The sequence below is a fragment of the Gordonia sp. OPL2 genome (assembly GCF_003797825.1).
Classification (GTDB): domain Bacteria; phylum Actinomycetota; class Actinomycetes; order Mycobacteriales; family Mycobacteriaceae; genus Gordonia.
Window position 1 is genome coordinate 1 of the sequence record NZ_RKME01000020.1, and the last position, 57,671, is coordinate 57,671.

Sequence of the window (57,671 nt, forward strand, 5' to 3'; positions counted from 1 at the left end):
GGGCGGGCCGTCGGGCGCCCCGGAAACCGTCCCGAAAAGGCGCCCAGAAAACTGCACGACCCGGAAAACCGCCCAGCCTTTCGACATTCTCCCAGGTCGCGCGGTCGCGCCGACATCCACGCTCCTCCCGGGCGCATTCCCGGGGCGCTTTCCCGACAGTCCGGGCGCATTCCCGGGGCGCTTCTACGAGAGTCCGGGCACAGCTCCCGGGAGCGCTTCCGACTGCACCTTCCCGCCGCGGCACCCTCACCCGATCGGTTGTGCCCGCTTCACCTGATCGGCGGCGCGGGCGGGATCGAGTTCGACGTCGGTGGTGATGAGCGCCGGTCCGATCCGCAGGACACCGGAGGTGAGGGGCTGTGCCCGCAGGCCGCCGCGCCCGATCAACGCCTTACGCGTGCCCTCCCCGGCGACGGTGTCCATCCACGAGCACGGGTGGGCCGGACGACCGCCGCGGAAGGTGACCGGGCCGTCGCCGGTGTCGATCGAGAACTCCCGCCCGCGTAACGGATCCAGTTCGAGACCGCGCACCACGACGTTGCGTCGGGCAAGTGCCGGGTCGGCGTCGCCCGCGGCCGACTGCCAGGCCTCGACCGCCAGGAAGGTGACGGCCGCCTCGGTGTGCGCGCGGACGCCGTAGAACCGATCACCCCGGATCCCCTTGTCGGCCACGATCTCGACGGACTCCGGGCTGCTCGTCTCCACCTCATCGGCCGGACCGTCCTTCGGCCGACCGAAATACGCGTGACGCGGTGACACCAGCAGCGAGACGATCTCGAACCGATACTCCACGGCTTCGAGGGTGGCACGTCCAGAGGCCGATTGCGACCGAACGCCGCGCATGACAGTCACCTCAGCGGGTCGACAAGTGGATTATCCACGTATCGACGCTCCCTCGTGACTCTCATGCGGTCGCCCGCAGACGCCGGCCGAGCCGACCTATCCCCGCTCGTCTCGCGGCACGTAATGCAACCCCCGGAACACCGCGCTGCTGGCGACGACCGACGCATCGAGTTCCACACCCCGATGCCGTGCCATGCGCAGCGCGAGGCGCAGCAACATCTTGATGTCGCGAGGGGTGATGTCGGGGAAGCCGCCCACGAGGTCGTCGAGGAGGTCCTCGCCGAGTGCGATGTCGTTGCCTGCTGCGAGGATCTGCCAGATCTGCCGCGCATCCTTCGGTCCGGGAGGCTGATATTCGATGACGGCCGCGCAGCGCGCGAGGATGGCCTCGTCGACGCCGTCCACGCGATTGGTGGTCAGGAACAGCAGCCCGTCGAAATACTCCAGCGTGCGGAGGAACTCGGCCACGATGGCGTTCTGGGAGAGGTCCAGTCCGCGTTCCATCACGAACACGTCGGCTTCGTCGAGCAGCAGGACGGCATCCCAGCGCTTGGCCCGGTCGAAGATGACCTCGAGGTTCTTGCGGACGAGTTCGGCAGTGATCCCGAGCGAGCCGGAGTGGATGGAGTAGAGCGGGCGACCGGTGACCTCGGCGTACACCTCGGCGGTGAGTGTCTTCCCCACGCCCGGGCGGCCTTTCGCGAGGATCACGTTGCCCGCCGACTTCCCGTCGATGATGTCGCCGGTGAAGACCGAGATGTCGGTGGTCAGGATGGTGAGCAGTTCACGCTGATCGTCCGGCAGCACGAGCTTGTCCTGCAGATGGGTGTCGTACTCGTAGGCGCTCAGGTCGGCGGTGTTGACGTCGAGGAAGTCCTGCGCGCCGAGATCGAAGACCCGGACAGCCGTGATGACCGGGACCGGACCGTAGGCGTCGTCGCCGGTGTCACCGGCGGCGGCGGAGACGGAGTCGTCGCCGAACAGGACCGACGGGGCGACCATGCGCAATGCGGCGATCTCCGTGGGCGCGACGTCGTGCACGACCTTGCGGTTCTCCCGCTTGTTCGGTGAGCGGTAGTCGTCGGTCCGGATCACCCGACCGGTGAACCGGTACTGCTTGCCGAAACCCTCGTCGATGATCGTCTGGTAGGCGTCGCGTCGAGTCTGGTACTCCGCCTTGAGATCCGGGGTCTCCTTGTAGGCGCCGCCGGCCGCGAGGACGTCGGCGGGCACCTTCCCGACCACCTCGGTCTCCTCGAACATCAGTACCCGCGGCTTGCGAGAGGGTCGCTTCACGGTGGCGTTGTCGGCCTCCATCGTGACCTTGATCCGGGGGCCGTGCGTGCGGTCGGCATGTTCCATCGTGATGTCGATGACCAGATACGGGTGCAGATGACCGTCGGATTCCCGGACGTAGAGCCAGCCGTCGATGAGATCGTGGCGCAGGAAGCTGCGGAAGATCTCGGTGGCGGCATCGATGTGCGGGATGCGCGGGAATCGCCCCGATCGGGCGGACTGGATCGCGGCCACCGCCCTGGCGAACGAGTTCTCCGCCGCCGCATGTGCGGTGGCGGCGAGGTCGGCCAGGGCTGCATCGGTCAGGTCGCGATCGGCGACCGCCAGTTCCGGCGACCGCCACGCCTGGGCCTGACGACGCGCTGCGGCAAGGTCGTCCGACGACGTGGCGGCCACCAGGGCCGTGGGTGCGACGAGCATGGGGTCAGCGCCGCGGGTCGAGCACGAAGTCGTAGTCGACGAGGACGCCCTCGCCGGACGGGTCGTCGCGCGGATCGAGCATCAGTTCCGGCTTCACCGCCGAGGCGATGTCGTCGTCGTTGTGCGGGTCACCCGGGAAGTAGAGCTGGGTGGTGATGAGTTCGTATCCCGGAGCGCTCACCTTGAAGTGCAGGTGCGCCGGGCGCCACGCGTGCCATCCCGCGGCCGCGATCAGCTGGCCGCACGCACCGTCGGTCGGGATCTGGTACGGCGCGGGGCGCAGGCTGTGGATCTCGAATCGCCCGTCCTCGTTGGCCATCCACGTGCCCCGCAGGTTCCACTCGGGGAGCCCGGGCGCGAACTGCGAGTAGAAGCCGAGATCGTCGGCGTGCCACAGCTCGATCTTGGCCTCGGGCAGCGGGGTGCCGTCGACGGCGCGCACCTGACCGGCGAACACCATCGGCGTGCCGGGCTCGTCGTCGCGCATCGGGATCGTGCCGTTCCAGGACAACTCGGGTGAGCCGTCGATGTAGTAGGGGCCCTCGATGGTGCCCTTGCTGCCCTCGCGGTGGGCGTTGGCGACCTCTTCGACCGAGTGCTCGAGCCAGACGTCGAGGAACAGCGGCCACTCGCCGTCCTCGCCGACCTTGATCAGCCATGCCTTGAGCGCGTTGTACTCCGCGTAGCTGACCTGGTCCTCGATGATGAGGTCGTTGAGTCCCTTGATCACCTTCGAGGCGAGATAGTCGACGCGTGCGGTGTCGACGACGCCGGATCGCGTGGCGGCGGTCTCCATCCGCTCACGGAATCGTGCCGAGGCGTTGGCGCCGGACTCGGCGGCCTTGGCAGTGACTTCGGTGTCGAAGCTGAGATCGGTCATGGGTCGTGCTCCTTCGTGAACGGCCTGAGGGCTGACGCTGTGGGTGAGGGCCGGCTCAGCCCGCAGCGATATCCGAGGGGTGGGTGGCCAGGGGGGTCACCGAGATGTCCATGTAGGCGAACAGCGGCAGTCCGGAGAGGATGCCGTGCAATTCGTCGTTGCCGTCCACATCGAAGATCGAGTAGTTCGAGTACTCGCCGACGATGCGCCAGATGTGGGGCCACTTGCCGGTGCGCTGCAACTCCTGCGAGTACGCCTTCTCGCGCGCGACGATGTCGGCGCGAACGTCTGCGTCGAGGTCGTGCGGGATGTGCACGTCCATGCGAACGTGGAACAGCATCGTCAGCTCCGATCGAGTCGATAGTGGGCCAGCTTGTCCGGGTCGATCTCGAAACCGATTCCTGCACAGGCGGACCGATGCAGATACCCGTCGCTGATCTGCAGCGGGTTGGCGAGGAGGTCGTCGGTCATGTCCAGGAAGTTGGAGAGTTCGCCGGCGTTGCGCGACGTGGACTCGAACGCGGAGCCGAAGGCGAGCGCGCAGGCCGTGCCTACCTGGCCGTCGATCTGGTTGCCGATCACGACCTCGAGGCCGAGCCCCTCGGCGAGGTGATGCACGCGCCGCGAGGTGGTGAAACCGGTACGGGCGGTCTTGATGCTGATGGCGGTCGCGGCGCCGGCGAGGATCTCGCGGGTGACGTCGGCGGGCGTGGGCACCGACTCATCGGCGATGAACGGTACGTCGAGTTGTCCGACAAGCCAACGGCGTCCGATGACATCGTCGGCCGGGCAGAGCTCCTCGGCGAACAGCAGACCGAGATCCGACATCTCCTTCATCGCCCGCGCGGACTCCGAGGCGGTCCATCCGCGATTGCCGTCGACGTAGAGGTCGATCTCGTCGCCGAACCGTTCGCGCAGCGCCCGGACGACAGCGGTGTCGAGTTGCACCGGCCTGCGTCCCACCTTGACCTTGAATGTGGTGATGCCGTACAGATCACGCATCTTCTCGGCCTCGGCGACCATCGTCGCCGGATCGTCGAAGCCCAGCATGTGACTGACCCGCATGCGGTCGGTGTAACCACCGAGCAGATCCGCCACCGGCATCTGCAACGCCTTGCCCAGCGCGTCCCAGATCGCCATGTCCAGAGCGGATTTCGCGGTCGGGTTGCCGACGGTGCGCGCCAGGCGCGACGTCACGACCTCACGCTCGAGCAGGGTCAACCCGATGACCTGCGGTGCGAACACCTTCTCGATCACTGCGACGATGCCGTCCTGGGTCTCGCCATAGGTGAACGGACGGGGCGGTGCCTCCGCGACACCCACGATGCCGTCGTCGGTGAGCACCCGGACCAGCACATGCTCGGCCACGTGCACTTCACCGGACGCGAATCGCAGAGGTTTCGAGTACGGGATGGCGAACGGGATCGCCTCGACCGCAATGATCTTCACGGGTGTTCTCCAACGTAGGTGTCGCTCGGTGAGCGGTGGGTGTCGAGGTCGGCGGACGGGCGTCCGCCCGTCCCCGGGGCTGGGGTCGCGTCCGCGGAGAACGCACCGGCGATGACATCGGCGACGGATTCGACGACGGGATTGTCCTGCCCACTCCGCCACGCCAGGGCGAGTTCGACGGTGCCGGCGTCGACGAGATCCCGGATGACGAGACCCTCCAGCGGCAGTGAGCGCACGGACGCCGGCAGCACCGCCACGCCCATGCCGGCAGCGACGAGAGCGAGCAGGACCGCGGTACCCGGTGCCTGGTGGGCCCGCTGGGGGACGAACCCGGCCCGATGACAGGTGCGGACGGCGGCGTCATTGACGGCCGAGTCGCGGCTGTCGTACATCACGAACATCTCGTTGCGCAGATCGCCGACCGAGACGACCGGCTCGACGGCCAGGCGGTGATCGACGGAGACGGCGAGCACCATCGGCTCGATGTCGATCAGTCGCATCTCGATGTCCTCGCCGACCACCGGTGGGCGCAGGACACCGAGGTCGATCGACAGGCTGCGCAGTCCGTCGCACTGCACCGGCGTCAGCATGTCCGACTGGATACGGAGGTCGACATCGGGCAGTTCACGCTTGACCAGCCGTGCGATGCGCGGGAGATGGGAGAAGGCGGCGATGCCGGTGAGTCCGAGACGGACCATCCCGCTCCGTCCGGCGGCTATCCGGCGCACTCCCTCGACGGCGTCGTCGACGTCGGCGAGAATCCGTTCGGCCTCTCCTCTGAGGTACTCACCGGCCGGCGTCAGGGCGACCTGACGGGTGGTGCGGGCGAACAGCGTGACGTCGAGTTCGGACTCGAGCTGACGGATCGCGTACGACAGCGCGGGCTGCGCGACGTGCAGCTGGGTCGCGGCCTGCCCGAAGTGGCAGGTCTCGGCAACAGCTGCGAAGTAGCGCAGGTGCCGTAACTCCATGTCAGCGTGGTCTCTCTGTGTGAACGATCTCGGTGTCGGTGACGCCGTCGGCCTCGCTGTCACCGAAGCCCGAGTAGCTGACTCACCATCGCGGCGCGTTGTGATCGGCACCACGTCTGAATCCACGGTAGATCCGGCATCCATACGACACAAGGACACAGTTTCCGTCTATTCATGAATGTCATCGATCAATAGGATGCTGGGTCAGGACTGGTGTTTACCCCGGTGTGATCGGTGCCACGCGCTGCGACAGTGCAATGAGCAGCCCACATTCATGGAGGTAGACATGACCGCGTCGATCACCGACAACCTGCAGCATGTGCACTCGGTCCTCGCAGATGCGGTGATCGACGACCGGGAGGCCGGGATCTACCGGGCCAACCGGCGCATCTTCACCGACGAGGACATCTTCGAGCTCGAGATGAAACACATCTTCGAGGGCAACTGGATCTACCTCGCGCACGAGAGTCAGGTCGCGAACCCCGGCGACTACTTCACCACCTACATCGGCCGGCAACCGGTGATGATCACCCGCGACAAGAACGGCGAACTGCACTGCCTCATCAACGCATGTGCCCATCGCGGCGCGATGATCTGCCGACGCAAGACCGACAACCGGATGACCCTCACCTGCCCGTTCCACGGATGGACCTTCCGCAACGACGGCACCCTGCTCAAGGTGAAGGACCCTGACGGAGCGGGCTACCCGGACACCTTCGACGTCGACGGATCGCACAATCTCACCAAGGTGGCGCGCTTCGACAACTACCGCGGTTTCCTCTTCGGCAGCCTCAACCCCGACGTCGTCTCGCTCGCGGAACATCTGGGCGACACGACGACGATCATCGACATGCTCGTCGACCAGTCCCCCGACGGCCTCGAGGTACTGCGCGGGGCGTCGACCTACACCTACGACGGCAACTGGAAGGTGCAGGCGGAGAACGGCGCCGACGGCTACCACGTCACCGCCACACACTGGAACTACGCCGCCACCACGTCGCGGCGCAGCACCGGCGAGTCGAAGAACGACACCAAAGCCCTCGACGCCGGCGGCTGGGGCAAGTCCGGTGGCGGCTACTGGTCGTACCCGAACGGCCATCTGTGCCTGTGGACATGGGCCGCCAATCCCCAGGATCGCCCGCTGTGGGACAAGATGGACGAGCTGAAGCAGCAATTCGGTGACGCCAAGGGCGAGTTCATGGTCAAGGGATCGCGCAACCTCTGCCTGTATCCGAATGTCTATCTGATGGACCAGTTCTCGACCCAGATCCGGCACTTCCGGCCGATCGCACCGGACAAGACCGAGGTGACCATCTACTGCATCGCCCCCAAGGGGGAGAGCGATGCCGCTCGCGCACACCGTATCCGGCAGTACGAGGACTTCTTCAACGCCTCGGGGATGGCGACGCCGGACGATCTCGAGGAGTTCCGCTCCTGCCAGCTCACCTTCCGCGCTCAGGCCGCACCGTGGAACGACATGAGTCGAGGCGCCGAGCACTGGCTGACCGGACCCGATCCGGTGGCTCAGACGCTGGGCATGACCGGAGTGATCTCGGCGGGTGTCAAGAACGAGGACGAGGGCCTCTACCCGGTCCAGCACGGCTACTGGCTGGAGACGATGCGCGCTGCGGCGGCAGCCGAGGAACAGAGCACCCCAACTCAGGTCGGGTAGACCCCAGCCGCCATCACCGCCGGTCGAGTAGACACCGAGCCGCACCACCACCGCTGGTCGAGTAGACACCGAGCCGCACCACCACCGCTGGTCGAGTAGACACCGAGCCGCCAGGCGAGGCGTCGTATCGAGACCACCGCCCCACCCCAGACAGGACCACCGCATGACCACCACGCCCACCGGGGCCGCCACCGAGTCCCCCACCGCCGCGCATCCCGCCGGCACACTCATCACGCAGAACATGATCGAGCAGTTCCTCTATCGCGAGGCCCGCTTCCTCGACGACCGCGAGTTCGAGAAGTGGCTCGACTGCTACGCCGACGACGTCGTCTACTGGATGCCGTCGTGGGACGACGCCGACCGCCTGACCGAGAACCCGCAGCGTGAGATCTCGCTGATCTACTACGCCAACAAGGGCGGACTGGAGGACCGGGTGTTCCGCATCCGCACCGAGCGGTCGTCGGCGACCTCCCTGCCGGAACCGCGGACCAGTCACAACATCAGCAACGTCGAGGTCATCGAACGACGCGGCGACCTCGTGGACGTGCGATTCAACTGGCACACCATGTATTTCCGGTATCACACGGTCGATCCCTACTACGGCACATCCTTTTACACGATCGACTTCTCCGGGGATCAGCCGCTGATCCGGCGCAAGACGATCGTGCTGAAGAACGACTACATCCACCATGTGGTCGACGTCTACCACTTCTAGGAACCGATCAGATGACTGTCACGACCGATCGAGACACGTCCGCACCCACCGGCGCCGACGACGGGACCCATCAGATCGCCCTCGCGTTCGAGGACGGGGTCACCCGTTTCATCACGTGCCGAGAGGACCAGACCGTCGCCGACGCCTCGTATCGTCAGCGCATCAACATCCCCCTCGATTGTCGCGACGGTGCCTGCGGAACGTGTAAGTCCTTCTGCGAGTCCGGCGACTACGACGGCGGCACCTACATCGAGGACGCACTCTCCGACGACGAGTCCGCGGCCGGCTACGCCCTTCCGTGCTGTATGAAGCCGAAATCCGATCTGGTCCTGCAGATCCCGGCGACCTCCGATGTGGCGAAGACGCAGGCTGCGACGTTCACCGGCACCGTCGTCGACCTCGATCGCCTGTCGGAGTCGACGATGCGGGTGGCCATCGAGATCCCGAATCGTGGTGACCTCGCCTTCCTCCCCGGACAGTACGTCAACATCGCGGTCCCCGGAACCGACGACGGAACCGGCGAATTGCTCTCGCGTTCCTACTCGTTCGCCAACGGACCGCACGAGGAACGACTCGTATTCCTGGTGAAACTGACTCCGGGCGGCGCGATGTCGACGTACCTCACCGAACGCGCGTCGCGCGGTGAGTCGATCACGTTCACCGGCCCGCACGGATCGTTCTTCCTCCGCGAGGCGAGCCGACCCGTCCTGCTGCTGGCCGGTGGAACCGGTCTCGCACCGATCCTGTCGATGCTGCGCAAGCTGCACGACGACGGCAGTCGCCGGTCGGTGCATCTGATCTACGGGGTATCCACCGACACCGACCTCGTCGCACTCGACGACATCGAGTATTTCGCCGGCGAACTCCCCGGTTTCACCTGGGATCACTGTGTGTCCGATCCGGACAGTTCGGCCGCGAACAAGGGCTACGTGATGAGCCTGATCGAGCCGGGGCACCTGTACGACGGGGATGTCGCCGTCTACCTGTGCGGACCGCCACCGATGGTCGAGTCGGTCCGACGGCACGTCGCCGACGCCGGGATCGAACCAACCGGGTTCTACTACGAGAAGTTCGCGTTGGCGGTTCCCGCCGGTGACACCACATCGGTAGACGCGACGCCTGCTGCCGACGCGGGCGCCGCCACGCCGACGGTCGTCGAGGACGCTCTGCTCCCGGCAACCGACGCACGGTCGATCGCCGGCCAGATCATCCTGCCTGCCAACGACATCGAGCCGTGCCCACAGTCGGCGGTGGCGGTCGCCGACGACGACAGCCGGGTCCGGATCGCCGGCCAACAGATGTGGGACACCACCGGCACCGGCGGCACGGTGGACCCCGACGACGGACAGCTGCTGCCCGCCGCTTCGCGGACCATCGCCGGCCAAGAGGTGTTCGCATCCGACGTCGTCGATCAGCTGCATGTCACCACACCCGACGAGCCACCGATGCCCGCCGGCGGTTCCGTCGCCGACGACGCTGTACCCCAGTCGGTCTCGGACACCGCAACGGTCACGTCCGAGGGCTATCAGATCGGTGAAGAGCACCCCGCGATCCACGAGTCCGACGCCCTCTTCGAAGCGCGTGCGGCCCTCGAACTCGGAGCCCTGGAACTCACCTTCGGCCGGTTGACCAGCCGGCAACTCGCGGGGTACCGACTGCTCGCCGAGACGACCGTGCCGTTCGTCGACGGAGATCGGTTCGTCGACGCCGCCGAGTACACCGAGACCAACGCGAACTTCCACGATTACCTGTTCACACTGACCGGGAACACCCATCTCCTCGACGCGTATCAAGCGCTCGGCGTCAAGGGACGAATGGGCGAGGTGCTGCGCAACGCCACATGGTGTCACCCCCTGTGCGCCCAGGACCACGTCGACATCGTGGCGGCGTTCGAATCGGGCGACCGCGACGCCGCGCGCGGCCTCATCTCCGCCCATGCCGACCGGTCGAAGCAGACCATGCGTCGTGCGATGGCCGATGAGATGGCGACGCATCGACCACGTTTCGTCACCCCCGGGCGTTTCGCCGGGAAGGTCGTGGTGGTCACCGGCGCAGCGCAGGGCATCGGCGCGGCCACCGCTCGCCGGATCAGCGCCGAGGGCGGGAAGATGGTGCTCGCGGACCGCTCCGACCTGGTCGGCGAGCTCGCCGACGAACTCGCCGCCACCGGCCCCGGAGCGGTTCCGGCGACCGCCGATCTCGAGAGCTACGACGGTGCGACCGCCGTCGTGCGTGCGGCACTCGACGCGTACGGCCGGATCGACGTCCTCGTCAACAACGTCGGCGGTGCGATCAATTTCAAACCGTTCACGGAGTTCACCGATACCGAGATCCGCGCCGAGATCGACCGGTCGCTCATGACGACCCTGTACGCCTGTCGCGCGGCGCTGCCGTCCATGGTCGAGCGTGGTGACGGGGTCATCGTGAACGTGTCGTCGGCGGCCACGCGGGGTATCCACCGCATCCCCTACTCGGCGGCGAAGGGTGGCGTGAACGCGATCACCGCATCATTGGCGATGGAATACGCCGACTCCGGCGTTCGGGTGGTCGCCACGGCGCCCGGCGGGACCGAGGCACCACCGCGACGCATCTCGCGCGGCACACCCGAACCGACCTCTGCCACTGAGCAGGAGTGGTTCCAGGCGCACATCGACCAGACGTTGTCGGCGTCGTTGATGAACCGGTACGGATCGCTCGATGAGCAGGCTGCCGCGATCTGCTTCCTGGCGTCGGACGAGGCGTCCTACATCACCGGCACCGTCCTACCGGTCGCCGGCGGCGACCTGGGGTGACCGTCCGGCCCGCCTGCGTCAGCCGGCAAAGCCGACCGTCCGGTGGCCGATCGGACCTACGATGAGGCGATGATGGTCGAAGCCGGGTGCGTCGGACGAGATCGGGAGACCGAGAACGTCCTCGCCCGCGGCCGCGACGTCGAGGAGATGGGGTTTCTCGTCGTCACCGGTCCCGCAGGGGTCGGGAAGTCGACGATGCTCGCGCATCTCGTTGCGCTGCACCGGAATCGCGAGGACGCAGGTGTCACACTGTGGGCGCACGCCACTGTCTGGGAGCAGGACGTGGCCGGCGGCGTCGTTGGTCGTCTTCTCCGCTCGCACCGAGATCGCGATTCCGACGAAGCCGCTCCCGTTGATGCAGACCCATCCGTCGACGCTGCCGAGGCCCTGGCGATGCTACTCGGCGACGACCGCCCGTCGCTGGTCGTCGTCGACGATGCCGACCATGCCGACACGGTGTCGCTGCAGACGATTCTGTCGGTGGCCCACTCACATCGCGCCCGCCGGACACTGGTCGTGTTCGGCATGTCAGCGCCGCACCCCACCCTGTCCGGAACCCCCGCCGACGAGGTGCGGCTGGCCGGGCTCGACGCTTCCGCTGTCGCCGACCTCGCCGCCCACCGGGGAATCGTGTTGCACCCGACCACGCTCGACGCCCTGACCCGGCATACCCGGGGAGTGCCACGCGACATCGTGGCGCTCCTCGACGAGATGCCGAGCGGAGTGTGGTCACGCGCCGACGCCCAACTGCCCGCGCCCGCATACCTCGTCGCTGATGTCCGAGCCCGACTCGAGGCGTGCCCCGACCGGGCGCGTGCACTCATCGAGTCGCTGGCGATCCTCGACGACGCCGAACCGTTGTCGACGGCCGTGGCGCACGCCGGCACGGACGCGCCACTCGCTGCGATCGACGACGCCCGCTCGAGCGGTCTGATCACCGTCGACGCGGCGCTGACGCCTGCCGAAGCCCAACCGCGGCCGACCAGTCCGCTGATCCGTGCGGCCGTGCTCGAGGTGATGGGCATGCAGGCCGTCGGCGACGCCCACCGGCGCGCGGCCGAGTTGGTCACCGATCCTGCACGGCGCCTGCATCATCGGGTCGCGGCCACGCCGACGTCGGATCCCGACCTGGCCGACGATCTCGACCGGCTCGCCCGCGAGCGGGGTGCCGACGGCGCCTGGGCCGAGGCCGCCGGATTGTTCCGTCAGGCCGGTCGATTGACAGCCGATCCCCTGGTGCGTGACACCCGGATCACTCTGGCGGTCGACGCTCTGCTCGCCGCGGGCGACTGCGTCGGCGCCGGTGCGCTCGTTCCGCTCGTCGAGAGCCTGCGCGAGACACCGTTGCGCAACGCGACTCTGGCCTACCTGGCCATCCTGCGCGGCCGGTCCGCCGAGGCGCGGGTGCGTCTCGATCGCGCCTGGGACATCGTCAACTTCGATCGTGACCCCGACACGGCCGCTCTGATCGCACAGCGGTACGTGCTCCACGACCTGGTGCGGTGCCAGGGCAGCGAACTCGTCGACTGGGCCGACCGCGCCATCTCGATGGCGGGCAGCGCGTCTCCGGCCGGAGTCGAGGCCGCGGTCATCCGGGGGCTCGGCCTGGCATGGTCGGGCCACCCCGTCGAGGCGTCGGCGGAGTACGCGTCACTCACCGAACGGATCCGATTCGGCGCCCAGGCGCAACGCGCGACGATGGGTCGTGGCTGGCTCCAACTCGGCCTCGACGACGTCGGCGCTGCGCGCAGCAATCTGGAGACCGCGGTGTCGATGGCGAAACTCGGTGGCTCCACCAGGATCTCGCTCTGGGCGCTGGCGTGGCTCGCACGCACCCAATTCCTCACCGGCGATTGGGAACCCGCGCTGCACAGCGTCGAACAGGGGCGCACCCTGGCACGGTCGAGTGGTATCGCTCTGGCGTCTCCGCTGTTGAACTGGACCGCCGCGGCCATCCATTCCTTGCGCGGCGAGTGGGACGAGGCGGAACTCGGGGTGCAGCAGGGCGCGACCAATGTCGGGGACTACGAGATCATGCGCATCCCCGAGCTCCTCGCCCGGGCACAGATCGCCGAGGCCGCAGCTGATTACGAGAAGGTGCGCCGCATCCTGGAGCCCTTGCCCCGGATGGCCGCCGACGTCCCGGCGCTGACCGAACCCGGCTGGTGGCCATGGGTGGATGTGCTGGCAAACGCCCTCGTCATCGGTGGGCAACTCGATGCCGCCGATGCCCTGCTCCGCCCGTACGAGGCGCTCGCCGCCGACCGGGGCCACCGATCTGCGGGTGCACGACTGAAGTACGCACGCGGCAGACATCTCGGGGCGACCGGCGACATCCACCGGGCGCGACGCACATTCGAGGAAGCGCTCGACCTTCTCGACGGCCTACCACTGCGGTACGACCGTGCACGCGTCAACTTCGCGTACGGGCAGACGTTGCGTCGCGCCGGGAAACGGCGCGCGGCCGATGCCGTCATCGGCGCGGCCCGCGAGATCTACATCTCGCTCGGAGCGACCACCTACGTCGAGCGCTGCGACCGAGAGCTGAAGGCAGGAGGCCTCAACGCGACCCGCTCGGATCGCGACGTCGTCGAACTGACACCCCAGGAGGAAGCGGTCACCGCATTGGTGTCCCGTGGTCTGTCGAATCGGGAGGTCGCCGCCGAGTTGTTCATCTCACCGAAAACCGTGCAGTACCACCTGACGCGGATCTACGCGAAGCTCGGCCTCCGTTCCCGGTCGGAACTGGCCGCCTCCCGTCGGTAGGCACGAGCGAGCACCCCCCTTCCCGGTGGGCGAGTACCCACGCGCGAGCTCCCGCCGGTCGAGTGGTCACGCGCGACCCACTGCTAGTCGAGAAGCCACGCCCGACCCCCTGCTGGTCGAGTAGCCACGCCCGACCCACTGCTGGTCGAGTAGCCACGCCCGACCCACTGCTGGTCGAGAAGCCACGCCCGACCCACTGCTGGTCGAGTAGCCACGAGCGAGCGCAGCGAGCCCGAGGCATATCGAGACCACCGCGCCACACCACAAGACAGCCGCTCCCACTGCTGGTCGAGTAGCCACGCGCGAGCGGAGCGAGTTCGACGCGTACGAAACCAGTAAACAACCTGTGGATAGAGCGCATCGACAGCGCGACAATCAGGCAAAGTCACACCATGCCGTATGTCTACATCCTCGAATGCGCCGATGGCAGCTACTACGTCGGCAGCACACGGAATATCGATGTCCGCATGGAACAGCATGAGACCGGGCGCGGATCGCGCTATACGAGTGGTCGATTACCGGTGCGTCTGGTCTACAGCCTCGAGTGCGAAACTATCGACCGGGCCTACGGACTGGAGAAGCGGATCCAGAACTGGTCGCGTGCCAAACGACGCGCTCTGATCGACGGTGACATGCCCGCGCTCCAAGCCCACGCACGCAAGCAGTGGAGGTGAGGGGCGTGGTCTCGATACGCCTCGGACTCGCTCCGCTCGCTCGCGGCTACTCGACCAGCAGAACCCATCCGCACGCTCGCGGCTACTCGACCAGCAGAACCCATCCGCACGCTCGCGGCTACTCGACCAGCAGAGCCCATCCGCTCGCTCGCGGCTACTCGACCAGCAGAGCCCATCCGCACGCACGCGGCTACTCGACCAGCAGAACCTGGCCCACCCGGCTGGACGAAGCAGGCGTGAACCTCATCGCGTGAGCTCCGCCCCGCATGAAAGTCACCACAGAGCGCCGATAAGTGGATTATCCACTCGACGACGCTCTGTGGTGACTTTCATGCGGATCTCGTCCGGCAGTCAGACGCCGACGGTCCGATCGGTCAGCGGGGCACCGGTTTTCGCCTCGACGGTCGAGAAGTCCACGCCCGAGGCGAGTTCCACCACGTCGAAGCCGGTGCCGGTGACGTCGAAGACGCCGAGATCGGTGATGACCCGACTCACCACGGAACGTCCGGTCAGCGGCAGAGAGCATTCGGCGACCAACTTCGGGTCACCCTTCTTGGTGGAGTGCTCCATCAGGACGATCACCTTGCCGGCACCGTTGACGAGATCCATTGCGCCACCGATGCCCTTGACCATCGCACCCGGAACCATCCAGTTGGCGAGGTCGCCGTTGGCGGCGACCTGCATTCCACCGAGGACGGCGACGTCGACATGTCCGCCGCGGATCATCGCGAAACTGGTGGCCGAGTCGAAGTACGACGCGCCCGGTAGAACGGAGACCGTCTGCTTCCCGGCGTTGATCAGGTCCGGATCCACCTCGTCGTCAAACGGATACGGCCCGACGCCCAGGATGCCGTTCTCGGCGTGCAGCATGATGCCGGAGTCGTCCGGGAGGTGATCGGGGATCAGGGTCGGCAATCCGATGCCGAGGTTCACATAGTCACCGGCCTGCAGTTCGCGTGCGGCACGTGCGGCCATCTCGGTTCGGGTCCAGGTCATGGTGTGTCTCCTACTGATTGGACGGTTCGGCGTCGGCCTGACCGGGACGCGGACGAGTGGTTCGCTGCTCGATCTCCTTGCGCGCGGCCTGCTCCGGCGTCAGTTCGACGATCCGCTTGACGAAGATGCCGGGGAGGTGGATCTCGTCGGGACCGAGCTCGCCGACCTCGACGACCTTCTCGGCCTCGACGATGGTGGTCCGGCCCGACATCGCGGCCGGTGGATTGAAGTTGCGTGCAGCGGCATGGAATCGGCAGTTGCCGGCCTTGTCCACCACGGCCGCGCGGATGAGGCCGTAGTCGGTGACGATGGCCTCCTCGAGAACCATGTCCTGACCGTTGAAGGTGCGTACCTCCTTCGGCGGTGAGGCCAGTGCGACGCTGCCGTCAGCGTTGTAGCGCCACGGCAGACCACCGTCGGCGACGAGCGTCCCGACGCCCGTCGGTGTGTAGAACGCGCCGACGCCGCTTCCGCCGGCACGCATCCGCTCGGCGAGGGTGCCCTGCGGGGTCAGCTCGACGGTCACCTCACCTGCGAGGAACTGGCGGCCGAACTCCTTGTTCTCCCCGATGTAGGAGGCGATCACCTTGTTGATCTTGCGTGCCTCGAGCAGCAGGCCGAGCCCGGCACCGTCGACGCCACAGTTGTTGGAGACGATGGTCAGATCGCCTGCGCCCTGGTCGAGCAACGCCTCGATGAGGAACCACGGGATACCGGCCAGGCCGAAACCGCCGACGGCGACGCTCGCACCGTCCGGGATGTCGGCGACGGCGTCGGCGGCCGACCGTGCGAGTTTGTCGATGCTCATGACTGCTCCAGGTGTTCGATCAGGGCGGGCGTGATGGTCTGCGGTTGTTGGGCGTTCGCCAGATGTGCCGACGACGGGACGACGAGCAGCCGGCCGTTGTGCACCTTCTCGGCGATCTCGGCGAGCTTCGCCGGTGGGGTCGCCGGGTCGTCGGCACCGGCGATGGCAAGCGTCGGTGCGGTGATGGTGGACAGATCTGCCCGCTGGTCCATGGCCGCGATGGCCTCGCAGCATCCGGCATAGCCCTCCGCCGACGTGGCGGCGACCATGGCCTCGTGATACGTGCGGGAGTCGGGGTTGTCGGCGAGGTAGTCGGGGGTGAACCACCGCGCGACAACGGCTTCGGCCACCGCCTGGGCGCCGTTCGCCCGTACGGTCGCCGCACGGTCGGTCCACGCCGACGACGGTGTGAGTTGCGCGCCGGTGCACAGCAATCCGAGACGGTCGACCCGCTCGGGGTTGCGGACGGCCACCCGCATCGCGGTCATGCCGCCGAGCGACAGCCCGACGACATGCGCTCTCGCGACGTCGAGACGATCGAGGAGGGCGATCAGATCGTCGGCGAGGTCGTCGATCGAGTACGGGCCGGCAGGTACCGGCGAATCGCCGTGGCCGCGCGTGTTGTAGCGCACCACCCGAAACCGCTCCTCGAGATCGGCGAGCTGGGCATCCCACATCCGATAGGTCGAGCCGAGCGAGTTCGACAGCACCACAACGGGTCCATCGGGGCGTCCGGTGACGACCGACTCGACCTCGACCGCGCTCATCGGGCGACCTCGAAGATCGCCGCGAGCCCCTGCCCGCCCCCAATGCACATCGTCTCGAGAACGTATCGGGCGTCGCGGCGACGAGCCTCATACGCCGCGGTGGCCAGTATGCGCGCCCCGGTTGCGCCGATGGGATGGCCGAGCGAGATGCCGGAACCGTTGGGGTTCAACCGATCGTCGGTGGCGTCGACCTTCCACTCGGCCAGGACGGCGAGCGCCTGGGCGGCGAATGCCTCGTTCAGTTCGATCAGGTCGATCTCGTCCAGTGTCAGGCCCGCGCGATCGAGTGCCACCGCGGTCGCACCGACGGGACCGATGCCCATGACCTCAGGCTCGCAGCCGGTGACCGCCCACGACCTCAGGGTCAGCATCGGGTCCAGACCGCGACGTTCGGCCTCGTCCCGGGTCGTCACCACACAGATTGCGGCGCCGTCGTTCTGACCGGACGCGTTGCCCGCCGTCACCGTCGACTCGGGATCGGCCTTGAGCCGGATGGGACGCAGTTTCGCCATCGATTCCACCGAGGCATCGGCGCGAGGGTGCTCATCGCGGTCGACGACGACGTCGGGCTTGCCCCGCCGGCCGGGCACGGTCACCGGGACCAGCTCGTCGGCGAACCGGCCGGCCTCGTGGGCGTCGACCGCACGCAGATGAGAACGGACCGCGAGCTCGTCCTGTGCTGTCCGCCCGATGTCATAGCGCTTGCGCAGGTTCTCGGCGGTCTCGATCATGCCGCCCGGCACCGGATGGCTGTCGCCGCCGGCGGTCAGGCGTCCGCGGTCGAGACGGTCCATCAGCTCGACACCGCCCTGTCGGATTCCGGTGCGCAGCCCCAACGCGTAGTGCTCGACATTCGACATCGACTCCGCACCGCCGGCGATCACGAGCCGTGCGCCGCCCGTGGCGACCTGGGAGGCACCGTTGAGTACCGCCTGGAGCCCGGAACCGCACCGTCGGTCCACCTGCATCCCGGGGACTCCGACGCCGAGTCCGGAGTCGAGGGCCGCGATACGTCCGATCGCCGGTGATTCTCCGTTGGCGTAGCCCTGGCCGAGGATCACGTCGTCGACATCGCCCTCACCCAGTCCCGTGCGCGTGGTCAGTTCCCGCAGCAGGCCGGTGGCGAGGTCCGTCACGGACAGCGCGGCCAGCGCCCCACCCATCCGACCGACGGGCGTTCGGAGAGGTGAGCAGATGACGACATCGGTTCCAGAGCTCATGACTCCACGATAGGAACGAGCTCCGATATTGAGAAGTATTCATTTCGGCGCCTGTGATATGCGTAGAGTCTCAATCATGGAGTTGCGTCATCTCCGCTACTTTCGCGCGGTCGCCGAGGAATTGCACTTCGGACGCGCCGCGGAGCGCTTGCACATGGCCCAGCCACCGCTCTCCCAGCAGATCAGGCAGCTCGAGGAGGAACTCGGAGTGACCCTGCTGGTGCGTTCAACCCGACGAGTGGAGCTCACACCGGCCGGCGAGGCCTACCTCGCCCGGGTCGACGCGATCCTGGATGCCGTCGAGGTCGCCGGACAACAAGCGCAACGGATCGCGTCGGGGACGCAGGGCGCGTTGTCGATCGGCTGCGTCGGATCGGCGACCTACTCGCTGCTGCCCCGGCTCGTCCGGGTCCTGCGAGACGAGCTCCCCGATCTCGATGTGAGCGTGCGCGGCGAGATGCTGGCACCCGCGCAGATGTCGGCGCTGATGTCGGGCGAGATCGATCTCGCGCTGCTGCGGCCGCCCGTCGGGGGCGTCGACGTCGTCACCGAGACCATCCGCAGCGACCGGCTGTTCGTCGCGCTGCCCGACGGGGACCCGCGCACCGACGACGACTCCGTCGCGGTGAGCAGGTTGCGCGACACGGAGTTCATCGTGCATGCGGGACAGGGACGTTCGGTGATGAGCGGGGTCGTCGCGGCGATGTGTGCGTCGGCCGGTTTCGTCCCCCAGATCCGCCACGAGGTGACCGAGACGTCGACGCTGGTCACCCTCGTCGCCGCCGGGCTCGGGGTGGCGATCGTCCCGGAGCCGACCATGGCACTCGGCATCGCAGGGGTTCAATATCGGCCACTTCGTCCGGGGTCCGCCACCATCGATCTCGCCGTTGCACGGCTCGCCGCCGAACCGTCACCGATGATCGAGCAGGTGCTCACGGTGTTGCGCCGGGTCGCCCGCGAGGTCTGACCCGCGCCATCGTCTCGGCCGAGTCGCCCGCGACTCCCCCGTTTCGCCGACCGTGCCCTGGAATTCGCCGACCGTGCCCAGATTCTCGCCCATCGTGCCCAGATCAGGTCATCACCCGTCGGTCAGTACCCGAGGAACTCGTCGGTGTGCACCCGCCAGAACTGCAGGCGGGTCGACGGGTCGACGCGCCGGACGGTACCGGCCGTCGACCGGACGAATCCGGGATTACCGGAGACGTAGTACTGCGGCGGCCGGATGGGTCCGCCGACGAGATCCCGCAAGAGATCGTCGTCGATGCCGTCGGCGCCCGCTGCGGACTCGACGACATGCACCGACGCCCCCGATCGGCGGGCTGCGTCGAGCACGTCGCCGTACACACGACGATCGGCGTTCCGGACCACGTGGATCACCGTGAACCGGCGCAGGTCGCCGTTCGACGACGCCGCCGCCAGCATCGAGCAGAACGGGGTGATCCCGATCCCCGAGGCAAGCAGGATGATCGGCGTCTCGGGGCTCGACCGCCGGAGCACGAAATCGCCCCCGGAGGAGTCCAGATACAGACGACGGACACCACCGTCGATCAACGCTTGTTTGACATGAGACGGGGCCCTGCCCGTCGTGAACGCGAACCGAACCTCGTCGGTGCCGGGCGCGTCGGCGTAGGAGAACACCCGTCGGGACCGATGCCACAGCGGCCGCGACCATTCCGGTGCGCTCAGCAGTGCCCACTGCCCCGGCGCGAAGGAGAGGCGAGTGGGCGCGCCGAGGACGAGCTCGTAGGTGTCGTCGGCGATGCGCTGGGCACGATCGGCGCGATCCTGGGCACGATCGGCGAAATTCTGGGCACGATCGGCGAAATTCTGGGCACGATCGGCGGAATTCTGGGCACGGTCGGCGAAGGTGAGGGGCACCCGGCCCGCCGACGGCGAGCGGGTCGCCAGCCGGACGACGAAGGCGTACAGCGAGCCGACGAACAGCGCGACCTCGGGGACGAACTCGATGGTGAACGCGTCGGAGACCGGGATCGACACCTGCCAGTACATGAGGACGCCGACGATCACGGCATAGACGAGCCGGTGCACACGCGTGGTCGGCGAGCTCAGGGGCTCGGGCAACATGATCGCGGCGACGAAGAACGTCGGGCTCGAGATGTACCAGAACTGCAGCGACTGACCACCTTCGGTCAGTTCGAGCATGCCGACGGTCGCCAACGAAGCGAGCAGGAAGACGACGACCAGTCGCCATTCACGCACCGCGGTCACCAGCAGGACGCCGATCACCACCATCGGGACCAGCAGCGGCTCGGCGGCCACCCACCAGATGGGGTAACCGATCCCGCCGACCTCGGCGTACGCCAGGGCGTAGACGACCACCGCACCCGCGACGGCCGGGTTGACGATCAGCCGACGACGCCATGCCACAACGTATTTCGACAGCGCCGCGGCTGCCGCGCCGACCGCGACCGTGAGCGCGGTCTCCCGGTCGCTGACCCCGGGCAGGATGAAGAACAGGATGAGACCGGTGATCAGCCACGAATCCGCACCCGGCGGTACCCGGACGACGGCCGCGCAGAGATAGGTCACCGTGCCACTCACGGCCACCGCGACGAGTAGCGACAGCGCCAATTGATCCGGCGTGAAAGCGAATTCGTCGTCGGTGGCCGACACCACGAATGCCGCGACGGCCAGCGCGACGAGAGCGAGCAGTACCGCACGGTGAGCGGTCAGCCAACTCGGGATCCACCGGGTCACAGGAACAGCTCGAGCCCGGGGATGTCGGTGTGCTCGACACTCCCGTTGCGCCGGATGGTCACGTGATGGAAGCCTGCGGCGTGAAAGTCGAAGTCGGCGCGCAGAATCGACGCCGGGATGAAGAACAGCGCCGTTGCCAGCCCGTCGGCCGTCATCGTGTCCGGGGCGATGACCCACGTGGCCAGCACCTCACGCGCCGGCGACGCTGTCCGCGGGTGCACGATGTGATGCCAGTCGGCCCAGGCACGCCGATTGGCCGCCGATGCACAGATCGCACCGGTGCTCAGCTCGACGACGCCGATCGCCTTGGTCGGGTCCAGCGGATGCTCCAGCGCGATCCGGACCGGGCTGTCGGACACGATCCGCATGTCCCCGCTGCCGTCGACGATGTAGGCACCGACCTCGTCGTCGAGGATCGACGCGACGCGGTCGACAGCGAAACCCTTTCCGGCGGCTCCGACGTCGATCAGCGCGGGGGTCCGGATGTCGAGAACACCGTCGTGGGAGGCGAGTACCTCCTCCCAGGCGGGCGCGGGGCGGATCGTCGTCTTCGGCGACAGTGTGCTGGCTGCGTCGTACCCGGCGTCGTCGAGCATCTGCCCGACCATGGGTGTGACCGCACCGCCGGTGAGCTCGTAGAGCCGCCGATACCAGTCGACGAGTGGCTGATCCGACTGCGCGACCGGATAGGAGCCGGCAGTCCGCGCCATCTCGGCGACCTGCGAGTCGTCGCGGAACCTCGACCACGTGCGATCGATGCGTTCGAGCTCGTCGAGCACCTTGTGCTGCAACGCTTCCGGCAGCGGCTCCGGGGTGGTGATCTCCCACCGCGTGCCGAGCGCCTCGAAGCCCCAGTCGTGGGCGGTCGGCGTCACCGTGGCGTCAGGCCTGCGCCTGGGTCTTGATCTGGTCGATGGCGTCGTCGAAACCGGTCGACGTCAACGACGATCCGGCCACCTTGTCGACGTCGATCTCATCGATGTTCTTGCCGATCACCAACGCGTCGATCCCGCTGGCGAACTTGCCCTGGAACTCCTTGGACGTGCCCTTGGTCTGACTCGTGTCGAGACTGAGCGCGGTGATCACGTTGTTGGACAGGGTGAGGGTGACCCCCACCTGCTGTGGCCCGCCGGGCGAGACGTAGTTCCCGGTGGCCGAGTACTCCCCGTCCTTGTACGTGTCGTCGGCGTCGGCCGCCTCGGTCGCGTCCTCGGCGCTCGTGGCGGCGGCCGCGGATTCGGTCACCGTCGTCGCGGAGTCCGACGAATCATCAGAACTACACGCGCCGGCGACGAGTCCGACGGTGGCGAGTGCCGCGGCGACGCCGACGGTCCGATGCAGGGGAGCTTTCCGGGTCATGTGTCCGATTTTGCACCACGACAAAACCGACGACCACTCCGAAAGCGGATCGACAGGTAATCCTCAGGTAAACGGGATCAGCGACCGGCGGCCGCGATGCGAGCCTGGATGGCGTCGACGAACACGTTCTGGATGTCGCTCGGGGTCTCGGCGACATAGGTCGTCCCGCCGGTGGCGTCGGCGATCGCCTTGAGCGCGTCGGTGTCCGCGTCCTCGGAGATGCCGATCGTCAGGACCAGGACGGGGCGCGCCGGGTCCTCGAGGTCCTTCAGGTCGGCGAGCAGCTCGTCGAGCCCGATACTGTTCGGATCCTCGTTCTGTCCGTCGGTCATGATGATGACCGAGTTCGAGTAGTTGGGGTCATAGCTGTTCTGGACCTCTTTGAACGCCGCGAGGGTCGTGTCGTAGAGACCGGTGCCGCCGCCGAGTTGCGACGGGGACAGGCCCTGCCGCACGGCGCGGGCGAGTTCTTCGCGATGCGTCCCGCCGTTGGCCGCCGGAGCGTCGAGACGCCGGATCGGCGACATCCACTTCCAGTCCTGCCCCGGCCCGCCCTTGTCGATGCTGAACGCCCAGCCGCCGATCTCGGAGTTGTTCGGGAACAGCTTGAGTCCCTGCATCGATGCGTCGATGAGCAGTCCCGCTCGGGTCGTGTCGCCGGCCGGCGCGGCCATCGACCCCGAGGTGTCCTCGACCACGAGGGTGCGGATCGGTACGCCGAGGACCTGCCACTGGCGAATCGCCTTGTCGACCTCGGTGGGATCGTCGAGGCCGAGGACCTTGACCTGCCCGACGCCCGCGCCGTCGGGCAGCGGGGCGCCATCGGCATTGCGGTAACCGGCTCCGTTGAGGGCCTTCTGCCCGTCGGCCGACGTCAATCTGTCCACGAGCGACTTGCCCGCCTCGGCCGCCACGTCACGACGCGCCGACGACGCGGTGTTCACCATCGGGTAGTCCAGCATCACGGTGCCGTCGGCGGGAACGGAGGCCTTGAGCTCCGATCCCGGATGGGTCTTGGTGAACAGCAGGTACTGCTGCTCGGTGGTGATCACCGGGACGTCGGAGGTGTTCGCCAGGTTGAGCCGGGTGCCCTCGTTGTCGTTGGCCAACCGGGCGTTGTTCTGCTGAACCGCGAGGACTGTCATGGCCTCGGTCAGCTGTTTCTCGCTGAGATTCTTGTTGTTCACCTCGGCGAGCGCGCCGACGATGGGCGCGTCACCGGTGCTGGTGTCGATGGGACTACCGGTCCGCAGATCCGACAGCTTCATGACATCGACCCAGCTGCCGAGCTGCGGGACGTCCTTGCCGACGACGACCGTCGGTGACGTCGCGATCGACGGGGCGACCAGGTTCAGATCCTTCCGGACCTGGGTGGTCACCCGTCGGGCCTGGATCTGGGAATCGGACACCCACAGGTCCGGGGCCTTGTCACCGCTGGTCAGCTGCCCGGGCACCTCGGCGCCGGCCACGCCGTTCACGTCGTAGTCGAAGCACGAGTCCTCGGAGGCCTGCTGCGCGACGGTGCGCAGTGCACCTGTCATCGCGGGATCGGAGGCGATGGTGACCGATTCACGATCACCGCAGCCGACGGCACCGGTGCGCCAGAGCACGACGCCGGTGACCAGCGCTGCGACGACGATCAGTGCGGCCACACCCCACAGCCAGCCACCACGTCGGCCGGTGGATGCGCGCCGGTGTTCGAACCCGAACCCGTCGTCGGCACCGCCACGCCGGCCATTGCCACGGGCCGCCCGGGCATCGATCGGACCGCTCGCGGGCATGTCGATCGGACCCGTACGCGAAGCACGTTGCGGCCCGGTCTGATCGGGCCCCGGCCGCTGCTGCGACCCATTACCCGAGCGATCCGCCCCCTCCGGCCGATCAGCGCCTGAACTGTGACGCCCCATCGCCGTCCCCCCTGTTTGATGCCCTGTTGTGAACTGTCAGCCGTAGACCTCACGGAACGTCGACAACGACTTCCGCAGATCCCCGGATACCGCCATGGCCGCGGCCTTGCCCGCCGGCCCCATCAACGGCAACCCACCCAGATCAACAGTGAAGGTTACTGTCGAACCATCGTCTTTGGGAACAATGCCCAACTCGAGCTTGGCCTTGACCCCGCCCTTGCCGTTCCCCTTCAGACGCACCTGCTCGTACGGACGGTATTTCTCGATCGTCCAGTCGAATCGGATGCGGGTTCCCTTGACCTTGACAACCGACGCCAGCTTGACGCCCTCGGCGAGCTCGTCGGCGGTCGGCACCGTCGAGCGCCACCCGTCGTGCAGCACCAGCCACTCCGAATAGCGGGTCAGATCCGACGCCGCCGTCCAGGTATCTTCGACAGACAGGTCCACATCGATGGAGTCACTTGTCTTGGCCATGGTCAGTGAGCCTAGCGTCAGCGCCGATGCGCGAGCCCTGCTGGGCACCGTTCTCGTCGGTCACGGCGTCTCGGCACGGATCACGGAGGTCGAGGCCTACGGCGGTCGCGACGACCCTGCGTCGCACGCCTACACGCGGACCCCCAGGTCGGAGATCATGTACGGGCCCGCCGGACGCCTCTATGTGTACCGGATTCACGGCCATTTCTGTGCGAACGTCGTCACGGGTCCCCGCGAGCAGGGGTCGGCGGTGCTGATCCGTGCCGGGGAGATCGTCGACGGCCTGGATCTCGCGCGCCTGCGGCGGCCCACGGCGAAGGCCGACCGCTTCCTGGGGCGCGGTCCGGGCAATCTCACCCGCGCTCTCGGCATCAGCATGGACGATCTCGACAGCGATCTCGACGACGGCACTCCGGTCTGTCTGCTGCGGTCACGACCAGTCGCACGTCGATCGGTCAGTGCGGGCCCTCGCGTCGGGGTGCGACTCGCCGCCGACGTCCGGTGGCGATTCTGGATCAGCGACGACCCGACCGTGTCCGCGTATCGCCGTCATGAGCGCGCCGGGGCGAGCCCGGCCAAGGGATTGTGACGCCCCTTCGCTGACGCCCCTTCGTGACGCCCCTCCGCTGGCGCTCCGGGGCTCCTCAGGGATCGTTTCATCCACGCCCCCGCATAAGCGTCACCCGATCCCTGAGGAACGAGCTTGCGAGCGTCACCCGATCCCTGAGAAGCGAGCTTGCGAGCGTCACGAAGGGCGACCCGCTACTGCGGCGGATTGTCCTTCGGCGCTTCGGGTTTCGGTGCCGGATTCTGGGGTGCTGGATTGCCGGGTGCGAGATTGCCGGGTGCGGGATTCTGCCGCGGGTCGTCCTGCGCGCCGACGGCCTTGCGCACCGCATCCTGTGCCTTGTCGACGTGCGAGGAGTACTTGCCCTTGGTCGCCTTGTCGATGGCGTCGCCACCCTTGTCGATCAGACTCGGATTGCCCTTGAGCGCAGCTTTGGCCTTGTCCACCAGCCCTTTGAGATCCATGTCCCGAGTCTAGGCCATCTCGCGGTCCGACCGCCGGGCCGCGAACCGCGGTACGACGCGAGAGACCGCCTCGACTGCGACGATGCCAACGGCCGACGAGATGAACGCCACCGACAGCATCTGCATGTTGGACGTATCCAGCTTGAACATGTGTTGCGTCCAGGGCCAGGCGAAGATGATGACGTAGGCCGCGGCCGACACCGCGATCAGCACGACCTTCCACCACGTGTACGGCCGCGCGACGACAGCCAGCACATAGAGCGCAACCGCGATGAGGGTGATGAGGGTCGCGGTGGCCGCCTGGGTCTGCACCGGGCTGAGGTCGACGGAGTCCTTCGACCCGATCTCGACACCCGCGCCCCCCGGATTGACGATCACATAGGTGACGAATGCGCAGAGGCCGACGATGATCCCGTTCGGCACGGCCTGCGACAACACCCGTCGGACGAACCCGGACCGCGCACGTTCGTTGTTCGGCGCCAGAGAGAGGATGAACGCCGGGATGCCGATCGTGAACCACGCCGAGATGGTGACGTGGATCGGCTGGAACGGGTAGCTCAGCGATCCGTATCCGAAGATCTCCCCGAACAGGCCGCCGAGCCCGACGAACAGCGCGAGCAGCACGGCGTAGACGGTCTTGGTGAGGAACAGGTTCGAGACGCGCTCGATGTTGCCGATCACCCGCCGGCCCTCGCCCACCACGTATGGGAGGGTCGCGAACTTGTTGTCCAACAACACGATCTGAGCGACCGACCGCGCCGCCGAGCTGCCTGAGCCCATCGCGACGCCGATGTCGGCGTCCTTGAGCGCGAGTACGTCGTTGACGCCGTCCCCGGTCATCGCGACCGTATCGCCGACGGACTGCAGCGCCTTGACCATCGAGCGCTTCTGGTCGGGGCGAACCCGGCCGAAGGTCACACCCTGCTCGACGACCTCCGCGAGTTCGCGTTCGTCGGTCGGCAGTGAGCGGGCGTCGACCGACGTCTCGGCGGAGCCCAGTCCGAGGGACGCCGCGACCGCCCCGACCGACCTGGCGTTGTCGCCGGAGATCACCTTGACGTCCACCCGCTGACTGGCGAAGTACTCCAGGGTGTCTCGCGCGTCGGGGCGTACCCGCTGTTCGAGTACGACGAGCGCGACGGGGACCGCAGAGCCGGGCGCGACCGCACCGGGCGCGGGCTCGGTGTCGACCGGTACGTCGGTTCGCGACAGCAACAGCACACGAAGTCCGGTGGCGCCCAGTTCGTTGGCCATCGCCGCCGGTGCGCTGTCGGGATCGAGCAACACGTCGGGTGCGCCGATCAGCCAGTTGCCCATGTCGTGGTCCGCGCTGTCGCGGAACGACATCCCGCTCCACTTCTTGGCCGACGTGAACGGTTCCACGGCACTGACCGACCACGCGGGAGGGGTGGGGTGGGCCTCGGCGAGCGCCAGCATGCTCGCATTCGGTCGTGGATCGTGGGCGGCGAGCGAGGCCAGGACGTCGTCGAGGTCAGGCTGTGGGTCGCCGACCGGACGGACCTCGGACAGCCGCATGCCGTTCTCGGTGAGCGTGCCCGTCTTGTCGGCGCAGACGACGTTGACCCGCGCCAGGCCTTCGATCGCCGGCAACTCGTTGACCAGGCACTGCCGTTGCCCGAGTCGGACGACACCGACCGCGAACGCGATCGAGGTCATCAGCACCAGCCCCTCGGGGACCATCGGCACCAACGCGGCGACCATGCCCAGCAGCGATGCCCGAATCCCGTTGTCGCTGATGAACAGCTGATTGACGATCGTCAGCACACCGGCGGGGATGAGCAGCCAGGTGATCACCTTGAGGATCTGGTCGATCCCCGACCGGAGCTCGGAGGAGACGAGCGTGAACTTGGAGGCCTCCGAGGCCAGCTGCGCGGCATACGCCTCCGCACCGACCCTGGTGGCCCGGTACGCACCGGAGCCGGCGACGACGAAACTGCCGGACAGGATCGCGTCACCCGGACCCTTGTCGATCGGATCGGCCTCGCCGGTGAGCAACGATTCGTCGACGTCGAGGGCGAGCGCCTCGACCACCTCACCGTCGACGACGACCTGATCGCCGGCACCGATCTCGATGATGTCGTCGAGCACCACCTGATTCGGCGGCAACGCGACGACCTGACCGTCGCGACGGACCATCGGTTCGGTCTGACCCACGATGGCGAGCTTGTCCAGGGTCCGTTTCGCCCGGACCTCCTGGATGATGCCGATACCGCTGTTCGCGATGATCAGCAGGCCGAACAGTCCGTTGATCAGCGACCCGGTCGACGCCACGATGGCGAACAGGACACCCAGGATCGCGTTGATCCGGGTGAAGACGTTGGCGCGGACGATGTCGGCGACCGAGCGGCCGGAACGGTCGGGCAGATCATTGACCTTGCCGGCCGCGACACGCTCGTCGACCTCCGCCCTGCTCAGACCCCTATCGCCCGCGGTCTCCTCGGACAGCTGGGTCACGCGGACGCCTCCCACCAGGCGGGGTTCCGCATCGCGGTCCCGGTCCGCTGGACGAGGTCGACGGCACCACCCGGCGGCGGTACGACGACCGTCGACGCGTTCGCTTCCGCGGTCGGCAGCAATCGTGCGATGGGGTCGGCCCACGAGTGCCGGGCCAGGTTGAAGGTCCCCCAGTGGATCGGGATCATGACGGCGTCGCGCACCCGGTCTCCGGTGAGCATGCGGTGCACGGCGATCGCCTCCTCGGGATTCACATGCACTTCCGGCCACATCGGGTCGTACGCACCGACCGCGATGAGCGTCAGGTCCACCGAGCCGACGCGCGTGACGATCTCCTCGAAACGCTCGGAGAAACCGGTGTCACCGGAGAAGAACATGCGATGCGACGGCCCCGCCACCACCCAACTCGACCACTGGGTGAGATTGCGGGTCAGGCCACGACCCGAGAAATGCCGGGCCGGGCAACACGTGAAGGTCAACGATGTGCCGCCGACGGCGATCGTGCGTTCCTCCCACCAGTCGGCCTGCTCGATGCGATCGGCGCCGATTCCCCACCCGATGAGATGTGCGCCGACGCCGATCGCCGTGACGAATCGCGTCTGCGGCTGACGCTCGGCGAGTTCGACGACGGTCGCCATGTCGAGGTGGTCGTAGTGGTCATGACTGATCAGCACCACGTCGACCGGCGGCAGGTCCGCGACGGTCGCGGGTGCGGCGTGCATGCGGGCCGGACCCACACGCTGCGACGGGGAGCAGCGCGCGCTGAAGACCGGATCGGTGAGGATTCGGAGGCCGTCGAGTTCGACGAGCACCGACGCGTGACCCAGCCAGGTGGCCGTGAGGTCGCCGGCCTCCTCGGCGAAGTCGGGTCGGAGCACCTCGACCGGCCGACGCGGGCGGCCGGGCCTGCGGGCCATGTCGAGGACCACCCGAAAGTCGGCGTCGACCTGGGGCTCCGCGGGTTCCAGATTGTGGAAGCTGCCGTCAGGCGCGTAGGGCGAGCCGATGGTGAAGCGTCGGATGTCGGCACTGTCGGCACCGAGCGCGCGGGCAGCGGGAAGGCCGCGCCGGGCGAGCCCGGCGGTCAGGACATCGGCCGCGGAGATCCCGGCCGTGGCCAGCGTCGATGCAGCGCGCTGGGCCAATTGGGTACTCGTTCGGCCGGTCGTCGAGGTCACGCACTAAAGAGTAATGCTCGGCGGCGCCGGGAGACCGCGATCGGGGGTGCGCAGGCGTGGGTGTCGGCCACGGACACGGCCGCGAGATCGCCCGCGAACGCACCGGACAATTCACCCGCCCAACTCGCATACCCGCAGTTACACGCACTGATAGGCTTCGGCGAGCATGTTCACCGCATGTGCAGGTCACATGACGGCATGGGGGTAGTCCGAAGTTGGCACGAATGTCAGTCCACGAGCGTCGAACGGCGCTCATCGAAGCCGCATACCGCGTGATCGCCGATCACGGCGTCGAGGGTGCAACGACGCGGCGGATCTGTGCGCACGCGAACATGCCGCTCGCGAGTTTCCACTACGCGTTCGACAGTCGTACGGCGTTGCTGTGTGCCGTGATGGAGACCGCCGTCCCATCCGACATCAACAGGATGCTGGAGTCGATCCTGCCGATGGTCGTCGACGACGGTCAGGGCCGCGAGGCGATGCAGAAGAACATGCGCTCGCAACTCGAGGCCTTCTACTCATTGCTCAAGGCCGATCCCGGCCGCATGCAGGCGACCATCTCCCTCGGCATCTATGCGCACAACCACGCCGAGTTGCAACGTGTCGGCAAGCAGATGTACGAGCGGCTCTACGAGGTCGCCACGCTGGGGCTCGACGCCTCGGCGCAGCGCGCCGCCGTCCGATGGCGCACGCCGGTGGAGAGTCTGGGCCCGGTCATCATCGCGACGACCAACGCCATCACCCTCACCTACCTGAGCACCTCCGACGACGACGCCGTCGGCAAGATCATCGAGGCGTCGACCGCCGCGCTGATGACCTATGTCGCCGAGGACTGACCTGCCGACTTGGGAATCCGACCCCGCGCAGTACTGGACGGGATTCGACGATGCGGTGCACGCGGCCGGCCTCGACGGACCGGTCCTGGCGCTGGACCGTACGGCTCTGCGCCACAACATCGCTGACCTCCGCGCCCGTGCATCGGGTGTCCCGATCCGGGTGGCCAGCAAGTCGCTGCGGGTGCGATCGGTGATCGAGACGATCCTCGGACTCGACGGGTTCGCGGGTGCACTCGCCTACGACGTCGACGAAGCACGCTGGCTGGCAACCGCTTCCGACGTCACCGACGTCCTCCTCGGCTATCCGTCGACGCGGCGCGGCGCGATCTCGCGACTGCTCGCCGACGACGTGGCCCTGGAACGCGTCACACTTCTCGTGGACAGTGTCGACCAACTCGACATCGTCGATGCCGTCTGCTCCCCCACCCGGCGACCCGTCGTCCGTGTCGCGATCGATCTGGACGCGTCGACCCGACTCGCCGGTGGCCGTGTGCATCTCGGTGTCCGGCGCTCGCCGGTGCATGATCCGTCGGATGCGCTCGCACTCGCCCGTCACATCACCGGACGCGCGGGGTTCCGGTTGGTCGGGGTGATGTCGTATGAGGCACAGATCGCCGGACTGCCCGATCGGGTCGACGGCAAGCCGCTGCGCAACACGGTGATCCGACTGATGCAGCAACGGTCGATGGGCGAACTTCGCGCGCGGCGCTCCGCGGCCGTCGCGGCCATCCGGTCGGTGACCGATCTGGAGTTCGTCAACGGCGGCGGCACCGGGTCGCTGGAGGCGACGTCGAGGGACGGCTCGGTCACCGACATCGCCGCGGGCAGCGGCTTCTTCGGCGGACATCTGTTCGACGGATACGGGCACTTCCGCCCCGCGCCCGCGATGGCCTTCGGCCTCGACGTCGTGCGGCGTCCCGCGCCGGGCATGGTGACGTGTGCCGGCGGCGGGTGGATTGCCTCCGGGCCTCCGGGCACCGACCGGCTGCCCAAGCCCGTGTGGCCGGCCGGCCTGCGCTATGTCGGTACCGAGGCGGCCGGCGAGGTACAGACCCCGGTGCGTGGCGACGCCGCGGACGGACTGTCTGTCGGCGACCGGGTGTGGTTCCGGCACACGAAGTCCGGCGAGGTGTGTGAACGAGCGACGACGGTCGTGGTGATCGATCGCGACCAGTCGGGCGCGCGGGTGGTCGACGTGGTGCCCACCTATCGCGGCGAGGGGAAGTGCTTTCTGTGACGTGGCGGAACTGGGGCGGAACCGAGGTGTGCGCGCCCGCGGCGACCATGCGTCCGACCACCGTCGACGAGGTGGCGGCGATCGTCCGTCAGGCGGCCGACGACGGGACGACCGTCAAGGCGGTCGGGTCCGGACACAGTTTCTCGGGGGCAGCCGTCACCAGCGGTGTGCATGTCGACCTCTCCGCACTGCGCGGCCTGACCGGTGTCGACGCCGACGCACGAACGGTCTCTCTCGCCGCGGGCACGCGGCTGCACGAGATCCCCGACCTGTTGTCCCCGCACGATCTCGCCATGGCCAACCTCGGCGATATCGACCGCCAGACCATCGCGGGCGCCACCTCGACCGGCACCCATGGCACCGGCCTGGCATTCGGCGGTATCAGCACGCAGATCGTCGGCGCCACGCTGGTGACCGGTACCGGTGACGTCGTCCGGGTGTCGAGCGGGGACGTGGAATCGGATGCGATCGCCCTCGGGGTGGGGGCCCTCGGCATTCTCACCGACATCACGCTGCGGTGCGTACCGGCGTTCGGGCTCCGTGCGGTGGAGACCTCCGGTTCCGCCGACGACGCGATCGATGGTTTCCTCGACCGGGTCGCGATGCACGATCATCACGAGTTCTACTGGTTCCCGCACACCGATTGCGCTCTGCAGAAGGCGAACACGCGGCTCGATGCGGACGTCGCACCCCACGGCCCCGGCCGGATCAGGCGCTACGTCGACGATGAGTTGCTCAGCAACAAGGTGTTCCGGGTGTTGTGCGAGGTCGGCGCACGTGTCCCGTGGGCGGTGCCCGGTATCGCCCAGGTGTCGGGACGCGCGTTGTCGGGGCGGACGTTCACCGATTCGTCGACACGGGTGTTCGTGTCGTCGAGGACGGTGCGCTTTCACGAGATGGAGTACGCGATTCCGCTGGAGTCCGTCCCCGACGCGATGCGCGAGATCCGCGGGATGATCGACCGCCGACGTCATCGGGTGAGCTTCCCGGTCGAGGTGCGCGCAGCCGCCGCCGACGGCCTGATGATCTCCACCGCGGCCGGGCGAGACACCGGATACATCGCCGTCCACCGCTACCACCGCGACGACCCGACCGACTCCGCCGCCTACTTCCGCGACGTCGAGGAGATCCTGACCGCATACGACGGGCGCCCGCACTGGGGCAAGATGCACACCCGCGACGCCGACCACCTGCGCGCCGTGTATCCGCGATTCGACGAGTTCCTCGCCATCCGAAATCGTTTCGACCCCGGCCGAGTCTTCGCCAATCCCTACCTCACTCGGACTCTCGGGGCCTGAGCGGGGGGACATCGGGCCGGTGGATCGGTCCGCGGAGCTCACGCAACGACCGCCCCGACCCACCGTGGCGTTCCGCGATCAGTTGCGCGGCGATGGAGATCGCCACCTCCTGCGGGCTGTGCCCGCCGAGGTCGAGCCCCAGAGGAGAACGGACGCAGGCGATCTGCTCGTCGGCAACCCCTTCCTCGACGAGTCGACGCACCCGATCCCGGTGGGTACGACGGGACCCGAGAGCACCCACGAATCCGATTCCCCCGGCCAGAGCGGCAGACAGCGCCGGGACGTCGACCTTGGCGTCGTGGGTCATCACACACACCACCGTCGTCGAACCCGTTCGTCCAGAAGAACTCTCGCCGGCAAGATAGCGATCCGGCCAGGCCACGACGACATCGTCGGCGTCGGGGAAGCGCGCGGTGGTGACGAACACCGGCCGCGGATCCACCACCGTGACATGGAAACCCAGAGTCGCACCGACAGTCGCGAGGGCACGGACGAAATCGTTGGCGCCGACCAGGATCAGCCGGCGGGCGGAGGCGAACGTCTGCACGAACGTCCGGGGTCGGGCCGTCCCCTCCGGCGGGCACTCGGTGTCGTCGACGCCGACGATTCCGCTGCACCCCTGCGCCAACCGATTGGCGACGTCGGCGTCGAGCCCCTGCCACGGTTCGGCGTCGTGAGGGTGGGTCAGACGCCATTCCGGATGCGTGGTCAGCGTCGTCGCGAGCGCGACCGGGCGGTCGCGCTCGAGGGCCGAGATCAACTCGGCGAGTTGGGCGATGCGCGTTTCGTCGACGCGTTCGACGAAGATCTCGATCTCGCCGCCGCAGGTGAGTCCGATCGCGATGTCGTCGGCATCGGTCGTTCCGAAACGCTCGGTCACCGCGTGTCCCGTATGCAGGACGTCGGCGGCGGTGTGGACGATCGCCGAGTCGATGCACCCGGCCGACAGCGAACCGATGACGCCGCCGTCGGCGGTGACGGCCATCGCGGCGCCGAGTTGTCGGGGCGCGGGGCCGCTGGTGGACACCACACGCGCCAACGCCGCCGGACCGTCGGCAAGACGATCCAGCAGCGTCGAGGCGAGGTCACGCATGATCCCAGTGTCCCAGAGTCCGGCCCGATCGGCCGGACCCCGGGACCGTGCGACTAGGTCGCGGGCTGGGCCGGCAGGACGTGCTCGCCGGTCTTGTCACAGGAGAGTGCGAGTGAACTGATGTACTGCTTCTCCCCGTTCGGGCCGGGCACCGCCGAGGCGATCATGTCCGGACGTTCGAAGTCGATGCCGGTGACGCAGCACGTCAGTCGCACATCGGTGGGGTTGCCGTGCTCGTCGTACATCGGGATGTCGATGCCGTCGTCGGTGCGCCGCAGGTAGTACTTGCCCTTGGTGGCGATGGCGATGATCGGCGGGAGGACCAACGCGAGTCCCAGGGCCACCAGCGGCGAGTACGGCTGGATGGCGTCCCCGAAGACGTGGAAGTACACCATGATCGACACGGCACCGGAGACGATCACCGACACGAACCCGACAGGGTTGACGTTGTAGAGCATTCCGCGACGGAACTCGGGCTGCTTCGGGGAGATCTTCAGCAGGTACTTGTTGATCGCGATGTCGGAGGCGACCGTCACGATCCAGGCGATCGCCAGGTTGGCGTAGAAGTTCAGCAGCTCGTTGAGGAAGCTGAACATGTTGGCCTCCATCAGCACGATCGCGATGGCGACGTTGAAGACCAGGAACACGAGGCGACCCGGATAGGTCTTGGTGACGCGGGTGAAGCTGTTCGTCCATGCCAGCGATCCCGAGTACGCGTTGGTGACGTTGATCTTCACCTGGCTGATCACCACGAGGATGACGGCCAAGGTCAGGGCCAACCAGTGCGGCATGAACTCTTCGTAGACCGCGAGGAACTGATGGACCGGCTCGTTGGCGACACCGGCCTGTTCGGCGAAGTTCATGATCAGGTACACCGCCAGGAACAGACCCACGACCTGCTTGATCGCGCCGAAGATGACCCAGCCCGGGCCGGCGGTCAACACCGCGGTCCACCACTTGCGGCTGTTCTCCGGCGTGCGCGGCGGCATGAATCGGAGGTAGTCGATCTGCTCGGCGATCTGGGCGATCAACGAGAGGCAGACACCGGCGGCCAGCATCGTGCCGGCAAACGAGACACCGTGTCCTGCTTGCCCATCCGTGCCACCGCTGAAGGAGAGGAAGTCGCCGATGGCGTCCGGATGCCTGATCACGAGGTAGAGGAACGGTGCCACCATCATCAGCAACCACAGCGGCGTCGTCCACACCTGCAGCTTGGCGAGGGTGTTCATTCCGTAGATGACCAACGGGATGATCAGCACGGACGACAACAGATAGCCCAGCCACAACGGGATACTGAGTCCGAGTTTGAGTCCCTGCGCCATGATCGAGCCCTCGAGGGCGAAGAAGATGAACGTGAACGAGGCGAAGATGACGTTCGTCAGCACCGACCCGTAGTACCCGAATCCGCTTCCGCGGGTGATCAAGTCGAGGTCGATGTTGAACCGGGCCGCGTAGTACGACAGCGGGTACCCGGTCAGCATGATCACCACGGCGAAGAACAGGATGCCCCAGAGCGCGTTGCCGGTGCCGTTCGCGATGCCGATGTTGGCACCGATGGCGAAGTCGGCGAGGTAGGCGATGCCGCCGAGTGCCGAGATCGCGACGACTCCCGGACCCCATTTGCGGTAGCTGCGCGGCGCGAACCGCAGCGTGTAGTCCTCGAGCGACTCACGCGCCGCCGCGGCCTGCGCGCCGGTCGCGATGATGCTGTGCTCCGCATTCTCGATCTCGCCGACACCGTCGGCGATATCCGTCTCTTTCGACATGCGTCTCCCTCGCAAGGTCATCGGCCTCTTCGGGGGTGAACGAGGCCTTTGATGAAGCTAGGGACGGGTCGTTTCGATCACTTGATCGGAATGTTTCGGACGTGAAAACTGCGATGCCGACTCTCGCTCGTGTCGTATTTGTCCGAATTGCCGGTGATGTCACCGCTGAGTGATGAGCCGGGTGCACCCACCTCGCTACCTCGCCGACCGGGTCCAGAACTTCGCCGACCGGGTCCAGAATCTCGCCGAGTGGGTCCAGAACTTCCGGGTCTCGATACGCCGGGTTCGCTACGCTCACTCGGCTACTCGACCAGCAAACAGGTAGAACAGCGTCCCCCACCAACCAACCGCCGATCGAGCAGCCACCGACCAACAAACAGGCAGAGCAGAGTCCCGACCAACAAACCGCCGATCGAGCAGCCACCGACCAACAAACAGGCAGAGTCCTGACCGACAAACCGATGATCGAGTAGCCACCGAGCCGCCAGGCGAGGCGGCGTATCGAGATCACCGCGAGGATTCAGGACCCGCTCGGCGAGGTCAGCGGCCGGTGAACCGCGGAGCCCGCTTCTCGACGCGCGCGGCCCGCCCCTCGGCGAGATCCTCACTCTCCCAAGCACGCATCATCGCGGTGAGCCGCTGCGCCTCGGGTTCGTCACGGGCACCGTCGCCGTTGAGCACCATCTTGTAGTGCTGCAGCGTGAGGGGCGCGAGGTCGGCGATGGTCGCGGCCCACTGTCGGGCGTCGGCGAGATCGCCGATCCGGTTGGCGAATCCGAGCGCGTGGGCGCGTTCGGACGACAGCGGGTCGCAACCGATCAACATGCCCCGTGCCTGTCCGGACCCGACGAGGGACACCAGTCGACGGATCGTCCATTCGTCCACCGCGACGCCGATCTTGGCGGCCGGGATGCCGGCCAGGGCGTCGGGCGCCATCACGCGCAGGTCCGCCGCCATGGCCAACTGGAGTCCGGCGCCCAGCGCCGATCCGTTGAGGGCGGCGATCACCGGCACCGGCGTGGTCTCGATCTGCTGCAGGGTGGCGATCAGCCGGTCGAGGAACGCCCGGTCGTAGACGGGGCCGGACAGATCCGCACCCGCACAGAACACGGGTCCGCGCCCGGTCAGCACGATGGCACGGGCCTGCGCCTCCACCGCCGCGGCGAACGCCTCGGAGAGCCCGTTGACCATCTCCTCGTCGAGCGCGTTCCGCTTGTCCGTCCGGTCGAGTTCGATGGTGACGACGGCACCGTCTGCAGACGAGTGAATCATGTGCCGAAGCCTACCCAGATGACAGACTGGGGCACTGTGGCCGCCCGAGATCCCGACCTGAGCACGACCGACCCCGAGGTCGACCCCGACTGCGACGTCCTCATCATCGGCGGCGGTCAGGCGGGGTTGTCGGCCGCATATTTCCTGCAGCGATTCGGTCTCGACAACCGCTACCAACTCCTCGACCACGCACCCGGCCCCGGTGGCGCCTGGCAGTTCCGCTGGCCGACGCTCACCCTGGCCGCGGCGAACAGGGTGCACGACCTGCCGGGATACGGCCTGATCGAGGCGCTCGGCCGTGACTGTGACAGCTTCCCTGCGGCGACGGCGGTCCCCGAGTACTTCGGCAAGTACGAGGAGAAGTTCGACCTGCGTGTGCGCCGTCCGGTGACCGTCCGCACCGTCGACCGCTCCGACGACGGTTTCGTCACGACGCTGGGCGACGGGCGTGAGATCACCTCCCGCACGATCATCAACGCCACCGGCACGTGGGAGCGCCCGTTCATCCCCCACCTCCCCGGTATCGCCGACTTCCGCGGCCGACAGCTGCACACCCATGATTACGTGGGCCCCGAGGAGTTCGCGGGGCAGCGCGTCCTGGTGGTCGGCGCCGGCATCTCGGCCGTGCAGCTGCTCATCGAGATCGCCCGCGAGGCACCGGGTGTCGAGACGTTCTGGTGTTCTCGGACCGAACCCGTCTTCGATTCGACGCCCTTCGATCCGGAGAAGGGTCGTCGGGCGGTCGCCCGGGTCGAGGAACGGGTGCGTGCCGGCCTGCCACCGACCTCGGTCGTCTCGGTGACCGGCCTCGCCCTCACCCCGACGATCGCGGCGGCGCGCGACGACGGCATCCTCGCGTGGCGGCCGATGTTCACCCGCATCACCGAGACCGGGGTGTGCTGGGATTGCGGACTGCCCGCCGACGACGCAGCCACGGGCACCGACCACCTCGACGTCGACGTCATCTTCTGGAACACGGGATTCCGCAGCTCACTCGACCACCTCTCCCGGCTGCGTCTGCGCGGGCCCGGCGGCGGCATCACCATGAGCGGACGCCTGGCCACCACCGTTGCGCAGGACCCGCGCATCCAGCTCCTGGGCTACGGGCCGTCGGCGTCCACGATCGGCGCCAATCGCGCCGGACGCGAAGCCGCTCGCAACATCGCCGATCTCCTGTCCACATAACGATTCGCGCTCACTGTTGACAAAGTGTTGTGTTTTCACAACACTTGACGCCGTGAGCCCAGTTCGGAGGGGTGAGAAACTCCCGATCTTCAACCGCATCGGTGTCCTACGGGCCGAGCGGAAGATGACACGGGCTCGGCTCGCCGAACTGGTCGGCATCAATGTGCAGTCGGTCGGCGCACTGGAACGGGGCGACAATTACCCCAGTCTCGACCTCGCCTTCCGCATCTGCGCGGTCTTCGATCTCCCGGTCGAGGCGGTGTTCAGCCGCCATGAGTTCGCGGCGATGTCGGCCGAGCTGTATCAGCGGGCCACGTCTGACCGGGCCGCGCACGATCGTCAGCCCGACCGGGGAGGAGCCCGATGAGAGACCCACACTCCGCCATCCCGGACGAGGCGACCCCGGCCTGGTGGCGTCGGTACGACAACTGGCGGGCCGAGCGCCATCTGCAGTTCGACGAGAAGCACGCTCGCCGCCTGCGTTCGTGGCGGAACCGCCGCGGTGCGCGGCGTCTGGTGCGTGTCCAGATCGTCTCTCTCGCAGTCGCATTGATCGGCGCCGGGATGGCCTTCGGCACTCCGTGGTTCGTCGTGCCGTTCATCGTGGGCCTGGCCGGTTCCATCGCGACCCAGTACGCATTGCGCGTCGTCACCGGATCCGTCGCCGACACGCCGGTCCCGGCGCTCGACGAGATCCAGCTCGCGCAACGCAATTCAGCGCGATCCATAGGCTTCTTCGCCCTGTACACACTCATGTTCATCCCCTACGTGATCCTGATGATCCTGGGATCGCGCGACAGTGTGGACGGCGATCTCGTCTACGGCACCGGGGTACTGCAGATCACCCTGGTCGTCGTCGCCGTCGTCCTGCCGACGATGCTCACCGCCTGGTGGATGAACGATCCCGATCCCGAAGACCTGATCGCCGCGGAGACACCCTTCCCGGAGACAGATCGCCCACAGACCGAACCCACCGATTCAGAACGGAGTCACCGATGAACGACCCGTTGATCGTCGACGGACTACACAAGAGATATGGCGACCTGATAGCACTGCAGGACATGACGTTCCAGGTCGCGCCCGGCGAACTGTTCGGATTCGTGGGGAGCAACGGGGCGGGCAAGTCGACGACGATGCGGATCATCCTCGGCGTCCTCGCCGCGGATGCCGGACGGGTCTCGCTCGGCGATCGCCCGATCGACCTGCAGACCCGACGCAACATCGGCTACATGCCCGAAGAGCGCGGCCTGTACCCGAAGATGAAGGTGGGCGAACAGCTGATCTTCCTCGCTCGGCTGCACGGCATGTCGTCGGAAGCGGCTCGGGACAGTATGCAACGGTGGACGACCCGACTCGGTGTGGACCATCGCGTCGACGACGACGTCGCCGATCTCAGCCTCGGCAACCAGCAACGCGTCCAGCTCGCGGCGGCGCTCATCCATGATCCGCAGGTGCTCGTCCTCGACGAGCCGTTCTCCGGCCTCGACCCGGTCGCCGTCGACGTGATGAGTGACGTGCTGAAGGAAAAGGCGGCCGAGGGCATCCCCGTCGTGTTCTCGTCGCATCAGCTGGATCTGGTGCAACGCCTGTGTGACCGCGTCGGGATCGTCGCGCGGGGACAGATGCGCGCGCTCGGACGCGTCGACGATCTCCGGGCGCGGGAGGGCGTCACCCTCGAGGTCGTCGGTCCCCCGACCCACACGCGCTGGGCCGACGGCCTTTCCGGGATCGTGTCGGCGGACTACGCCGTCGACTCGGATCTGACCACGCTGCGGATCGATCCCGCCACCGCCGACGACCAGACCATCCTCGCGGCGGCGATGCGATCCGGCCCGGTGCACCGCTTCGCCACGTCGACACCGTCCCTGACCGAGCTGTTCCGAGAGGTGGTCTCCGCATGAGCTCCCCGAACACGACACCCCGCGTGCCGTCCGATCACGCGGCGGGTGCCGGCGCCGCGCAGGCGATCTGGCTGATCGCCGAACGCGAGATCGTCACCCGCGCGAAGACCCGCTCCTTCCTCATCAGCACCGGCCTGCTGATGGTGGTGATCATCGTCGGCGCCATCGTCTGGTCGGCGTTCAGCGGCGGCGACGACGCCGATCGTGTCGGCGTCGTCGGGCAGGACGCCGCGCTCTCGTCGACCATCGAGGAGTTCGGCTCGGCCACGGGTACTTCCGTCGACGTGATCACAGTGTCGTCGGCCGAGGAGGCACGCAGCAAGGTCGCCGACGGCGACCTCGACGCCGCGCTCGTCCCCGGAGCGTCGACCGGCCAGTTCGTCGCGCTCTCCAAGAGCGGACTGAACCCCACGCTCGACGGGATCCTGCGGTCCTCGGTGGAGCAGGTCGGTCTGAACCGCGCCCTGGCCGAACGTGGGGTCGACGCCGCGTCGCTCCCGCGCGCGACGATCACCGTCGAACAGACGACGCCGGACAAACCCGATGAGGGACAACGCATCGTGATCGCGCTCGTCGGCACCATCCTGCTGATCACGGCGATCATGATGGGCGGATCGATGGTCGCGGTCGGCGTCGTCGAGGAGAAGACCTCGCGTGTGGTCGAGTTGTTGCTGGCCACCATCAAGCCGCTACATCTGCTGTGGGGCAAGATCATCGGCATCGGTGCGATCGCCATGGCCCAGGTGCTCCTGCTGGGTGCCACGGCGCTGATCGCGGGGAAGGTCACCGGTCTGTTGACCATCCAGGGCACGGCGATCGGGATGTTCGCTGCGGTGATCGCGTGGTTCGTCCTCGGATTCCTGTTCTTCGCCACGCTGTATGCGGCGACGGGGGCGCTGGTGTCCCGGCAGGAGGAACTCAACGCGAGCTCGGCGCCGCTGACCATCCTGGCGATGGCCGTGATGTATTCGGGCATCTTCGGTATCCAGGCCCTCGACTCCACCCTCATCCAGGTGCTGACCTGGATACCGCCGTTCAGTGCCGCGCTGATGCCGATCCGGATCGCCACCGGCGACACCTCGACAGTCCAGGTGATCGTCACGTTCGTGCTGATGATCCTGGCGTGCGCGGCCGCCACCTGGTTCGCCTCGCGGATCTACCAGCGGTCGATCCTGCGCACCGGTACCCGCATCAAATGGGGTGAGGCGCTGTCCTTGGCGCGGTGACCTCAGGAGTGGCGGACGTCGGCGATCTCATCGGCGAGTCCCCACGCCACTGCGGTGTCCGCTCCGATGGCGGTGCCGGACACCGCGAGGTGAAAGGCCCGCCACCGACCTATGCGGCGTGGGATGCCGACCGTTCCGCCCGCGCCCGGGATCAGTCCCATCCCGACCTCGGGGAGCCTGATCACGACCTGCGGGTCGACGACGACGCGCCCGACGAGACCCGGCAGTTCGATCCCCGCGCCCACACATGACCCGTGCAGAAATGCCGTTGTCCGCTCGGCGATCTCGGCCAGTCGGACGCCGGCACCACCGACCGTCCGGACGATGTGGGCGGTCGCCGGGTCCGGCGTCGTGCCGAACTCGTCGAGATCGCCGCCGGCACAGAACACCGGGCCGTTGCCGCGGAGCTCGACCGCGCCGATGGTGTCGTCGATGACCGCGACGTCGAGCAGCTCGACGAGCGCGTCGCGCAGCGCCGCACCGAAGGCATTGCGACGTTCGGGCCGGTTCAGGGTGATGATCAGCCGATCGCCGAGTCGCTCGGCGAGCACCGGTGGTTGCGCCGGGGTCGGCGGGAGCGGTCGCGGTCCGCGGTCGGCGAGCCAGGCGGCGAACTCGGTTCCGCCCAGCAGGGTCGAATACGCCCAGGATTCGATGTCCAGGGCCTGTCGCACCGACACTTCCACGCCGGTGCGCAGGACCGCCGCGACCGTCGTCGACGCCTGCGGACGTCGTGCAACCAGGATCGCGAGGTCACGAGCCGCGGTCTCCGGGTCGTCGGCGCCGACCATCGAGGGATGCCGTGATTCCTCGGCCGTCGGTGCGTAGACGACGTCGCATCGTTGCGCCGCCGACACCAGATCCGGCTCATCGACCGGGCCGGTGACGAATCCGACCCGGACGTGGCCGGAATGACGGTCCGACGACCAGGCCAGACGATCCCAGGCGTCGGCGTCGAGGATGTTCGCGACAAACGGTTCGGCAGTGGCGATCACGACGTCAGCCTAGCCGCATCGGTCCGGTCAGATCTGACGGAACCGGCGCAACGCCTCCTCGCGCTCGGCCTTGTGGTCGACGATCGGATCCGGGTAGTCGTCGGTGTCGATCTCGGGTACCCAACGACGGACATACTCGCCGTCGGGGTCGAACTTCTTGCACTGGGTCTCGGGATTGAACACCCGAAAGTACGGCGCCGCATCGGTTCCCGTGCCGGCGGCCCACTGCCAGCCATGCTGATTCGACGCCATGTCGCCGTCGGTGAGCTGCTCGAGGAACCACTGCGCGCCCCACCACCACGGCAGGTGCAGATCCTTGACCAGGAAGGACGCCGTGATCATCCGGACCCGGTTGTGCATGAAACCCGATTCGGCGAGCTGCCGCATTCCGGCATCGACGATCGGGAAACCCGTACGGCCTTCCTTCCACGCATCGAGACGGCGGTAGGCGTCCTTGTCGGTGTCGAGCTCGATGTCGTCGAACTGGCGATTCCAGTTGTGCCACGCGCTGTCCGGCCAGTGATGCAGGACCGCGGCATAGAAGTCGCGGAAGGCCAGTTCACGAAGATAGGACTTGGCACCCTTGGATCGACCGAGATCGGCGGCCATGGTGCGCGGATGGATGTTGCCGAACTTCAGATACGCCGACATCCGGCTGCTCGCATCGAGATCCGGCCGATCGCGGTCGGAGTCGTATCCGGCGAGATCGTCGTCCACGAACTCACGCCAGCGCTTCGTGGCGGCGGATTCGCCTGCGGGATGGTCGAGTTCAACCGGCGCGGCCGGGATCTTGATGCGGCCGGAGCGAGTGATGTCGCTGGGATCGACCGTGTCCGACGTCGAGAGCGACGACGACGCGGGCGCCCGCCAGCCGTGCTCACGCCATTGGTTGAAGTAGGGGGTGAAGACCTTGTAGGGCTCACCGTCGTTCTTCGTCACCCGACCCGGTGACACCAGATACGGCGAGCCTTCGGCCTCGAGGTCCACGTCACCCAGAGCCTCGGTCACAGCGTCGTCGCGTCGACGGCCGAACGGCGAGAAATCTTCTGTCACATGCACACTCGTCGCATCGACAGCCTTGGCCAGCCGCGGGATCTCCTTCTCGGGACGCCCGCGCACGACCAACAGCCGTCCCGACAGCGAGTCGTCGAGATCGCGGAGTGAATCGAACAGAAAACTCAGACGTCGTGGACCCGACGACTTCTCCAGTCGCGGGTCCACGACGAAGCAGACCAGCACATCGTCAGCTGCCTCCTGCGCCGCGATGAGCGGCGGAAGATCACCCAGGCGCAGGTCGCGCCGGAGCCACAGGATCGATGTCGAGCTCGTGACTATCCCACGCCCAGCAGGTCGATGACGAACACGAGGGTCTTGCCCGACAGGCGGTGTCCGGCACCGGCCGGACCGTAGGCGAGCTGCGGCGGGACCGTCAGCTGGCGACGACCGCCGACCTGCATCCCGGGGATGCCCTCTTGCCAGCCGGGAATCAGCCGATCGAGGGGGAAGTTCGCAGACTGCCCGCGATCCCAGGACGAGTCGAACTCCTCGCCGGTCTCGTACTCGACACCGACGTAGTGCACGTCCACCACACCGCCACGCTGGGCCTCGGCGCCGTCACCGACGATGAGATCCTTGATCTGCAGTTCTGCGGGGGCCGGGCCCTCGGGGAATTCGACTTCGGGCTTTTCAGCGCTGGTCAACGGGACTCTCCTTTGAGTCGTCGGATCAGTTTCTCTTCGGACAGGACGGCGTGTGGGCCGACCTCGGCTCCCGAACGCTCAGCGCTGCCCCATCGCGACGTAATCGCGCTCGGTGTATCCGGTGTACAGCTGGCGCGGACGACCGATCTTGCCGGACGGATCCTCGTGCATCTCGCGCCAGTGCGCGATCCAGCCGGGCAGTCGGCCGAGGGCGAACAGCACGGTGAACATCCGCGTCGGGAAGCCCATCGCACGGTAGATGACGCCCGTGTAGAAGTCCACGTTCGGGTAGAGCTTGCGCTCGATGAAGTAGTCGTCGGACAGCGCGACCTCTTCGAGACCCTTCGCGATGTCGAGCAGATCATCTTGGACGCCAAGGGATTCCAGGATGGAGTCCGCGGTCTTCTTCACGATCGCGGCGCGCGGGTCGTAGTTCTTGTAGACGCGGTGACCGAAGCCCATGAGCTTCACCCCGGCCTCTTTGTTCTTGACCTTGTTCATGAAGGCCTGGGTGTCGCCACCGGACTGCCGGATCTCCTCGAGCATCTCGAGCACGGCCTGGTTGGCGCCGCCGTGCAGCGGACCCCAGAGCGCGTTGATGCCGCCGGAGATCGACGTGAACAGGTTGGCCTGCGACGAACCGACCAGGCGCACCGTCGAGGTCGAGCAGTTCTGCTCGTGATCGGCATGCAGGATGAAGAGCATGTCCAGGGCCTTGGCGACCTCGGGATCGACCTCGTAGGGCTCGGCCGGGAAACCGAAGGTCATCCGCAGGAAGTTCTCGACCAGGCTCAGCGAGTTGTCCGGGTACAGGAACGGCTGACCGGCCGACTTCTTGTAGGCGTAGGCGGCGATCGTGGGCAGCTTCGCCAGCAACCGGATCGTCGACAGTTCGACCTGCTCCGGGTCCTTGGGGTCGAGCGAGTCCTGGTAGTAGGCCGACAGTGCGTTGACCGCGCTCGACAGGACGGGCATCGGGTGCGCGTTGCGCGGGAAGCCGTCGAAGAAGCGCTTCAGGTCCTCGTGCAGCAGGGTGTGCCGGCGGATCTTGTCGGTGAAGTCCTCGAGCTGGCTCGGCGTCGGCAGCTCACCGTAGATGAGGAGATAGCTGACCTCGATGAAGGTCGACTTCTCGGCCAGCTGATCGATCGGGATGCCGCGGTACCGGAGGATGCCGGCGTCGCCGTCGATGTAGGTGATGGCGGACTTGGTCGACGCGGTGTTTACGAAGCCACTGTCGAACGTGGTCAGTCCGGTCTCGGCGAGGAACTTGCCCAGACCGACGGAATCGTTACCTTCGGTGGCCTTCAGGATCGGGAGCTCCAGCTGACCACCGGGGTAGGTGAACGTCGCTGATGCCGTATCGGACGCCTGGTCAGCTGGGACTGTTTCAGCGGACACACGAACCCCTTTACTCAGGTGAGAGTTGTACAACGCAGATCCGGGTAGGGATGCTGTTGCTTATCAACCTAGTCGCTTGCCAGCTCGCTCGCCCACGGAGGGTCGGCGCCAGGGCGTGAGACCGTGATCGCAGCGACCTGACCTGCGAATTCCGCAGTCGAGCGCCACTGCTCGAGACTCAGGGTGGCGACCGCTTTCGACGACAACGCGCCGATGCGGTCGAGGTGTCGGAGTACCCCTCCCACGACCGAGTCACCGGCCCCGATGGTGTCTGCGACCTGCGCTTTCGGCGCCGGCACAGTGACCGTCCCGTCCCTGGTCGTGACGGTGATCCCGTCGGCACCCGCCGTGGTGATGACGGCGCTGACCCCCGACGCCAGCCATGTGGCCGCCCCGGACCCGTCCGGTCCGGCTCCCAGCCAGGCGGCGTCCTCGTCGGAGAGCTTCACCACATCGACCGCATCCATCCACGAGGCGAACCGTCGTCGGTAGGCGTCGGGATCGTCGATGACCGCCGGCCGGATGTTCGGATCCACGACGACGAGCCGCCCGTCGTCGTGACTGCGCCGCAACACCGATTCGTACACCGACGCACCGGGTTCGAGCACCATGGACAAGGTCCCGAAACACACCGCCGACACGGTCGACGGAAAGGTCTCGGGGGTCTGGACGAGACGATCCGCAGTGCCCTCGACGTAGAACGAATACTGCGCCGCACCGTTGTCACCGATGGTGGCCAGCGCGAGCGAGGTGGGCTCGGGTCGCCGCTGCACGAGGCCGGTGCCGACTCCCCCGGCCTGCAAAGCGGCGATGATCGCGTCGCCGTAGGTGTCGGTCGAGACAGCCGAACACAGCGACACCGCGCTGCCGAGTCGCCCCAGGGTCACCGCGACGTTGAACGGCCCCCCGCCCAGCGCCGGCTGGAGTGCCGGCAGACGATCCGGATACGTGGGCACCGACGACGCCTGCACGACGTCGACCAACGCTTCCCCACAGACCACGATCTCGCGCATCGCACCTCCTCATCGCTCCGGTGTCATCCTGCCATCCGGACCGGCGCACATGACCTAGGTTGAGGACATGCGAGAGTTGCCCGCCGGCCCCGACGCGGTCGTGCTCGATTTCGCCGACGACCCGGAGCCGTCGGCCGCGGTCGGCCGGGCGGCGACGGCGATCCGTCGCGCGATCGAGTCGGACGCGTTGCGCGCGACCGATGTGATCCCCAGTGCCCATACGGTGCTCGTCCAGGCCGACCGCGGAGCGGGTATCGATGTCCTGGGTGTGCATCGGGCACTCCGCAACGTCCGAGACGATGCGGCACAGGCGGATGCGCGGCCCGACGAGATCCTGATTCCCGTCACCTATGACGGACCGGATCTCGACGATGTCGCCCGAACGCTCGGACTAGGCGTCGACGAGGTCGTCGAGCTCCATCGCGACACCCGCTGGCGGGTGCAGTTCATGGGTTTCGCACCGGGCTTCGGTTACCTGGTGGCACAGGAGGATCCGGACAACCTCTGGGGACGTCTGCCGCGGCGCGACGAGTCGCGCACGGCGGTTCCCTCCGGCGCGGTGGCCGTCGCGGCCGGATACAGCGCCGTCTATCCGCGTCACAGCCCGGGCGGGTGGCAGCTCATCGGTCACACCACGATTGCCATGTGGGATGAGAACTCCACTCCCCCAGCACTTCTCGAGCCGGGCCGAACGGTCCGCTTCGTACCCGCCGACGACACCGGTCCGTCCTGATGACGAAGTCACTCCTCGTCGTCGATCCCGGCCTGTTCGCCACGGCGCAGGATCTCGGGCGAGGCGGGTACGCACACCTCGGGGTGCCCGCGGCCGGTGGCGCGGACCGTTCATCACTGACCCTCGCGAATCGGCTCGTCGGAAATCCCGAGTCGGCGGCCGTGGTGGAGACCACGTTGGGCCGCTTCCACATTCGAGCGCGCGGCGACCTCCTCGTCGCGGTCACCGGCGCTCACGCCGAAATCCGCGTCGACGACGTGCCGGTCGGCGGCGATGCCGCTGTCTCGCTGGTGGCGGGAGCCGAACTGAGCATCGGCACGCCTGTCCGGGGCTGCCGGAACTATCTCGCCGTCCGGGGCGGGCTCGATGTCGCGAAAGTACTCGGGTCCCGCGCCACCGACAGCCTGTCCGGACTGGGACCGGCGCCGCTGACCGCGGGCACCGAACTGCCGGTCGGCACTTCGGCACTCGAGTGGCCGGCGACCTCGACGGCTCCGCAGGCCCATGAGTCGCCGGGTGTCGTCGACCTGGAGATCGCCGACGGTCCGCGTCGCGACCATGTGCGCTCGCCGGCCGACCTGACCCGGGGCGTCTGGGAAGTCGGTGTCGACAGCAACCGGGTCGGTGTGCGCATCGACCGTCCGGCCGATTCCGACGATCCGCTCCTGGTGCACCGTGAGGACGTCGCCGAACTGGCGTCGGAGGGAGTGCCCCACGGCGCCGTCCAGATCCCGCCGAGCGGACGCCCCGTCCTCTTCCTCGCCGATCACCCGGTCACGGGCGGCTATCCGGTCGTCGCCGTGCTCACCCCGTCTGCCATCGACCGGGCGGCGCAGCTCGTCGCCGGCGACCGCGTCCGGTTCCGACCGAGCTGACCCCGCCATCGTTGACAGCGATCTGAGACGATCCTAGACTTTCGTCTCATGACCGAGGTACTGACGACGCCCGCCGACTCGTCGACACCCGAACCGACGGTCAGGCGACCCGAGGACTACGCGCCCCTCGGCCCCGATTCGCTCACCTGGCAGATCTGGGGCACGTGGACAGGCATGTTCCAGGGACTGTGGGCCGGCTCGATGCAGAACATGCACCCCAAACTCGGCGCAGCCGTGTGGGAACACTCCGACTTCTTCGGAGAGCGATGGCAGCGACTGATGCGCTCGCTGTACCCGATCAGCGGGGTGGTCTTCGATCCGGTGCCGGCCGACGGCCCCACCACCGGTCACGAGGTCCGGGACTACCACCGCGACATCAAGGGACGCATGGAGGACGGATCGCGCTATCACGCCCTCGATCCCGACGTCTTCTACTGGGCGCACGCCACCTTCTGGTACGGCAATGTGCGGTTGTGCGAACGGTTCGGCCCGTGGCTCAGCGAGGACCAGAAACGGCAGCTCTTCGAGGAGTCCAAGGCCTGGTACGCGATGTACGGGGTGTCGATGCGCCCGGTCCCGGACACCTACGAGGACTTCCTGGCCTACTGGGACCACATGTGCCGCAACGAACTCCGCGACCATCCGGCAGTCCGCACAGTCCTCGACATCGGACAACTCCCACCGCCGCCGTTTCTCCGGCTGATCCCGGATCGTCTCTGGTTCCGGTACATGGCGCCGACCAATCAGCGCTTCTTCACCTGGCTCACCACCGGCTTCTACGACGAACCGATCCGGGAGATGCTGAGCCTGCCGTGGACCGAGAAGGACGAGTGGCGCTTTCGCTTGCTCGGCCAGACGGTCAACCTGGTGATGCACCGCCTGTTGCCGCCGCGTCTGCGGCGGCATCCACGACCGCGCGACGCGTGGGATCGCGTATCGGGCCGTACCCCGGCCGACGCCCCGCTGGTGCACACACCGGCGCGCAATCTGCCGCCACAGGCCGAGCGCGACAACCCGATGCACTACTGCCCCGTCCATGCCGCCCGCCGCGCCACCTATCCGGGGCGCGTCACCGGGGACTGACCGGCGCTACTGTTGCCCGAGGCCCCGCCGCATGGCCTGGCGTACCCGCTGGGCCTCGCGGCGTGCATACGGATTGGACTGTCCGGCACGTGATCCCGCGAGTTTCGCGCCGATGTGTTCGCCGACGGTGATCGGCGAGTAGCGGCTGCCCGCACCGACGCACGACGGCAGCGTCGAGATCGTCGCATCGATGTTGCCGTCGTGGAAGAACGCGGCCGAGCGACGCCGCTCGATGGTGCCGTCTACCACCGGTGGTTTGACGCGGTGCAGTGTCGACATCCAGCGTTCGTTGGTCCAGCGCGCCATCAGATCACCGAGATTGATGAGCAGTGCACCGTCGGCGGGTTCCACGTCGTGCCAATCGCCCTCGCGGTCGAGCACCTGCAGACCGCGCACCTGATCGGCCCAGAGCACGGTGACGATGCCGTAGTCGGTGTGCTCCCCCATTCCGGTCAGCTCACCGTCGAGCTCGATGTCGCCCGGCGGCAATGCGTAGTTGTTCATCCGGAGCACGTCGAGCGAATGGTCGGTGTAGCCGTCGAAGAAGTCCGCGGGGAGATCGAGGGCGTCGGCGAAGATCCTGGTCAGTGTGTGGGCGACCCGCGACGCCTCGGCGAAGTACGCCGACACGGCCGCCTCGAAATGATCGACGGCCGGCCAGGTGTTGGCCGCGTACTGATCATCCGGGAGGTCGAGTTCCGGGTAGTCCTGTGCCTCGACACCGACATTGAACGCCTCGAAGAAGTCGTTCATCCGATCGGCCGGCTCGACGCCCAGACTCAGCGACAGCGATTCCGACTTCGGCGGCGCGTACCCGCGGTTGATCTCCGGCGGCGTGCGGTAGGCCTTCTTCTCGTCGAGGGGAAGCGCGAAGAAATCGTCGAGGACGGCGGTGAACTCGTCGAGGACGGCAGAGGCGATCTGGTGCCCGACGATCTGGATGAACCCCACCGCGCTCGCCGCGTCGTCGATCTGTGACGCGACGGCCGCCCGATCAGCCGGGCTGCCCTGTCCGGTGTACGGACTGATGTCGATGATCGGCACCATGAAGGTCCCCGCCGGGTTGTCGACTACCGCGCTCATGGCACCCATAGTGGCACCGAATCCGCGATCTCGCTGATCAGGCGGTCGCGGGGTCAGGCCAGTCGGCCTGCACGGTACTGCACGAACGCCGGGATCGCCAGCGCGGCAACGACGGTCAGGACGATGACCCCGATCCCGCCGCCCGCGGTCGCTACGGCCGTGCCCACCATCGCCGCGGCCGCACCGTGGGCGACGTCGGCGATCCGCGGGCCGCCCGCCACCACGACGATGAACACCCCCTGCAGTCGGCCGCGCACCTCGTCGGTCGCCGCCGCCTGCAACATGGTCTGCCGGAATGCGGCCGAGGCCATGTCGGCGGCGCCGCCGATCATGAGCGCGACCACCACGATCGGCAGGACGGGCAATGCCGTGCCGTGGGCGAAGAGCAGTGCGACGCCGGCGACCACGATCGCCACACCCCAGATCAGGATGCAGATGATCACCGCCAGACCCTGCCGTCGGATGCGGCCCACCCAGCCGGAGAAGACCCCGCCGACGACCGAGCCGAGAGGGATGGCGGCGAACAGCAGCGCGAACGCGACGCCGCCGCTCTCCGGTCCGCCGAAGCTCTCGTGCGCCATCTGGGGGAACAGGGCGCGCGGCATGCCGAAGATCATCGCGATGAGGTCGACCAAGAAGCTGGCCATCAGCACGCGGTGGCCGCGGAGATACACGAAACCATCCAGCACGGAACGCAATCCGGCGACGGGCCGCGGCTCTCCCTCGGCACGTTGCGGCTTGAGGATCGGCAGTCGGATCACGGCCCACAACGTGGCGAACAGGCAGACGGTGTCGACCAGGTACAGCGTCGAGTAGCCGAGCACCGGGATCAGAGCGCCTCCGGCCAGCGGCCCCGCGATCGCGCCGGCCTGCATGACCGTCATGTTGAGTGAGTTCGCGGCGGGTAGTTCGGCGAGCGGGAGCAGTCGCGGCAGCACCGCTGTCCGGGTGGGCTGGTTGACCGCGAAGAAGGCTTGTTGAACGGCGAACACGCACAACAGAATCCAGACATTCCCGACATCGAACGCGGACTGCAGCCAGAACAGTGCACTGCATCCGATCAGACCGAACGTCGTGATGATCAGGATCAGACGACGATCGAAGACGTCGGCGAGGGCACCACCCCACAGACCGAACACGATCAGCGGCACCAACCCGAAGATCCCGGTCAGGCCGACATAGGCCGAGCTGCCGGTGATCTGATAGATCTGCGCGGGAACGGCGACCACAGTGAGCTGGGCGCCGATGACGGTGATGATGTTCGCCGTCCAGAGGCGACGGAAGTACGCGTTCCGCAGCGGTGTGGTGTCGGCGAGCAGTCGTTGCACCAGAAGAGTCTACGAGTCGGGCGGGTATGCCTCGCGCGTCCCCGGGTGCACCGTATCGGTGTCAGGGCTGAAGTCGTTCGACCTGCCAGCCGTCGTCGTTCTTGGTGAGCCGCACGCGATTGTGCAGGCGGTTGGCGCGGCCCTGCCAGAACTCCACGGTCGTCGGCACCAACCGGTACCCGCCCCAGTCCGACGGCACCGGGATCTCCGCGCCGTCGGCGAACCCGCCGAAGTCGTCGGCGACCGACGCCGCTCTCGCCTCGAGTTCGATCCGGCTCTCGATGGGCCGCGACTGATCGGAGGCGAACGCCGACAGCTGCGATCCGCGAGGACGCATGTACCAGTAGGCTTCGGTCTCCTCCATGCTGACGTGTGTCACCGGACCGCGGAAGTGGACCTGCCGTTCGAGCGCGATCCACGGAAAAGTGATCGACGCCCACGGGTTGGCGGCCAGTTCGAGACCCTTGTCGGAGTCGAAGCCCGTGAAGAACACGATCCCCGCGGCGTCCGCGCCCTTGCACAGGACGGTGCGCGTCGAGGGCCTGCCCTGGGCGTCGGCGGTGCCCAGCACCATCGCGTTGGGTTCCGGGATCCGCGCGTCGATCGCCTCCCGCATCCACACCGTGAACAGGTCGACCCAGGGCGGGTCGCCCCGCAACCAGCTCGGATCGAGATTCTCCCGGATACCGTCGGCGCCGGCCGCACGATCGCCCTCACCGATGTTCGGCGGGATGCCCCCGCCATATCCGACCCGCATGTTCGGCAGGTCAATCGGTTCCTCGGCCACGTTCGTGAGGCTACCCCTGACACGCGGAGTTACTCCCCGGTATGCCCGGGAGTGTCGGCTGCCCTAGAGTCAGCGATGTCCACAATGGAGTGTCGAGATGGGTGGTCACCATGGCGAACAACGTCCCTGACGATTTCGTACCCGGCCTGGAAGGTGTCGTCGCGTTCACCACCGACATCGCCGAACCCGACAAGGACGGTGGCAACCTGCGCTACCGCGGCGTCGACATCGAAGACCTCGTCGAGAACCACGTCACCTTCGCCGACGTCTGGGCGCTGCTCGTCGACGGCAGATTCGGCGACGGCCTGCCCCCGGCCGAACCCTTCCCGCTGCCCATCCACACCGGCGACGTCCGCGTCGACGTCCAAGCCGCCCTCGCGATGCTCGCCCCCATCTGGGGCTACCAGCCACTACTCGACATCGACGACGTCACCGCCCGCGCCAACCTCGCCCGCGCCTCGGTGATGGCCCTGTCCTACGTCGCCCAATCCGCCCGCGGCATCCACCAACCCGCCGTCCCCCAACACATCATCGACGAGTGTGACACCGTCACCGCACGCTTCATGACCCGCTGGAAAGGCGACCCCGACCCCAAACACATCCGCGCCATCGATGCCTACTGGGTCAGCGCCGCCGAACACGGCCTCAACGCCTCCACCTTCACCGCCCGCGTCATCTCCTCCACCGGCGCCGACGTCGCCGCCGCACTCTCCGGCGCGATCGGTGCCATGTCCGGACCACTGCACGGCGGCGCCCCCGCCCGCGTGCTCCCGATGATCGAAGAGGTCGAACGCACCGGCGACGCCCGCGGCCTGGTCCGCGGCGTCCTCGACCGCAAAGAGAAACTGATGGGCTTCGGCCACCGCGTCTACCGCGCCGAAGACCCCCGCGCCCGCGTCCTGCGCCGCACCGCACAAGAACTCGGCGTCCCCCGCTACGAAATCGCCGCCGCCCTCGAACAAGCCGCCCTCACCGAACTCCGCGAACGCCGACCCGACCGCGCCATCGAAACCAACGTCGAGTTCTGGGCCGCAGTCATCCTCGACTTCGCCGAGGTCCCCACCCACATGATGCCCGCCATGTTCACCTGCGGACGCACCGCCGGCTGGTGCGCCCACATCCTCGAACAAAAACAACTCGGCAAACTCGTCCGACCCGCCGCCATCTACACCGGACCCGCCCCACGCCGCCCCGAAGACGTCCCCGGCTGGGGCGAACTCACCAAACCTGGCCTCTGAGGACGCCCCCGAGGCCTCAGTCGGCATCGGGGACTGCGAACTCAGCCGATGTCACGGCCGCGGAACGCCGCCCACCCGACCGCGGTGAACACGGCTGTGAGACACAGCATCACGATCGCCGGGGTCCACGCCATCGGTTCGACTGGAACCGCAGGTGTGTGGGTGTAGGGGGACAGATCCCGGGCCCACTGGGGAAGGTCGAACATCCCCGAGAGCGGTCCGAGGAACAGGGCCGCGATCACCAGCAACCATCCGATCGGCACCAGCGCGGTCCGGATCGCGTACAGCGCCACCATGATCGACGACATGACGAGCGCGGCCGGGATCTGCGCCGAGGCCGACCGGAACGCATCACCGCCCGCCGACGACCACTGACCCCCGGCGACTCCGTTGCCCACCGTCAACGCCGCCGCGGCGAGCAGCAGGATCACGACCACGCCGACGCCGATCAACGCCGCGTGGTCGAGCAGATACCGACCGCGTGCGGTCGGCGTGGCGAGCACCAGTTCAGTGCGGGACCGATTCTCCTCGCCCCTCATTCGCGTCGCGACGTTGACCGCCCACGCGCCAGCGGCCACCGCGAAGAACCCCATCATCGTGATCCCGAAGAGGGTGCTCAGATCGGCGTCCACCCCGGACTGTCGGACGACGGCACCGAATTGTGAATTGCCCGTCGCGAGTTCGTCGACCGAGGGCTGCATGAAGCCGACGACGAGACCGTAGACCACGAGCGCGCCCACCCAGGACCCCAGGAGCGGAAGGGTCAGTCGGACCACGACTGCCTCGGGTGAGGACAGGCGCGAACTGGCCGCGGGTCCGGGTCGCGGCGCGATGAGCCCCGCGTCGATGTCGCGGGCACGCGCCAGGACTCCCGCCAGAATCCCACCGCCGACGAACACCGCGAATGAGGGAAGCGCCCACCACACGGCGTTGTCGGCGAACGGTTGGATCGATTCCGCCCATCCCATCGGCGAGATCCACCGCAGCCATCCCCAGCCCCCGGAGGCGTCGGCGGCACCGCGAAGCAGATAGCCGAGGATCACCACCGAGGACGCCGTCAGATTCGCGATGTGCGAGGTCTTCGCGATCTGCGCCGCGACGAGTGCGACTCCCGCAGCGGCCATCCCGGTGCTCGCGTACTGCGCGAAGACCGCCACCACGTCGACGATCCCGGCGCCGAGTGGGAACAGCATCACCGACATCCCCAGCGCGATCAACACACTGAACACAGTGGCGACGATCGCCGCCGCCGCAAGCGGCGCCAACGGTCCGGTCGCGCCTGACCGGACGAGTTCGGTACGCCCGAGTTCCTCCTCTTTGCGGGTCTGCCGCACCACGAGCAGTACGACACAGACCGCCAGCGCCGCGATCATGAAGAGCCCGGCACGCCAGACGGTCAGGGCGGCAGCGGAATCGGTGTCGTCGAGGGGTCCCAGGAGGAACAGGAATGCCGCGTTGCCGCCGAGGCCCACCCGCGCGCCGGCACGCTGTTCGGCCGTCGGGTACATGCTCGTGATGGACGCCGCGGTCGAGCAGTTGATCAGCACGAACACGATCACGCCGATGAGCGCGACAAGCCGCTCGCGGCGACAGGCCAGGCGCACGAGGAGTCCGGTCCGGGTGAACAGCGCCGACGGACTCGACCTCGGCCCGGCCGACGGCGTCGCCGACACGACGGCGGTCATGGCATCGGCCTGTCGTGGGAGAACACCCGGGCTTCAGAGGCAGCGGGGTCATCAGAAGCGGCTGGGTCGTCGGAATAGGCGTGCAGGAACAGCTCTTCGAGACTCGGCGGCTCGACCGACAGCGCGCGCACGTCGAGGCCGGCGAGTGCCCGGGTCACCGCGCCGAGCGCCGCGTCGTCGACGGTGAAGTCGACCACTCCCTCATGTACATCGAGATCGTGGACGCCCTCGACGAGCGACAGGTCGCCCACATCACCGGCCACGGTGGCCCTCACCCGGGACCGGCGCAGGTGACGCAGTTCGGCGAGACTGCCCGATTGGACCGTGCGACCCGCACGGATGATCGTGACCGTCTCACAGAGCTCCTCGACCTCGGCCAAGATGTGGCTCGACATCAGCACCGCGGACCCCGCTGCGGCCCGCTCGCGCACACAGTCCATGAACTGTCGGGTCATCAGCGGATCGAGCCCGGATGTCGGCTCATCCAGGATGAGCAATTCCGAGTCGGCGCACAGCGCCGCGATCAGGGCGACCTTCTGCCGATTCCCCTTCGAGTACGTGGCCGCCTTCTTGGTCGGATCGAGTTCGAATCGATCGATGAGTTCGGCCTTGCGGGAACGGGACTCGACACGGACCCCGCGCAGCGACAGCAACAGGTCGATGCACTCACCGCCGGTCAGCTGGGGCCACAGGTTCACATCGCCCGGCACGTAGGCGAGCCGCCGGTGGATGGCCACGGCATCCGACAACGGGTCGGCACCGAACACACGCGCGTCTCCGCCGTCATGTCGGTACAGGCCCAGCAGGACACGGATCGTCGTCGACTTCCCCGCTCCGTTCGGCCCGAGGAATCCGGCCACCTCCCCCGGTGCCACACACAGATCCAGTCCGTCGAGAGCGACGAAGGAGCCGAAGCGCTTTCGCAGTCCGACGACATCGATCACTGCATTAGTTCGTGGGCTCATCGTGTTCCTCTCGGTAGGCGAGCACCGTGTCGAGCAGCGTGTCGTCGGCCATCACGCCGTGAACGGCGACCTCGGTGGCGGGAACCAGCACGCGGTCGACGTAGGACCGCAGGATCGCGCCCGCGTCCGACCAGTCAGCGGGGGGATGCATGACGACGTCGACGAGCAGCGCGCCCATGGATTGGGCGACCATGTAGCGCGCCCGCGCCCGCTCATCCCGGGACGGACGCACGGTGCCCGCCTCGACGCCGTGACGGAATGTGGCCTCGGCGTCGTCGGCGAGATGATCGAGCAGCTGCCGGGCCATGTCACCGCCCGCCTGCAGGCTGCGGATCAGATAGACGATCCGTGGCCCGTCCTCGTCGATCGTGTCGAGCTTGGTGAGGATTCCGCCGAACGCCTGCGGGCCCGCGCCGGCGTCGAGACTGGCCTCGTTGACCTCGCGAGTCCGACGCAACACGTGGTCGTCACATTCGGCGCGCAGCTTCTCCTTGCTGCCGAAGTGGTGGATGACCAGCCCCGGACTCACCGCGGCAGCGTCGGCGATGGTGCGCACCGTCGCCGAGAACCCGTCGCGGGCGAACACCTCGATCGCGGCATCTCGTAGGCGGGCCCGGGTCGTCCGGTCGTCGGCATGCGTTGTACGCATGTTCAGTAGACTAAACGCGTGTTCAACGAAGGTCAACGGTGGCGACCGCGGCCCCCGATACGCAGATGACGGAGAACGTAACGGTGAGCGTTACGTTCTCCGTCATCTGATCAGGGGGACCACGACCAGGGTGGTCGCGGCCACATCCCTAGAATCACCGGTATGAGTGACACCGCCACCGCACCGATCACGATCCCCGCCGACCTCCTGCCGTCGGACGGCCGCTTCGGTTGCGGTCCGTCCAAGGTGCGCCCCGAACAGTTGCAGTCCCTTGTCGACACCGGCGCATCGGTGTTCGGCACCAGCCACCGTCAGGCTCCAGTCAAGAACGTCGTCGGTTCCATCCGCGCCGGACTCGCCGAACTGTTCGCGCTCCCCGAGGGTTACGAGGTCGTCCTCTCCAACGGCGGCACCACCGCATTCTGGGACGCCGCGGCCTTCGGCCTGATCAAGCAGCGCTCGCTGCACCTGACCTACGGCGAGTTCTCGTCGAAGTTCGCGACCGTCGCCAAGAAGGCCCCGTTCCTGGACTCACCGTCGGTGATCTCGACCGACCCCGGCACGGCTCCGGACCCGGCCGCGTTGACCGCCGACGACTTCGGTGGCATCGACCTCATCGGCTGGGCGCAGAACGAGACGTCGACCGGCGTCTCCGTGCCGGTCACCCGGCCCGCCGGTTCCGACGACGCGCTGGTCGCGATCGACGCAACCTCGGGCGCCGGCGGACTGCCGGTCGAGGTGGGCGATTCCGACGTCTACTACTTCGCGCCGCAGAAATGCTTCGCCTCCGACGGCGGGATCTGGATCGCCCTGATGAGCCCGCGCGCCATCGAACGCATCTCCCAGATCGCCGAGACCGACCGCTGGTGCCCGGAGTTCCTGTCGCTGCCGACCGCGGTCGACAACAGCA

General features: G+C 67.5%; 53 protein-coding genes (1 of these 53 running past the window's edge). 21 read left to right on the forward strand and 32 right to left on the reverse strand.

Annotated features, from left to right (window positions below; all coding sequences use genetic code 11):
- Positions 1-246: 246 nt before the first annotated feature.
- The 6 genes from EEB19_RS17710 to EEB19_RS17735 form a co-directional block, all read right to left on the reverse strand.
- Complete coding sequence (locus tag EEB19_RS17710; RefSeq protein WP_187588668.1) at positions 247-792, reverse strand: molybdenum cofactor biosysynthesis protein; 546 nt, start codon at positions 790-792, stop codon at positions 247-249.
- Positions 793-939: 147 nt separating this feature from the next.
- Positions 940-2,559 (reverse strand): ATP-binding protein, encoded by a 1,620-nt coding sequence (locus tag EEB19_RS17715; protein WP_187588669.1) that lies wholly within the window; start codon positions 2,557-2,559, stop codon positions 940-942.
- Positions 2,560-2,563: 4 nt separating this feature from the next.
- Positions 2,564-3,439, reverse strand: a complete 876-nt coding sequence (catA, locus tag EEB19_RS17720) for a catechol 1,2-dioxygenase (RefSeq protein WP_187588670.1) — start codon at positions 3,437-3,439, stop codon at positions 2,564-2,566.
- Between the two features lie 55 nt (positions 3,440-3,494).
- Complete coding sequence (gene catC, locus EEB19_RS17725; RefSeq protein WP_187588671.1) at positions 3,495-3,779, reverse strand: muconolactone Delta-isomerase; 285 nt, start codon at positions 3,777-3,779, stop codon at positions 3,495-3,497.
- A gap of 2 nt (positions 3,780-3,781) precedes the next feature.
- Positions 3,782-4,888 carry a mandelate racemase/muconate lactonizing enzyme family protein gene (locus tag EEB19_RS17730; protein WP_187588672.1) on the reverse strand — a complete coding sequence of 369 codons (1,107 nt, stop codon included), beginning with the start codon at positions 4,886-4,888 and terminating at the stop codon, positions 3,782-3,784.
- Positions 4,885-5,859 carry a LysR family transcriptional regulator gene (locus tag EEB19_RS17735; RefSeq protein ID WP_187588673.1) on the reverse strand — a complete coding sequence of 325 codons (975 nt, stop codon included), beginning with the start codon at positions 5,857-5,859 and terminating at the stop codon, positions 4,885-4,887. The genes EEB19_RS17730 and EEB19_RS17735 overlap by 4 nt, the downstream gene beginning before the upstream one ends.
- Positions 5,860-6,145: 286 nt before the next feature.
- Between EEB19_RS17735 and benA the strand changes: the two genes are divergently transcribed.
- The 6 genes from benA to EEB19_RS17765 all read left to right on the forward strand — a co-directional run bounded on the left by benA (position 6,146) and on the right by EEB19_RS17765 (position 14,732).
- The gene (gene benA, locus EEB19_RS17740) at positions 6,146-7,531 is read left to right on the forward strand and encodes a benzoate 1,2-dioxygenase large subunit (RefSeq protein ID WP_187588674.1); all 1,386 of its coding nucleotides are present in this window, start codon (positions 6,146-6,148) and stop codon (positions 7,529-7,531) included.
- Positions 7,532-7,694: 163 nt separating this feature from the next.
- Positions 7,695-8,246, forward strand: coding sequence for a benzoate 1,2-dioxygenase small subunit (benB, locus tag EEB19_RS17745; RefSeq protein WP_187588675.1), 552 nt, complete (start codon positions 7,695-7,697; stop codon positions 8,244-8,246).
- An 11-nt stretch (positions 8,247-8,257) separates the two neighbouring features.
- Positions 8,258-11,038 (forward strand): benzoate 1,2-dioxygenase electron transfer component BenC, encoded by a 2,781-nt coding sequence (gene benC / locus EEB19_RS17750; protein WP_187588676.1) that lies wholly within the window; start codon positions 8,258-8,260, stop codon positions 11,036-11,038.
- A 69-nt stretch (positions 11,039-11,107) separates the two neighbouring features.
- Complete coding sequence (locus EEB19_RS17755; RefSeq protein WP_187588677.1) at positions 11,108-13,804, forward strand: LuxR family transcriptional regulator; 2,697 nt, start codon at positions 11,108-11,110, stop codon at positions 13,802-13,804.
- 392 nt (positions 13,805-14,196) lie between these two features.
- The gene (locus EEB19_RS17760; protein ID WP_187588678.1) at positions 14,197-14,478 is read left to right on the forward strand and encodes a GIY-YIG nuclease family protein; all 282 of its coding nucleotides are present in this window, start codon (positions 14,197-14,199) and stop codon (positions 14,476-14,478) included.
- A gap of 5 nt (positions 14,479-14,483) precedes the next feature.
- The gene (locus EEB19_RS17765) at positions 14,484-14,732 is read left to right on the forward strand and encodes a hypothetical protein (RefSeq protein WP_187588679.1); all 249 of its coding nucleotides are present in this window, start codon (positions 14,484-14,486) and stop codon (positions 14,730-14,732) included.
- Positions 14,733-14,829: 97 nt separating this feature from the next.
- Here EEB19_RS17765 and EEB19_RS17770 read toward each other — a convergent pair whose 3' ends face one another.
- From EEB19_RS17770 to EEB19_RS17785, 4 genes are read right to left on the reverse strand one after another with little or no spacing between them, the layout of a single operon-like run.
- Positions 14,830-15,474 (reverse strand): 3-oxoacid CoA-transferase subunit B, encoded by a 645-nt coding sequence (locus EEB19_RS17770; protein WP_187588680.1) that lies wholly within the window; start codon positions 15,472-15,474, stop codon positions 14,830-14,832.
- Positions 15,475-15,484: 10 nt separating this feature from the next.
- Positions 15,485-16,282 (reverse strand): CoA transferase subunit A, encoded by a 798-nt coding sequence (locus EEB19_RS17775; protein ID WP_187588681.1) that lies wholly within the window; start codon positions 16,280-16,282, stop codon positions 15,485-15,487.
- Positions 16,279-17,049, reverse strand: coding sequence for a 3-oxoadipate enol-lactonase (pcaD, locus tag EEB19_RS17780; protein ID WP_187588682.1), 771 nt, complete (start codon positions 17,047-17,049; stop codon positions 16,279-16,281). The genes EEB19_RS17775 and pcaD overlap by 4 nt, the downstream gene beginning before the upstream one ends.
- Positions 17,046-18,269, reverse strand: coding sequence for an acetyl-CoA C-acetyltransferase (locus tag EEB19_RS17785; protein ID WP_187588683.1), 1,224 nt, complete (start codon positions 18,267-18,269; stop codon positions 17,046-17,048). The genes pcaD and EEB19_RS17785 overlap by 4 nt, the downstream gene beginning before the upstream one ends.
- 76 nt (positions 18,270-18,345) lie before the next feature.
- On the opposite strand from EEB19_RS17785, the gene EEB19_RS17790 reads away from it, so the two are divergent.
- Positions 18,346-19,236, forward strand: a complete 891-nt coding sequence (locus tag EEB19_RS17790; protein WP_187588684.1) for a LysR substrate-binding domain-containing protein — start codon at positions 18,346-18,348, stop codon at positions 19,234-19,236.
- A gap of 122 nt (positions 19,237-19,358) precedes the next feature.
- Here the strand turns inward: EEB19_RS17790 and EEB19_RS17795 are convergent, their stop codons facing one another.
- From EEB19_RS17795 to EEB19_RS17815, 5 genes are all read right to left on the reverse strand, one after another.
- Positions 19,359-20,987, reverse strand: coding sequence for an alanine-zipper protein (locus EEB19_RS17795; protein ID WP_187588685.1), 1,629 nt, complete (start codon positions 20,985-20,987; stop codon positions 19,359-19,361).
- Positions 20,984-21,862 (reverse strand): FAD:protein FMN transferase, encoded by an 879-nt coding sequence (locus EEB19_RS17800; protein WP_187588686.1) that lies wholly within the window; start codon positions 21,860-21,862, stop codon positions 20,984-20,986. The genes EEB19_RS17795 and EEB19_RS17800 overlap by 4 nt, the downstream gene beginning before the upstream one ends.
- 7 nt (positions 21,863-21,869) lie before the next feature.
- Positions 21,870-22,346: an FMN-binding protein gene (locus tag EEB19_RS17805; RefSeq protein WP_187588687.1), complete on the reverse strand. Its 477-nt coding sequence runs from the start codon at positions 22,344-22,346 to the stop codon at positions 21,870-21,872.
- 77 nt (positions 22,347-22,423) lie between these two features.
- On the reverse strand, positions 22,424-24,127 hold the full coding sequence (locus tag EEB19_RS17810) for a substrate-binding and VWA domain-containing protein (protein WP_262365747.1): 1,704 nt from the start codon (positions 24,125-24,127) through the stop codon (positions 22,424-22,426).
- Positions 24,128-24,289: 162 nt separating this feature from the next.
- A complete protein-coding gene (locus tag EEB19_RS17815; protein ID WP_187588689.1) occupies positions 24,290-24,727 on the reverse strand; it encodes an SRPBCC family protein in 438 nt (145 codons plus the stop codon).
- On the opposite strand from EEB19_RS17815, the gene EEB19_RS17820 reads away from it, so the two are divergent.
- Positions 24,705-25,316: a DNA-3-methyladenine glycosylase gene (locus EEB19_RS17820; RefSeq protein ID WP_187588690.1), complete on the forward strand. Its 612-nt coding sequence runs from the start codon at positions 24,705-24,707 to the stop codon at positions 25,314-25,316. The two genes, EEB19_RS17815 and EEB19_RS17820, sit on opposite strands and share 23 nt — an antisense overlap.
- Positions 25,317-25,489: 173 nt before the next feature.
- Here EEB19_RS17820 and EEB19_RS17825 read toward each other — a convergent pair whose 3' ends face one another.
- From EEB19_RS17825 to EEB19_RS17835, 3 genes are read right to left on the reverse strand one after another with little or no spacing between them, the layout of a single operon-like run.
- The gene (locus tag EEB19_RS17825; protein ID WP_187588691.1) at positions 25,490-25,759 is read right to left on the reverse strand and encodes an antitoxin; all 270 of its coding nucleotides are present in this window, start codon (positions 25,757-25,759) and stop codon (positions 25,490-25,492) included.
- 9 nt (positions 25,760-25,768) lie between these two features.
- Positions 25,769-28,234: an HAD-IC family P-type ATPase gene (locus EEB19_RS17830; protein WP_262365748.1), complete on the reverse strand. Its 2,466-nt coding sequence runs from the start codon at positions 28,232-28,234 to the stop codon at positions 25,769-25,771.
- On the reverse strand, positions 28,231-29,412 hold the full coding sequence (locus EEB19_RS17835) for an MBL fold metallo-hydrolase (RefSeq protein ID WP_262365749.1): 1,182 nt from the start codon (positions 29,410-29,412) through the stop codon (positions 28,231-28,233). The genes EEB19_RS17830 and EEB19_RS17835 overlap by 4 nt, the downstream gene beginning before the upstream one ends.
- Before the next feature lie 224 nt (positions 29,413-29,636).
- Here EEB19_RS17835 and EEB19_RS17840 point away from each other — a divergent pair, with 224 nt between their 5' ends.
- The 3 genes from EEB19_RS17840 to EEB19_RS17850 are packed head-to-tail and all read left to right on the forward strand — an operon-like array spanning position 29,637 to position 32,783.
- A complete protein-coding gene (locus tag EEB19_RS17840; RefSeq protein WP_187588692.1) occupies positions 29,637-30,248 on the forward strand; it encodes a TetR/AcrR family transcriptional regulator in 612 nt (203 codons plus the stop codon).
- Positions 30,232-31,485 (forward strand): alanine racemase, encoded by a 1,254-nt coding sequence (locus tag EEB19_RS17845; protein ID WP_187588693.1) that lies wholly within the window; start codon positions 30,232-30,234, stop codon positions 31,483-31,485. The genes EEB19_RS17840 and EEB19_RS17845 overlap by 17 nt, the downstream gene beginning before the upstream one ends.
- A gap of 47 nt (positions 31,486-31,532) precedes the next feature.
- Entirely contained in the window at positions 31,533-32,783 is a 1,251-nt protein-coding gene (locus EEB19_RS17850) for a D-arabinono-1,4-lactone oxidase (protein ID WP_262365759.1), read from the forward strand.
- Here the strand turns inward: EEB19_RS17850 and EEB19_RS17855 are convergent.
- The 3 genes from EEB19_RS17855 to EEB19_RS17865 all read right to left on the reverse strand — a co-directional run bounded on the left by EEB19_RS17855 (position 32,761) and on the right by EEB19_RS17865 (position 36,914).
- Complete coding sequence (locus EEB19_RS17855) at positions 32,761-33,876, reverse strand: XdhC family protein (protein ID WP_187588695.1); 1,116 nt, start codon at positions 33,874-33,876, stop codon at positions 32,761-32,763. The two genes, EEB19_RS17850 and EEB19_RS17855, sit on opposite strands and share 23 nt — an antisense overlap.
- Before the next feature lie 53 nt (positions 33,877-33,929).
- Positions 33,930-35,642 carry a cytosine permease gene (locus EEB19_RS17860; RefSeq protein ID WP_187588696.1) on the reverse strand — a complete coding sequence of 571 codons (1,713 nt, stop codon included), beginning with the start codon at positions 35,640-35,642 and terminating at the stop codon, positions 33,930-33,932.
- Positions 35,643-36,182: 540 nt separating this feature from the next.
- Positions 36,183-36,914, reverse strand: a complete 732-nt coding sequence (locus EEB19_RS17865) for an enoyl-CoA hydratase (protein WP_187588697.1) — start codon at positions 36,912-36,914, stop codon at positions 36,183-36,185.
- A gap of 18 nt (positions 36,915-36,932) precedes the next feature.
- Here EEB19_RS17865 and EEB19_RS17870 point away from each other — a divergent pair, with 18 nt between their 5' ends.
- Genes EEB19_RS17870 through EEB19_RS17890 form a run of 5 tightly spaced genes read left to right on the forward strand, consistent with a single transcriptional unit; the run spans position 36,933 to position 41,226 of the window.
- Positions 36,933-38,099, forward strand: a complete 1,167-nt coding sequence (locus tag EEB19_RS17870; protein WP_187588698.1) for an NAD(P)-binding domain-containing protein — start codon at positions 36,933-36,935, stop codon at positions 38,097-38,099.
- 52 nt (positions 38,100-38,151) lie between these two features.
- Complete coding sequence (locus EEB19_RS17875; RefSeq protein WP_187588699.1) at positions 38,152-38,466, forward strand: helix-turn-helix transcriptional regulator; 315 nt, start codon at positions 38,152-38,154, stop codon at positions 38,464-38,466.
- On the forward strand, positions 38,463-39,098 hold the full coding sequence (locus EEB19_RS17880) for a hypothetical protein (protein WP_187588700.1): 636 nt from the start codon (positions 38,463-38,465) through the stop codon (positions 39,096-39,098). The genes EEB19_RS17875 and EEB19_RS17880 overlap by 4 nt, the downstream gene beginning before the upstream one ends.
- Positions 39,095-40,000: an ABC transporter ATP-binding protein gene (locus tag EEB19_RS17885; protein WP_187588701.1), complete on the forward strand. Its 906-nt coding sequence runs from the start codon at positions 39,095-39,097 to the stop codon at positions 39,998-40,000. The genes EEB19_RS17880 and EEB19_RS17885 overlap by 4 nt, the downstream gene beginning before the upstream one ends.
- Positions 39,997-41,226, forward strand: a complete 1,230-nt coding sequence (locus EEB19_RS17890; RefSeq protein WP_187588702.1) for an ABC transporter permease — start codon at positions 39,997-39,999, stop codon at positions 41,224-41,226. Before EEB19_RS17885 ends, EEB19_RS17890 begins: the two co-directional genes overlap by 4 nt.
- Positions 41,227-41,228: 2 nt before the next feature.
- Here the strand turns inward: EEB19_RS17890 and EEB19_RS17895 are convergent, their stop codons facing one another.
- The 5 genes from EEB19_RS17895 to EEB19_RS17915 all read right to left on the reverse strand — a co-directional run bounded on the left by EEB19_RS17895 (position 41,229) and on the right by EEB19_RS17915 (position 46,335).
- Positions 41,229-42,221, reverse strand: a complete 993-nt coding sequence (locus EEB19_RS17895; protein ID WP_262365750.1) for an enoyl-CoA hydratase/isomerase family protein — start codon at positions 42,219-42,221, stop codon at positions 41,229-41,231.
- 27 nt (positions 42,222-42,248) lie between these two features.
- On the reverse strand, positions 42,249-43,532 hold the full coding sequence (locus EEB19_RS17900; protein WP_187588759.1) for a deoxyribodipyrimidine photo-lyase: 1,284 nt from the start codon (positions 43,530-43,532) through the stop codon (positions 42,249-42,251).
- 20 nt (positions 43,533-43,552) lie between these two features.
- On the reverse strand, positions 43,553-43,921 hold the full coding sequence (locus tag EEB19_RS17905) for an FKBP-type peptidyl-prolyl cis-trans isomerase (RefSeq protein ID WP_187588703.1): 369 nt from the start codon (positions 43,919-43,921) through the stop codon (positions 43,553-43,555).
- 78 nt (positions 43,922-43,999) lie between these two features.
- A complete protein-coding gene (locus EEB19_RS17910; RefSeq protein ID WP_187588704.1) occupies positions 44,000-45,322 on the reverse strand; it encodes a citrate synthase in 1,323 nt (440 codons plus the stop codon).
- 68 nt (positions 45,323-45,390) lie between these two features.
- Entirely contained in the window at positions 45,391-46,335 is a 945-nt protein-coding gene (locus tag EEB19_RS17915; RefSeq protein WP_187588705.1) for a carbohydrate kinase, read from the reverse strand.
- 67 nt (positions 46,336-46,402) lie between these two features.
- Here EEB19_RS17915 and EEB19_RS17920 point away from each other — a divergent pair, with 67 nt between their 5' ends.
- From EEB19_RS17920 to EEB19_RS17930, 3 genes are read left to right on the forward strand one after another with little or no spacing between them, the layout of a single operon-like run.
- Positions 46,403-47,068 (forward strand): allophanate hydrolase subunit 1, encoded by a 666-nt coding sequence (locus tag EEB19_RS17920; protein WP_187588706.1) that lies wholly within the window; start codon positions 46,403-46,405, stop codon positions 47,066-47,068.
- Positions 47,068-47,943: a biotin-dependent carboxyltransferase family protein gene (locus EEB19_RS17925; protein ID WP_187588707.1), complete on the forward strand. Its 876-nt coding sequence runs from the start codon at positions 47,068-47,070 to the stop codon at positions 47,941-47,943. The genes EEB19_RS17920 and EEB19_RS17925 overlap by 1 nt, the downstream gene beginning before the upstream one ends.
- A 48-nt stretch (positions 47,944-47,991) precedes the next feature.
- Positions 47,992-49,026, forward strand: a complete 1,035-nt coding sequence (locus tag EEB19_RS17930; RefSeq protein WP_187588708.1) for an oxygenase MpaB family protein — start codon at positions 47,992-47,994, stop codon at positions 49,024-49,026.
- Positions 49,027-49,032: 6 nt separating this feature from the next.
- On the opposite strand, the gene EEB19_RS17935 is transcribed toward EEB19_RS17930, so the two are convergent.
- The 3 genes from EEB19_RS17935 to pdxH form a co-directional block, all read right to left on the reverse strand.
- Complete coding sequence (locus EEB19_RS17935) at positions 49,033-50,118, reverse strand: isopenicillin N synthase family oxygenase (protein WP_187588709.1); 1,086 nt, start codon at positions 50,116-50,118, stop codon at positions 49,033-49,035.
- A 44-nt stretch (positions 50,119-50,162) separates the two neighbouring features.
- Positions 50,163-51,437 (reverse strand): MFS transporter, encoded by a 1,275-nt coding sequence (locus EEB19_RS17940; RefSeq protein ID WP_187588710.1) that lies wholly within the window; start codon positions 51,435-51,437, stop codon positions 50,163-50,165.
- Positions 51,438-51,498: 61 nt separating this feature from the next.
- Positions 51,499-52,224 (reverse strand): pyridoxamine 5'-phosphate oxidase, encoded by a 726-nt coding sequence (gene pdxH / locus EEB19_RS17945; protein WP_262365751.1) that lies wholly within the window; start codon positions 52,222-52,224, stop codon positions 51,499-51,501.
- Between the two features lie 110 nt (positions 52,225-52,334).
- On the opposite strand from pdxH, the gene EEB19_RS17950 reads away from it, so the two are divergent.
- Positions 52,335-53,462 carry a citrate synthase 2 gene (locus EEB19_RS17950; protein WP_187588711.1) on the forward strand — a complete coding sequence of 376 codons (1,128 nt, stop codon included), beginning with the start codon at positions 52,335-52,337 and terminating at the stop codon, positions 53,460-53,462.
- 41 nt (positions 53,463-53,503) lie between these two features.
- On the opposite strand, the gene EEB19_RS17955 is transcribed toward EEB19_RS17950, so the two are convergent.
- The 3 genes from EEB19_RS17955 to EEB19_RS17965 are packed head-to-tail and all read right to left on the reverse strand — an operon-like array spanning position 53,504 to position 56,761.
- Positions 53,504-55,147, reverse strand: a complete 1,644-nt coding sequence (locus EEB19_RS17955) for an ABC transporter permease (protein WP_262365752.1) — start codon at positions 55,145-55,147, stop codon at positions 53,504-53,506.
- The gene (locus EEB19_RS17960; protein WP_187588712.1) at positions 55,144-56,112 is read right to left on the reverse strand and encodes an ABC transporter ATP-binding protein; all 969 of its coding nucleotides are present in this window, start codon (positions 56,110-56,112) and stop codon (positions 55,144-55,146) included. The genes EEB19_RS17955 and EEB19_RS17960 overlap by 4 nt, the downstream gene beginning before the upstream one ends.
- Complete coding sequence (locus EEB19_RS17965) at positions 56,096-56,761, reverse strand: TetR/AcrR family transcriptional regulator (RefSeq protein WP_187588713.1); 666 nt, start codon at positions 56,759-56,761, stop codon at positions 56,096-56,098. Before EEB19_RS17965 ends, EEB19_RS17960 begins: the two co-directional genes overlap by 17 nt.
- Positions 56,762-56,923: 162 nt before the next feature.
- Here EEB19_RS17965 and serC point away from each other — a divergent pair, with 162 nt between their 5' ends.
- On the forward strand, positions 56,924-57,671 hold the 5' portion of the coding sequence (serC, locus tag EEB19_RS17970; protein WP_187588714.1) for a phosphoserine transaminase. The gene runs 398 nt beyond the window's last position; the window shows 748 of its 1,146 coding nt (coding positions 1-748); its start codon is at positions 56,924-56,926; the stop codon falls past the right edge of the window.

Excerpts from the sequence above, each read along its gene's own strand:
- EEB19_RS17715 (WP_187588669.1), bottom strand. The coding sequence starts at position 2,559 with ATGCTCGTCGCACCCACGGCCCTGGTGGCCGCCACGTCGTCGGACGAC.
- catA (WP_187588670.1), bottom strand. The coding sequence starts at position 3,439 with ATGACCGATCTCAGCTTCGACACCGAAGTCACTGCCAAGGCCGCCGAG.
- catC (WP_187588671.1), bottom strand. The coding sequence starts at position 3,779 with ATGCTGTTCCACGTTCGCATGGACGTGCACATCCCGCACGACCTCGAC.
- EEB19_RS17735 (WP_187588673.1), bottom strand. The coding sequence starts at position 5,859 with ATGGAGTTACGGCACCTGCGCTACTTCGCAGCTGTTGCCGAGACCTGC.
- benA (WP_187588674.1), top strand. The coding sequence starts at position 6,146 with ATGACCGCGTCGATCACCGACAACCTGCAGCATGTGCACTCGGTCCTC.
- benB (WP_187588675.1), top strand. The coding sequence starts at position 7,695 with ATGACCACCACGCCCACCGGGGCCGCCACCGAGTCCCCCACCGCCGCG.
- benC (WP_187588676.1), top strand. The coding sequence starts at position 8,258 with ATGACTGTCACGACCGATCGAGACACGTCCGCACCCACCGGCGCCGAC.
- EEB19_RS17755 (WP_187588677.1), top strand. The coding sequence starts at position 11,108 with ATGATGGTCGAAGCCGGGTGCGTCGGACGAGATCGGGAGACCGAGAAC.
- EEB19_RS17760 (WP_187588678.1), top strand. The coding sequence starts at position 14,197 with ATGCCGTATGTCTACATCCTCGAATGCGCCGATGGCAGCTACTACGTC.
- EEB19_RS17770 (WP_187588680.1), bottom strand. The coding sequence starts at position 15,474 with ATGACCTGGACCCGAACCGAGATGGCCGCACGTGCCGCACGCGAACTG.
- EEB19_RS17775 (WP_187588681.1), bottom strand. The coding sequence starts at position 16,282 with ATGAGCATCGACAAACTCGCACGGTCGGCCGCCGACGCCGTCGCCGAC.
- pcaD (WP_187588682.1), bottom strand. The coding sequence starts at position 17,049 with ATGAGCGCGGTCGAGGTCGAGTCGGTCGTCACCGGACGCCCCGATGGA.
- EEB19_RS17785 (WP_187588683.1), bottom strand. The coding sequence starts at position 18,269 with ATGAGCTCTGGAACCGATGTCGTCATCTGCTCACCTCTCCGAACGCCC.
- EEB19_RS17790 (WP_187588684.1), top strand. The coding sequence starts at position 18,346 with ATGGAGTTGCGTCATCTCCGCTACTTTCGCGCGGTCGCCGAGGAATTG.
- EEB19_RS17805 (WP_187588687.1), bottom strand. The coding sequence starts at position 22,346 with ATGACCCGGAAAGCTCCCCTGCATCGGACCGTCGGCGTCGCCGCGGCA.
- EEB19_RS17810 (WP_262365747.1), bottom strand. The coding sequence starts at position 24,127 with ATGCCCGCGAGCGGTCCGATCGATGCCCGGGCGGCCCGTGGCAATGGC.
- EEB19_RS17820 (WP_187588690.1), top strand. The coding sequence starts at position 24,705 with ATGGAGTCACTTGTCTTGGCCATGGTCAGTGAGCCTAGCGTCAGCGCC.
- EEB19_RS17815 (WP_187588689.1), bottom strand. The coding sequence starts at position 24,727 with ATGGCCAAGACAAGTGACTCCATCGATGTGGACCTGTCTGTCGAAGAT.
- EEB19_RS17825 (WP_187588691.1), bottom strand. The coding sequence starts at position 25,759 with ATGGATCTCAAAGGGCTGGTGGACAAGGCCAAAGCTGCGCTCAAGGGC.
- EEB19_RS17840 (WP_187588692.1), top strand. The coding sequence starts at position 29,637 with ATGTCAGTCCACGAGCGTCGAACGGCGCTCATCGAAGCCGCATACCGC.
- EEB19_RS17845 (WP_187588693.1), top strand. The coding sequence starts at position 30,232 with ATGTCGCCGAGGACTGACCTGCCGACTTGGGAATCCGACCCCGCGCAG.
- EEB19_RS17850 (WP_262365759.1), top strand. The coding sequence starts at position 31,533 with ATGCGTCCGACCACCGTCGACGAGGTGGCGGCGATCGTCCGTCAGGCG.
- EEB19_RS17855 (WP_187588695.1), bottom strand. The coding sequence starts at position 33,876 with ATGCGTGACCTCGCCTCGACGCTGCTGGATCGTCTTGCCGACGGTCCG.
- EEB19_RS17860 (WP_187588696.1), bottom strand. The coding sequence starts at position 35,642 with ATGTCGAAAGAGACGGATATCGCCGACGGTGTCGGCGAGATCGAGAAT.
- EEB19_RS17865 (WP_187588697.1), bottom strand. The coding sequence starts at position 36,914 with ATGATTCACTCGTCTGCAGACGGTGCCGTCGTCACCATCGAACTCGAC.
- EEB19_RS17870 (WP_187588698.1), top strand. The coding sequence starts at position 36,933 with ATGACAGACTGGGGCACTGTGGCCGCCCGAGATCCCGACCTGAGCACG.
- EEB19_RS17880 (WP_187588700.1), top strand. The coding sequence starts at position 38,463 with ATGAGAGACCCACACTCCGCCATCCCGGACGAGGCGACCCCGGCCTGG.
- EEB19_RS17885 (WP_187588701.1), top strand. The coding sequence starts at position 39,095 with ATGAACGACCCGTTGATCGTCGACGGACTACACAAGAGATATGGCGAC.
- EEB19_RS17890 (WP_187588702.1), top strand. The coding sequence starts at position 39,997 with ATGAGCTCCCCGAACACGACACCCCGCGTGCCGTCCGATCACGCGGCG.
- EEB19_RS17915 (WP_187588705.1), bottom strand. The coding sequence starts at position 46,335 with ATGCGCGAGATCGTGGTCTGTGGGGAAGCGTTGGTCGACGTCGTGCAG.
- EEB19_RS17920 (WP_187588706.1), top strand. The coding sequence starts at position 46,403 with ATGCGAGAGTTGCCCGCCGGCCCCGACGCGGTCGTGCTCGATTTCGCC.
- EEB19_RS17925 (WP_187588707.1), top strand. The coding sequence starts at position 47,068 with ATGACGAAGTCACTCCTCGTCGTCGATCCCGGCCTGTTCGCCACGGCG.
- EEB19_RS17930 (WP_187588708.1), top strand. The coding sequence starts at position 47,992 with ATGACCGAGGTACTGACGACGCCCGCCGACTCGTCGACACCCGAACCG.
- EEB19_RS17935 (WP_187588709.1), bottom strand. The coding sequence starts at position 50,118 with ATGGGTGCCATGAGCGCGGTAGTCGACAACCCGGCGGGGACCTTCATG.
- EEB19_RS17950 (WP_187588711.1), top strand. The coding sequence starts at position 52,335 with ATGGCGAACAACGTCCCTGACGATTTCGTACCCGGCCTGGAAGGTGTC.
- EEB19_RS17955 (WP_262365752.1), bottom strand. The coding sequence starts at position 55,147 with ATGACCGCCGTCGTGTCGGCGACGCCGTCGGCCGGGCCGAGGTCGAGT.
- EEB19_RS17960 (WP_187588712.1), bottom strand. The coding sequence starts at position 56,112 with ATGAGCCCACGAACTAATGCAGTGATCGATGTCGTCGGACTGCGAAAG.
- EEB19_RS17965 (WP_187588713.1), bottom strand. The coding sequence starts at position 56,761 with ATGCGTACAACGCATGCCGACGACCGGACGACCCGGGCCCGCCTACGA.